Here is a 56,232-nt window from a genome sequence, read left to right as displayed (position 1 = left end):
ATGCGGGTTTCGCGGTTGAGGGCAATCAGCTCGCCTGTGCCGCGCGCGGGAGCTTCGTTGGTCGGCGCCATACGCATCAGGCCGGCATTGAGCGCGCTTTCGCTGTCGATCAGAAACTGGGCGGAAGCGACGACCTCCTCGCCCGGCGCCAGGCCCTGGGCGACTTCGGTGCGGCCACCCTCGCCGAAATTGTCGCGCAGCCCCGTTGTGATCAGACGCGGCTTGAAGGTGCCTTCGTCGACCTTGATGATGACCCGTTCCGCTGCCCCTGTGCGAATGACCGCTTCGGTGGGCACCGTCAGGGCCGTGTGCGTTTCCTTCGGGACGAGGCTGACATTGCCGAACATGTTGGGCCGCAGCAGCCCGTCCGAATTGTCGAACCGGAGTCGCACCGGAAGCGTGCGTGTTTGGGCGTCGAGTTCCGGATAGATGTAGTCGATCTCGCCCTCGAAGGTCCGGCCCGGCAGGTGCTCGAAGCGGGCAACCGCGCGCATGTCCTCGCTCAGGCGTGCAATGTCCCGTTCAAAGACATCGACGATCAGCCAGACCTGGTCGAGATCGGTGATCGACATCGCTTGCGTGCCGGGCTGAAGAAACATGCCCTCGGCGGCGCTGATGGCGATGACGACACCGTCGCGTGGGGCTTCGATCTTGATCCGCCGCGCGACCTCTCCGCTTGCCTCGATCTCCGCAATCTGGGCTTCCGATGCCCCGTGGCTGCGCAGCTTGTTGCGGGCGGCCTCGACGGACAGCCCGTTGCCGTTTTCAAGGGATCTCAGAAAGTCGAAAGCCGCCACGCCGAATTCTGGAGAGAACAGTTCGAACAGCACTTCACCCTTGGTCACGCGGTCGCCGACCGCCCGCACATCGAGGGTCTCGATCCAGCCGTCAACACGGGTGTGCACGTGGCTTGTCAGATGTTCGTCGTAGCGCACGAAGCCGACGGTCTCGATCTGTTGCGAGACCTCGTCGATCCGGGCCAGCGCCGTTCGAACGCCGATAGCGTTGATTTCTGCCGCGGACAGGGTCACTTCGGCGGGATCACCGGAGGGTTCCTGTCCCGCATAGACCGGAATGAGGTCCATGCCCATCGGCGATTTGCCGGGACCGGGCTGGCGAAAGTTCGGGTCCATCGGAGCGACCCAATACAGGATTTCGGGACCGTCCGATGAAGCGGAATCGGCAGGATTCAGGTAAAGGCGCTCGAGATACACCCCTCCTGCCGCACCGGCGGCAAGGGCAAGGATGCTGAGCGCGGCATATCGACCACGCATGGAAACCTCTGGGTCGCCATCGGCACGGTGCCGATGGCATGTCCATCAACCAGTGCGCCCGGACAATGCCCGGACACGGCTACACGGATGTCAGAGTGTTCTTGGCGGGCGGTGCGGAAGGGAAAGATCGGCGCGCTGCAACGCGTCCGGGGGGACCTGCAGAAACGTGACGACGTACAAGACGCCCGACAGCGTCTCGTCGCTAGAGCGAACCGTGTCACCTGCACAGTAAGTGCCGTCACAACATTCACCCGGGACCGGATCTTCGACGAAGTCAGCGGCAGGCTCGCCGTGATTGTGCGCCTCGTGGGCCATGGACTTGCCGCAGGGACTGCCGCTTTTCTCCAGGTTCATGTGACCTGTCTCGCCGGAAGCACCGTGTCCCGGCGTCAAACCGGCAAGAGACACCACGAACGCCAGCCATAGCGTCGCGACAAGTTTGCCAAGTCTGAGTGAGGTCGAGGTCATGACGTCCATATATGCCGGGAAGCGGCGGACGCAAGTAAAAATTATGAGCACCGCAAAAGAAGTGTTGTACCTTGCGAACGGACGCCCAGAAACCTTCCGTTTCCTTGCGAGGAAAGGAACAGTTGGCGGAATATGGTTCGCTTGTTAATATTCTAGGGTCCAGCGGCCGAGAGGCCTGGACAAGTCGTGGGCGACGACAAACGGAGACCGGCTTATGCCAGTGATCATCTATGCGCCTACGGAACGCGTTGAGCGCAATCTCAAGCAGATTTTGGACCGACTGTTTTCAAACTGCGTTCATTATCAGGACCTTCGCGACAATGGCCAGCACCTGGCCACCTTGAGCAGGCCGCCGCATATCGACGTGCGGATCCAGGGCATCGTCCGTCTCTTCGAGTTCAACAATCCGCAGCAGCATTTCTCAAGCGTGGTCGCATCGGTCGCCAACGCCATTCAGGAGAACCATTGGGAAGCGCATACGGAAAAGATCGGTGAGATATTGCAGGCGATCGATTCCTCCTCCTCGGAAGTCCTGGTTTATCTGAGCGGCGGCCATTTCTCGGTCACCCGGTTCAGACCGCACCCGCATCCGCACATGCGCACCCGCGGTCTGCTGATCGCGACGGGACCGGGCCTGCCCATGGGCGGGATCGTTCGCGTCGGCGCGGGCAATGAACTCTATTCCCGCCTGTATGGCCATGCCGGCCGGCAATTGATGCGCGCAGGCGATGAAGCCCTGATCAACGGGATCATCAATCTGGGTGTCAATGTCGGCACCGGAATGGTTCTGGCCCGGCTCCTGGGCGCGACCGGCCTGATCTCGCAAGCGGACGCGGGGGCGCTCTGGCGCGGTTTTAGTTTGCTGAGGCAAGGAAGCGCGGCGGCGACCGCGCGTCAAAGATAGATTGCCGACAGGGGGACCAAACGGAGCCGTCGGGCAATCATGCGAGACGGCGATCCCGTCATGCTTGGCCTTGTGGACCTCACCGCACGGCGAACTGTCCCATCATGCCAGCATCTTCATGCTCCAGAACATGACAGTGGTACATGTAGGGAGCGTCCGGCGAAGCAGGACGCGCAAACGTCACCTGAATCTCGCAACGGCCGGTCACCAACACCGTGTCCTTCCAGCCCCGGTATTCCGGCCGGGGCCGGCCCCCGTTTTCCGACAATACCTGGAACCGGGTCCCGTGAATGTGAAACGGATGACTGAGCATGTCTGAACTGACCGACCAGATCTCCGTCGAGCCGAGCGGGACGGTAAAATCCAGTCTCCCCAGATCAAAGGGCTTGCCGTTGATCCCAAAAGAGGGACCGCCACCCATCATTCCCATGCCCATGTTCAGCTCAAAGGACCGCCTCCGGGCGTTCGGAGAAGGGGACGTCGCCGGCGTACCGCCGAGGTTGTCCGGCAACCGGCCGAACCGTACGGGAAGCGTCTCGTCCACGATTGCGGACAGCACCGGGAAGGATTGATCCCAGACCTGGTCCAGCACGCCCCTGAAGCGTCCCATCATTCCGCCAGGCCCCTGGTTCGGATCCTGCTTGCTGAACAGGGTCATCGGACGGCCATCCGAGAAATCGACCAGAACCTCCGCACGTTCGCCCGGCGACAGTAGCAAATGAGACAGTTCGACAGGTGCGGGAAGAAGGCCGCCGTCCGTAGCAATCAGGTGGAGCGGCCGGTTGTCGTCAGCCTCAAGATCATAGATCCGCGCGTTAGAGCCGTTCAGAAGCCGCAATCTGACAATCCCCTTCGGCACGGCAACAACCGAACCTGCCTGACCGTTCACGAGGATCGTGTCTCCGGTCATGCCATGCATGAGATCCATCATGCCGAGCTCATAGGGCATGGTTCCGTCGGCCGCCAGGCGCCGGTCCTGTATGACCAGCGGCAGATCGTCGATGCCATGGCTGTTTGGAACGCCGCGCTCGTCGTCGAGCCCATCCACGATCTGGAGCATGCCCGCAAGCCCGTGATAGACCTGAATGCCGGTTCTCCTGTGGCTGTGCGAGTGATACCAGAGCGTTGCCGGCGGCTGGCTGATCTCGAGATCGACATTCCAGGTTGCTCCGGGCGGAACCGGCTGATGCGGCCCGCCATCCTGGTCGCCGGGGATAAGCAATCCGTGCCAGTGCACCGTGATGTCTTCCCCGAGTGTGTTCCTGACGGATCCGCGGAAGTGGCCCGCACCGAGCCGGATCACCGGGCCGAGATAGGCCTGGTTGAAGCCGGCTGTGGCCGCGGCTCCTATACCGGGCATCTGATGCGTGCCCGGCATCGCCGTCAGCTCGAACGTCCCGTTCGCCCGCGCATCGAGGAGCGGCGGAAAACGTAGCCTGGGCAGTGTTCCCAGTTCCTCGTCCCCTGGACCGGAATGGCGCAGGCCATACCGGTAGGCACCGCCTGCCGCGACCAGCGCGGCAGCTCCGCCCAAAAGCAGTTGTCTTCTGTTCAACACGCCTTTTCCGATCGTGCATGGCCGCGCGAAGAGACCGTGAGACCGAACTCCCCACCCGACTGGTTGCAGGTTATCTTGTCACCGGTCCTGCCGGGCTTCCCGGATTGCCTGCATGAGTTCCTCGGACGAGACCAAGCCCGGAAAAAGGCTGTCCGCGACGATGAAGGTCGGCGTGCCGTTGATGTTGAGGGCTTCGGCGAGGTCCATCGATAGGCTGATATGGGCCTCGACTTCGGGGGCCGACATGTCCGCCTCGAGTTGTTCGACATCCAGTCCGACCTCCCTGGCGATCTCGATCGTGGTGGCTTCCTCGATCCGGCCCTCATGGCCCATCAGCGCCCAGTGGAATGCGTCATACTTGCCCTGCTTGCGCGCCGCGAGCGCGGCCCGTGCCGCAAAGACGGATCCCGGGCTCAGAATGGGCCATTCCCGATAGACCAGCCTCACATTCGGATCCGTTTCGAGAAGGGCTTTGACTTCGGGCATCGCACGTTTGCAGTAGGGGCAATTGTAGTCAAAGAATTCGACCAGCGTGACGTCGCCCTCCGGGTTGCCCAGGACCGGCGCATTCGGATCCTGTTCCAATTCGGCGCGCCTTTCCGAAAGGATCGAAGCCACGCCGGCCTGTTGGCGCTCCAGCTGCCTTTGCTGGAGCATGCCGATCGCCTCCTCGATGATTTCAGGATTTTCGAGGATAGCCTCGAGCGCCAGTTCCTTGACCCTGCTTTCCGACAGACCGCCGCCCTGATCGGCCAGGGCGGCCGAAAAGGTTGTGAAAACGGCGATCAGGATCGCGCCCAGGCCGGGCAAACGGTAAGTCATTGGCGGTTGCTCCTCATGCGTTCGTTCATCATGTCGTGCCGCTCCCGGATCTCCGCGGGCCACTGCGCCTTGATCCAGGACAGCGCGGCGACAATGTCCGCATCGCTTAACGTGCCCTCGAAGGCGGGCATGTTCGACTGGAAATCCTCAAGGTCCAGAGCCTTTGCCGTTCCGAATTTCGTGACCCGGAAAAGCAGCTCGTCCGCATGATGCCAGGTGTGGCCGGTTTCGTCGTGGGGCGGGGCCTTGAGCGTGCCGTCGGGATTGCCCGACTGCCAGTCGGGCTCCCCTTCAAGCGCCGCTCCGTGGCAGGAGGCGCAATATTGCGCATAGATCCCGCCCCCCCGGCCAACGAGTTCCTGGTCGTCCGGCTTCAGCTCGAAGCCGGCGGAATTGCCGGCTCCCGTCGCATAGACAGCGGCTGCGGCAGCCGCCGCAACCGCCATTCCGGCAAACAGGGATCGACTTGTCAGCGTGACCATGTGCGGGTCACTGACCGGTCGTCAGGAAGGGTTGCGGCGATCCGGTGTTGTTGCCGTCCAGGGCATAGACCGTGTAGCTCGCGCCGGGATCGTATCCCATGCCGAGCGATCCCTGCGGCATTCCTGGCACCGCGATGCCTTGAATGTCCGGCCGCTCGTTCATCAGCTTGTCGACCGCTTCCAGAGGCACATGGCCTTCCAGGACATATTTGCGCTCTCCGTCAATCACCGCCGTGTGGCAGGCCTGCATTTCCTCCGGCACGCCGGCCTGTTTCTTGATCCCCGACAGGTCTTCCATGTCCTCGATCACAACCTTGTAGCCGGCCGCTTCAACGGCGTCCGTCCAGACCTTGCAGCAACCGCACCATGGTGTCTTGAACACCGTGACGGTCGTGGCGTCCCCGGCCAGAGCCGCGGAGGAAACCGCCATGGCAATCATGCCCGCGGTGATGCCTGCCAATTGTCTCTTAGTCATTGTTTTTTTCCTTTCCTGCCTGTGCGTGGCACGATTTTCCCATGAGGCGGTGCATGACCAGATGCATGCCGACGCAGCCCAGCATGGGCGCGGCATAAAGCAGGGTCTGTCCGATCGTCTGTCCGGCGGGAGCCGCCGCGATCAGGATGCCGGTGCCGGCAACCATTGCGGCACAGCATGCCATCATGAAGAGATTATGCCCTGTCAGGACCTTGCCCGCAGGAGAGGCCGCCTTCGAGGCGAGAGTGACCGACGGAACGGAGGATCCGCTCGCGGTGCGTGTGGTTTGACTTGTCATAGGATGATTACCCTTGTTCCAAGCGGGACGCGCTCGAACAGGTCTTCGACATGCGCATTGATCATGCGAATGCAGCCGTTCGAGACGGACCGTCCGATCGAGGATGGTTCGGTGGTGCCATGGATCCGGTACATCGTGTCCCGGCCATTGCGATAGAGATAGAGGGCCCGGGACCCGAGCGGATTTCCGGGACCGCCGGGAACACCGCCGGCATACCTGGCGTATTTCCCGGGATTGCGCCGGATCATGTTGGCGGTGGGACGCCAGCTGGGCCATTTCGCCTTTCGCTCCACGACCGCCTCGCCCTTCAGCGACAAACCGGCCCTACCGACACCTATGCCGTAGCGCCGCGCTTTTCCGATCCCTTCAACGAGGTAGAGAAAGTGCTTCCCTGTATCCACCACGATAGTTCCGGGTGGATGAGCGAAATAGGGGACGGCTTGCGGTTCGAACTTGGGGTCGACCGTGAAGGTGTTCTTTAGGGTCTGGTGCGCGGACGCCGGGACAGCGAATGTCCCGTACGACATGGCTGCGTAAAAAAGCAGGCTTCGCCTGGATAGCATCGTTCCACTCCAATACAGATTGACCTGTCGCGCGCGGTCCTTGCGGAGCCGCGCGTGTGCCTGGTCAGACCTGTCTTGGAGGTCGGTTTTCCGGGGATGGCTTGGAGGCGGTGAATTCGGGCGGCTGCACCTGTTCCGGCGCGATTTTCACATGCGGCAGCGCCACGGCGCGCGCCGCGAGCCATGAGATGCAGTCCGCGCTGCAACTCGATGCCTTCTGTGTCTTGCTCTGCTCACCGGATTGCTCGCAGCATTTCATATGGTGAGCACCGGCGTTCGTCAGCGTCGTCGAAAGGGCTTCGGCCTGTTGGGCTGGCGCTGGCAGTCCGACACGGTCTCCACCGAACGCAGCGGCCGTGTGAACCACTGCAAAAACGGCAACCAGAAAGATCGAAAGCCAGGAGCGCATGAGGTCTGGATACCTGATAAGTTTCAACAATTCCATACGTGGACTTACACACTTGAGTGAATGCTCCGGGGTCAGGACCCTAGGCGACATCAAACCATGTGTTCATGCCCGCGGCCGCATGTTCCAGCATGTGGCAATGGAACAGCCACTTGCCGGGATTGTCCGCCACGAAGGCAATCCGGGTCGTCTGGTCGGGGCCGACAAGAAACGTGTCCCGCCAGGGATCGCCGTCATCGATGGTCGCCCCGCCACGCTCGACCACCCGGAAATGGTGCCCGTGCACATGCATGGCGTGCATGAAGGCCGTGTCGTTGACAACCTCCAGGATGATCGTTTCTCCTCTTTGGGCCGCAAACAGCGGCTCCTCGGCCAGGTTCGCAACCCCGTTGAAGGCCCAGAGCTGCCCGGTGCGCGGATAGTCCTCTCCCGACAGCACCTTGCCCTTGTAGACCGTCTCGACCATCCGGCCCATGGCACCGCCGGTCATGTCGACGCGCACGACCCGGGCGGAGTCCAGATCCGGTTCGGGGATGGCGTTGGGCTGCAGAGATCCGGGTGCCCCGGGTATCCCGTCACCCTCGACGGTCCTGAACCGGACAAAGGGAAAAGGGTCGTTTCCCGAGAGCTCCTCAAGTGCGAAGTCGTCTTCCGGTGTCACCAGAAGATCCATGCGTTGCGCAGGGCCGAGCAGCATTGGGGCATAGGCCGGTGTTTTGGGCTCGAGGAGCGGCTGGCCGTCATAGGCCAGGATCTTCGCGTTGAACCGTCCCGGGTCGATCTCGAAAATCCGGGCGTTTGCCGCATTGATCAGCCTGAGGCGGGTGGCCTGTCCGCGAACCAACTGAAAATCCGGATTGCTTTCACCGTTCACCGTCAGCCAGTTGCCGAAGCGGCCGCCATGGCTCCAGTCCATCAGATGGCCGAGACTGGCAAGATCGAGGCCTCCGTCCCGATTGAGGCGCCAGTCGTCGATCACCAGCGTCAGGTCGTTCTCCCGGCTGAAGGCGGGCTCGACCTCATCCACGATCAACGGGCCGTAGAGCCCGCGCGCGACCTGGTTCCAGCTCTTGTTGTGCGCGTGATACCAGTAGGTTCCGGCATCCGGCACGACGAACTCGTAGTCGAAGCTCTCGCCGGGCGGCACCGCGGGCTGTGTCAGCCCGGCGACCCCGTCCATCGCGTTGTCGATCCTGATCCCGTGCCAATGGATGGAGGTCGGCTCTTCAAGATTGTTGATGAGCCGCACCTTCACGGTCTCGCCCAACCGCACCCGGATCTCAGGTCCCGGTGCGGTGCCGTTATAGGTCCAGAGTTCGGACACCGCCGCATCGTCGCGGTAGAGTTTCTTGCGGGAGGGCCCGGCGGTCAGTTCCAGAAATCCGTCGGAAGCCCGCGAGGTGGTCAGGAGCGGGGGCATGGACAAGGCCGTTGCCCCCGCTCCGGCCAGTTGAAGCACTCTGCGCCTTGTCAGCATGGTGTCAGTTCTCTCTTTCCAGGAGATAGGTCGCGATCGCTTTCCTGTCTTCGTCGGTCAGGAAGGCGGTGCCGTCCCGAACCACTTCGCCCATGGAGCCGCCAAAGACATCGCCGTCCGGCGTGATCCCCGTCTTGAGCGCGTATGACAGGGAGTTTATGGCCCAACCACCGTCCTTCAATGCCTTTTGCGTGATCGGTGGCGATTTGCCACCGTCGGGAAGCTCCTCGGCACCATGCAGGGCCATTTCCGCCTCCCGGGCGCCAAGCAGGTTCCGCGGCGTGTGGCACGCGCCGCAATGGGCCGGCCCCTCAACAATATACTTGCCCCGGTTCCAAAGATCGCTCTTGTCCGGGTTCGGCGAAAACGGCGCCGGGTCATGGTAGCGCGCACGCCAGACCTTGAGCCCTGCCCTCAGATTGAACGGCGGCAGCATCTCGTGCGCCTTCGAAGGTTCGGCAACGGGCGGAACGGTTTTGAACGCCGCCCAGAGATCGGCGACATCCTGGTCGCTCAAGCTGCTGTAGAACGGATAGGGGAACGACGGAAAATACGGGCTTCCGTCAGGAGCCACACCCTGGCGCAGGGCGCGCGCGAAATCCTCCAGGTTCCAGCCGCCGATACCGTGCTCGGGATCGGTTGTCAGATTGGGCGAATAGAAGGTCCCGAAATCCGTCGGCAAGGCCACGCCGCCCGCAAGCGGCTTGCCCCCTCCATCGGCATTGGTGTGACAGGCAATGCACCCGGACATTCTGGCGAGATAGGCACCCCGCCCCGGGTCGGCTTCGAGGTTTTCGACCGCTTCCGCCCGGCCTATGGGCCAGAAATGCAGCCCTGCAAGGACCACTCCCGCAAACGCGGGAGCAGCCATTGCCGCAATGAGCCAAAAGCGCATCGCTTATTTCTTCTCGACCCGGAACTTGGAATGGCACGCGGAACAGGTTTGGGCGACCATGTTGAAGATCCCGTCTGCCGGCATCTGGGCCAGCATTTCGGGATCCGCCATTGGCGTTTCCGTCCCCATCATGCCGCCCTGGGTCATCATGGACCCGCCGCCCATCATACCGCCTTCGGACATCATCGCGCTTCCGCCCATCATGCTTTCCTGCCCCATCGCGCCTGCTCCGGCGCCATGGGCAAGGCCATTGTCCGCGGCCTTGCCGAGCGCCGCGGCGAAAAGGTCCAGCTGATCGGCGAGGGTCTCGAATTCCTGCCAGTTTGACCAGATCTCGGGCTTTGCCTCCGAGGGGCCTTCGATGCTGTGCTCCGGGAAGAGCTTCGTCAGGGCCTCGCCTGAATGGGACCGGATCACCCCGGCACCCTTGCGCACCGTCTCCGCGTCATAGTCCGTTTCGCCGCGCATTATGGTCGTGAGGGATTTCATCACATCCCCCATGGCGTCCATGGCGTCCATGCGTTCCTTGACGATGCCCGTGGCACCACCATGCGCCAGGGCCGCAGCAGCTCCGCCCAGCACAAGCGCGCCGGCGATGGTCATTACTCTGAATTTCATGAATTTGTTCCTGTAACCGGTTGATCGGCGACGGTCGCCGAAGAAGAATTCAAGCGGAAAGAGGAACATCTCGTGGAGGTGGCGGATCGAGGTTTGCCGTTCTGGAAAATACCGAAACCGGCGAGATCGTGCCGGTCTCCGGCACAAGTTCGGGAACAGACAGATGCGCATCCGCGGTCAGGGCCAGCAGATAGGCACCGCAATGAACAGTCTCACGCTCGGCGGCATGCCCGTCCGGGCCGGTGTCGGCATGCGTATGATTGTCGCCGACATTCGCTTCCAGGGCATGTGCATGATCGTGTGGCATGTCGGCGAACGCATGGCTGAACGTTCCACCTGCCAGCAGGAAAGCCGCCGCAAGAACGGTCCTCAAGAAAACAGGGAAAATGGTACGGCGATGCATCGATGCTGACCTACTGGATCCCGTTTGCGCGCTGGAGCGTGCGAACATAGGCAACAATCCGGTCAACATCCCGTTCGGTCAAGTCTTCAATCGGCGGCATGTTGCCAAACGGCCAGTGATGGGCGCGAACACCCTGCCGGACTGCCAGGAAAAACGACCCGTCAGCATGATGGGAAGGCTCGTAAATCTTGTGAATCAACGGCGGTGCTATGCCTTCCTGACCGGCCGCGTTCGTTCCGTGACAGCTTGCACAGTTCTTGTTGAAAACCGTCTTGCCTATTGCCGCAGCACCTTCCAGCCGCGGCACGGTCACCTGGACCATGGGGGCTCCGGAGGCCTCCTTGTCCGAGCCGTTCCGGTCAATGAGGAAGTACCCGCCGATCAGCACAGCGGCAATCAGCAGGAGCATCACACGTCTGTCATACTGCATCAGGAACGGACTCCGGCAAGATCATCGAGAATGGGACACTCCGGCCGATGGTCGCCTGCGCAAGCATCGGCAAGGTGCGAAAGCGTTGCCCTCATGGACTGGAGCTGGGCGATCTTGTCGTCAATCCTCTCCAGATGGAGCTGCACCAGGCTTTTCACCTGGCTGCTTTCACGGTTCTCGTCGTTGTAGAGCGACATCAACGCGCGGCACTCCTCGATGCTGAAGCCAAGCGCCCTGGCCCGTCCGAGAAAGGCGAGCCGGTGGAGATCCTTGTCCTGGAAGGACCGGTAGCCGTTGCCGGTTCTCAGCGGTCTGATCAGCCCGATATCCTCGTAGTAGCGAATGGTCTTCGCCGGCAGGCCGGACTGGCGGGCGACTTCACCGATATTCATGACACCTCTCCTTATTCAGCAGGCACCGTCGATGCGCGCGGGGTAATGGCGACTTGCGGAGCCGTCTCGTCCATGGCGGGTGCTATGGAGCGCAAACGCAGCGCGTTGGTCAGCACAAAGACCGAAGACAGCGCCATTGCGCCGGCCGCGAGAACGGGGGACAGAAGTATTCCGAATGCCGGATAAAGGGCTCCCGCCGCGACCGGAATCAAGGCCGTGTTGTAGGCAAAGGCCCAGAACAGGTTCTCCCGGATGTTGCGCATGGTCCGGCGGGACACCTCGTGGGCGTTCACGACACCGCGCAGATCGCCCGACATGAGCACCACGTCTGCGGACTCGATCGCGACATCCGTGCCGGTTCCGATCGCAATCCCGACATCCGCATGGGCAAGGGCAGGCGCGTCGTTGATGCCGTCGCCGACAAAGGCGATCTTCAGGCCACCTTCCTTGAGCCCGGTCAGGGCCGTAACCTTGCCGTCGGGCAGCACGCCCGCGATCACGGTGTCGATGCCGGTTTCCGCGGCAATCGCTTCCGCGGTCTCGCGCTTGTCGCCCGTGATCATCGCGACCTTCAGACCCTGGGCATGGAGAGCCGCGATCGCAGCCCGGCTGGATTGCTTGACCGGGTCAGCGACACCGATAACGGCGGCAACCTGTCCGTCAATGGCCGCATAGAGCGCCGTCCGGCCCCGTTTCGCCAATCCGGTTTCTTCCCCTGCCAGAGCGGATGTCGCGACACCTTCGCGCTCCATCAGCCTGTCCGCGCCGACCAGGACGCGCACGCCGTCGACCACCGCATCGACACCGTGGCCCGTGATCGAGGCAAAACCACTCGCATCAGGCAGCTCGAGGCCTTCGTTGCGTGCCGCGCGCAGGATGGCTTCGGCGACGGGATGTTCGGAACGTGCCTCGACAGCGGCAATACGCGACAGGACGAAAGACCGTTCAAAGCCGGGCGCTAGCACCAGGTCGGTCAGTTCCGGCCGGCCTTCGGTGACGGTTCCGGTCTTGTCCAGGGCCACGACGCCGACGTCGGCAAGCTGCTGCAGCGCATCGCCCTTGCGGAACAGGACTCCCATCTCCGCGGCCCGGCCCGTGCCGACCATGATGGAGGTCGGTGTTGCGAGACCCATGGCACAGGGACAGGCGATGATCAGCACCGACACACCGGCAACCAGCGCAAATGTCAGCGCAGGATCCGGGCCGACCAGCAGCCAGACCAGCACGGTGACGAGCGCCACCGTCATGACGGCCGGGACGAACCAGAGCGTGATCCGGTCGACCAGCCCCTGGATCGGCAGTTTGGCGCCCTGGGCTTCCTCGACCATGCGGATGATCTGCGACAGTGTCGTGTCGGCACCGACACGCGTCGCCCTGAACTGGAGCCCGCCCGTGCCGTTCACGGTGCCGCCGGTCACGGCGGCTCCGGCGGATTTGGCGACCGGCACCGGTTCCCCCGTGATCATGCTCTCATCGACATGGGAGGCCCCCTCGATCACCTCGCCGTCAACGGCAATGCGTTCACCGGGACGCACAACGACGACATCCCCGGTCGCGAGTGTCTCGATCGGCACTTCGGTTATCTCGCCCTCGCGCAGGACCCGTGCCGTCTTGACCTGGAGCCCGAGCAGTTTCTGGATGGCGGCCCCCGTGCGCCCCTTTGCGCGCGCTTCCAGAAACCGGCCGAGCAGGATCAGGACGACGATCACCGCCGCGGCCTCGAAATAGACCGCGCGCACCTCTGCCGGAATGAGCACCGGCAGGAAGGTCGCGACGACGGAGTAGAGATAGGCGGCGCCGGTTCCGACGGCCACGAGGCTGTTCATATCCGGTGCGCCCTTGAGGAGCGCCGGAATGCCCTTGGCATAAAAGGCGCGCCCCGGGCCGAACAGGACGATCGTCGTCAGGGCAAACTGGAGATACCAGCTCGCCTGCTGGCCGATGGTTGTCGAAATCAGGTGATGCAGCGACGGGACCAGATGACCGCCCATCTCGATCAGGAACACCGGCAGGGCGAAGGCGGCGGCAATCGCCATCTTGCGTGCGAGATCGCGCGCCTCCTCGGCCTTGCGCTCGCTACGGTCCTGCGTCGCGCCGGCTTCGGCGACGCTCGCCGGATAACCGATATCCGCACTGGCCTTCACCAGGTCCTGAACGCTGACCGCGCCTTCGGCGAAGGTTACGGTTGCCGTCTCCGCCGCCAGATTGACGCTGACGTCGAGCACGCCGGGAACGGCTTCCAGGGCCTTGTCGACCCGGCCGACACAGGAGGCGCAGGACATGGACTGGATATTGAGTGTCACCGTTTGCGTGCGGGCCGGATAGCCCAGCTCGTCAAGTTTGGCGACGGCCGCCGCAACATGGTCCGGTGCGGCGGTGAACTGGGCGCTTTCGCTTGCCAGGTTGACGGCGACGTCCTCAAGACCATCGACGCTTTTCAGGCCGCGTTCCACGCGCCCGACGCAGGATGCACAGGACATTCCCTGAACTGACAGGGTGACTTTCCGATGGACGGACATGGGTCCAACTCCGGTACGAATTGATCGATGTCCCTCAGATAGAGTTTCCAGTCACTGGAAGGTCAAGCCTGTTCCGGAATTTTCTTATCAAGATTTTTCGCTTGACCTTCCCGCTGCTGGAAAGACCAGGACTTTAAAAATCAATCAACCGATGGAGCCAAACATGAAATTCAGCGTTCCTGACATGAGCTGCGGTCACTGTGCCGCAACAATCGAAAAGGCGGTCAAGACCGTCGATGCCTCGGCAAGCGTCACCTGCGACCTGGAAAAACACCTCGTCGAAGTCGGCACATCCACGACGCCGGAGGCCATGGCGGCCGCGATCCGCGAGGCAGGCTACGAGGCCGGCCACGTGCCTGGCTAGAGGCAAGATCACAAAAGGTGGGCCTGCGCACACCGAATAGTGTGCGGGCCCGACAAATCCGTTTCCTGGGCTCGAACCGCCCTGTGTGTTCAGGAAACAGTCTTCACGGGAGGCCCGACTTGTCGTCCGGTTACGAAAAAGACAGCCTGACACTCTTCGATGCGGTCGCCATGGGCACCGGTGTGATGATCGGTGCGGGCATCCTTGCACTGACCGGACAGATTGCCGAACTTGCCGGGCCGTATTTCCCGTTTGTGTTCGTGTCGGGCGCCACCGTAACCGCGTTCAGTGCCTACACCTATGTCAAGATGTCGAATGCCTATCCGTCCGCGGGCGGGATTGGCATGATCCTGCAGAAGGCCTATGGCGCGACGGCGGTTACCGCCGGAGCTGCCCTGCTCATGGCCCTGTCCATGGTGATCAACGAGAGTCTTGTGGCACGCACCTTTGCGGCCTATCTGCTGCGCGGTTTCGATCTCGCACCTTCCGGCTGGCCCGTACCCGTGATCGCCGTTGGCGTTATCCTGTTTGCCTGGCTGGTCAATGCGTCGGGCAACAGGTCGGTCGGCCTGTTTTCCACCGTCATGGCCATCCTCAAGGTCGGCGGCATTGCCGTTTTCGGCGCCGCCGCCTTGTGGGCAGGCGGGTTCAGTTTCGAAGCGACCGGACAAGCTTCCGAATATGGAGGCGTTGCAGGCTTCATCGCGTCGACGGCCCTCGCAATTCTCGCCTTCAAGGGGTTCACGACAATCACCAACAGCGGCGCGGAGATCACGGATCCCCACCGCAATGTCGGCCGGGCAATCATCTCGGCGATAGCCATTTGCATCCTGGTGTACCTGCTTGTCGCCTTCGCCGTCGGATCCAGCCTGCCGCTCGAGACCATCATTGAAGCGAAGGACTATGCGCTTGCCGAAGCCGCCAGGCCGGCGCTGGGACCCGTCGGGTTCTATCTCACCGTGGCCCTGGCGCTTGTCGCGACCGCGTCCGGACTGATCGCAAGCATGTTTGCGGTGTCCCGCATGCTCGCGATGCTGACGGACATGAAGCTCATCCCTCACAGCCATTTCGGCATGCCGGGCGTCATCCGTGATCACACCCTGGTCTATACGGTCGTTGTTGCGGCGCTGCTCGCGGTCTTTTTCGACCTCAGCCAGATCGCCTCGCTGGGCGCCTTCTTCTATCTTGTCATGGACATCATCATTCACTGGGGCGTCTTCCGGCACCTGCGCGACGACATCGGCGCACGCGGCTGGATCCTGTTGACCGCCATCGGTCTGGACACGGTCGTCCTGGTTGCCTTCGCAGCCCTCAAATGGCAGCAGGATCCGGTAATCGTCGTCTATGCCATTGCCGGTATTGCGGTGGTTTTTGCCTTCGTGAAAATCTTTCTGCACTTCAATCCGCCGGCACCGCACCAGCACTCCTCCTGAGACGATGCGGCAGGACGGCGGCGGCCGCCCCACCGCACGGCCGGTCAGAAGGGTGGCGACGACCCTCACCGATTACCTGACACTGCAGGCCGCGCTTGCGGACCTGCGCCGCCTCTTGCAGGGAATGGCGATGGAGGCGCAGGTGTCGGGTCCCGGTCCGGTCGGCACTCCGCAAACTCAATCGTGAGGAGAGTGACCGGAGGCGATCGCCAGGTGATGCTCCTGATGATGTGCGCCGAGCGTCATCACGCCGATGAAGCCGAGGCCGGCAAGCATCTGCAGGTCGGACGGCTTGCCCGCGCGCACAATCATGACCGCTCCGTCCGGCGTGGTTTCGGTTTCATAGCTGAAGCCGCGCACGCCGCCCATGGTCGCGGCGTGGGCCGTGACCATGCGCTGGATCGAGTCGCGCACGCCGCCGTCCCCCGTGACAACGAACCGGTAGCCGTCATCGAGCAGCGTTGATTGCACCTTGGCGTGAAGCGTGACGTTGCTCATGTCGACCAGGTGGCTGCGCAACGCGGCGATGTCGACTGCCGACCAGTCGGTTTGCGGGTCCGCATCCAGTAGAGCGACGATTTCCTGGATGGCGGCGAAGGCCGACTGTCCCGGCTCGCGCGGCGCGGCCTTGACCGGTGCCGCCGTCTCCTGCATGGCAGATGTGTGAGCCCCATGGGCGTGATGGGCGTCGGTCTGGGCCTGCGCCGGCAGGGCAACTGTCGCCAGGGCGGCGGCAAGAACAAGTCTGATCATCGTGGTTCCTTTCCTGATCCGTTGCCGGAGCTTGCAGTCTTCAGGTCAATTGGAACATGATAGCTATCATGTCAGATGATTTTTCTTCCCTATTCGAAACGCCCCATGGCCAAAGCCGCCTGCTCGACGCCGGCAATTACCTGTTCCATCAGGGCGCCCCGGTCAGAACCCTTTTTCTGGTCACCAGGGGCGAGGTCCAGCTGATCCGCCACCAGGAGGGCGGCGCTGCGCTGGTGCTGCAAAGAGCCGGCCCGGGCGACATCCTGGCCGAGGCTTCCGTCTATGCCAGGGCATATCACTGCGATGCGATTGCACATGTCGAAGCCGGGCTCCGCGGCATATCACGCGGCTTTTTCCTGGAGCGCATCCGCGAGAACCCGGACCTGGCCGCAGCCTGGGCGGCGAGGCTTGCCAGGGAAATCCAGACCACGAGACTGCGCAGCGAAATTCTTTCTCTCAGGACCGTTGCGGACAGACTGGACGCGTGGCTAGCCTGGCACGGAACCTTGCCGGCCAAGGGGGAATGGAACCAGGTCGCACGCCAGATCGCGGTCAGCCCGGAAGCGCTTTACCGCGAAATCGGACGGCGGCGCGCCGGGTAGAAAGAGTTCGATAAACGTCTATTCCCGCACCCGTCCCTCATCCAGCTGCGCATGCCGCCGCAATCGTTGCCTGGCCAAGACTGATGCCGCCGTCATTGGCAGGAAGGTCCCGAGGCAACAGGACCTTCAGGCCCTGCGCTTCGATCCGGGCCGCCAGTCCGTCCGACAGGATCGAATTCTGCATGACGCCGCCGGACAGGGCTATCCTGTCCAGACCATGCGCACTGGCAATGCGACACCCCGTTTCGGCAAGACTGCCAACCAGAGCAAGATGAAACCGCGCGGAGATACGCCCTCTCTCCTCGCCGGCTCTCAAGTCGGCAAGCAGGGCTTCCCAGAGCGGCTTCCACGACAATATGGTGCCGCCCTCCTGGGTCGTCTGGACAGGATAGCCGCTCTCTTCTTGCAGAAAGGGGCGCGCCATGGTTTCCAGCATGGACCCCGTCTGGCCCTCGTAGGTCTGTTTGTCCGCACACACACCGAGGGCAGCAGCGACCGCATCGAACAGCCGGCCCGCAGAGGAGGAAAACGGCGTGTTCACGCCTTTGGAGACCATCTGGTCCACAAGCGGAAGATTCTTGTGCCGCAACGGGTCAAATATCCCGGTACCTTCCAGCATGGATCGATAACCCGGACCAAAGGCCGCCTGCAGATGCGCTATCAAATTGCGCCAAGGCTCGCGGACCGCCGCCGCCCCGCCCGGCAAGGCCACCGGCAGGAAATGTCCGGCACGTTCGAAACCCCGATAGCCGCCGAGCAGCAGCTCGCCCCCCCAGATCGTCCCGTCCGTCCCCAGGCCGGAGCCGTCAAGGATGATCGCCAGCGTTTCGTCGTCACCGGGCGGGACGCCGGCTTCCGCAAGGCAGGCCGCCAGATGCGCGTGGTGATGCTGGACCTCGATCACCCGTGCCCCGGTTTCGGAGGCGATTTGCCTGCCAAGCTGCGACGAAAGGTAATCGGAATGGCCATCGACGGCGATGATCTCGGGATCGAACCTGAAGATCCCGCGGTAGAGCTCAAGGTTCTTCCTGAGGTCCTGAAGGGCATGCCGATGCTCCAGATCGCCCATGTGCTGGGAAACAACGGCCTGTCCATCCCGCAAGAGGCAGAAGGTCGACTTCAACTCGCCACCCATCGCCAGAACCTGCGGAGCCTTACTGAAAGGCCCGGGAAGCGGAAGCGGTGCCGGAGCATAGCCTCTGGCCCGCCGCAAAACCGTTCGCCCTGCGGCCGAGACCCGCACAACACTGTCGTCCAGCCGGTTCACAATGGCCCGGTCGTGCATCAAGAACCCGTCCGCAATCCGGGACAGCTTCGTCCGGGCCTCGCTGTTGTCGATCACCTGGGGCTCTTCGGAGAGATTACCGGATGTCAGGACGATGGGTTTGCCGACCTCCGCCATCAGGAGATGATGCAGGGGCGTGTAGGGCAGCATGACACCCAGCCGGTCCTGCCCCGGAGCAAGGTTGCCGGCCAGACCGTTGTCCTCGCGGATCTTCAGGAGCACGATCGGCGCGGCTCCGCTGGTCAGCAACCCGGCTTCGGCGTTGTTGACCTCGCAGATCGCCCGTGCCTGTTCGACATCCCCGACCATCAGCGCCAACGGTTTGTGCGGCCGGTTCTTGCGCGCACGCAGCCGCTCGACGGCGTCGGGCCGCGTTGCATCGACCGCAAGGTGGAATCCGCCGATCCCCTTGATGGCGACAATCTGGCCGGACCCGAGCCTTTGAGCCGTCCACCCGATCGGATTCTGCGTCTCGTTTCGCTGCCCGTTTTCCTCGAACCATAAGGTCGGGCCGCAGGCCGGGCAGGCATTCGGCTGGGCATGGAACCGCCGGTCGGCCGGATTGTCATATTCCGCCTGGCAGTCGGAACACATCACAAACGGCGCCATCGAGGTATGTGCGCGGTCGTAGGGGATCGCCTCGATGATCGACAGCCGCGGTCCGCAATGGGTGCAGTTCGTAAAGGCATAGCCGTGCCGCCGGTCCGACGGGGCGAGTGTGTCCCGGAGACACTCCGGACAGGTCGCCGCATCCGGAACGATCCCGGTGGAAACGTCACCGGCCACGCTGGAAACAATCCTGAACCCCGCGTCCAGCGTTAGAGTTTGGCCAAGGATGGCTTCCGCGACCACCTCATCCACCCGGGAAAGCGGCGGACTGTCCGTTTTCAGCCGCTCCAGGAACCGTCCGGTTGCCTCAAAGCCGCCCCAGACCTCTGCCAACACGCCTTCCGCGTCGTTCAGGACATGCCCGGCGAGGCGCTCCTCTTGCGCAAGACGCCAGACAAAGGGTCGAAAGCCGACGCCCTGGACCAGGCCCCTCACCCGCACCCGTGTTCCGATCTTCTCCAACGTGTCGTCGCCGGCGCTCATGTCAGTGCACCGTACAGACCAGACACGGGTCGAAGGAACGGACAATATGCTGAACCGAAACCGGATCGGTCTCGCCTTTGCGCACCGGAGCGCCGATCAGCGCCTGCTCGAGCGGGCCGGCAACGCCATCCTTGTCCCGAGGCGAAAAATTCCAGGTGGTCGGCGCGATGATCTGGTAGTTCGAGATCTGGCCGTTCTCGATCGAGATCCAGTGGCCGAGGGAACCGCGCGCAGCCTCGGTCAGGCCGATCCCTTCCGCCCGGCTCGGCATGTCGCCGTGCGTGATGAAGTGTCCGCCGGGTTCGAGCGCGGCCACCCAGCGCTCCATCGCCATCACCACAAGGGCTATCTCCAGCACCCTCGCGACGACCCGTGTGTGCACCGATCCGCCATGGCGTGATACCAGGTCCCGGACCAGGGGATGGCCGTTGATCAATTGTCGTGCCAGCGCTCCGGTTTCCATGATCTCGCCGCCAAGACGGGGCGCCTTGCACCAGGAATAGGCGGAGGTCTTTTCGGCATCCGGCTCCGTCGTCCCGGAAGCCGGCGGTTCCGGACCGTCGGTCTTGTACCAGCTCGAGACCAGATCTTCGGCAACATCGCCGGGATCGAAAGCATTCGCCTGCCCGTTTCGCCACGTCCCGTGCCCGAACAAGGACGTGTCCTCGAGGTGATAGCCGCCATAGCTGAGATAGTTGCCGGATGACGGTCCGAGCCTGGCAAGGTCCAGCGCGGCCGAAAGGTTCAGGAATCTCCTGAAGTCGGAGTGTTCCGGCGCCCTTTCACCGGCCCAGGAAACCAGCGCCTCTTCATTTTCGAGGGCCGCGACCCGTTCCAGCTGATCGCCGAAAAGCTGCCGCTCCAGAAAACGCCGGAAGGCTTTCAGGATGACGGCCAGTCGGGCGGCTTCTCCGGGCGCCGCGGCCCGCGTCGAGCCGCCCGGCTGAATGGAAAGCGTGTGCGGCCACTTGCCGGCAAGGATGCCCATGATGTGCATGAACTGGGCCCGGGCCGGCAACACCGTTTCGACGGCTGTTCCCCTTGTCGCCGTGAACCGTTCGCGAATGTCTTCGTACCAGGGCTCCGACCGGTAAATTTCTCTTGCGAAATCCGGCATGAAGAACAGGTAGAAATGGGTCAGGTGATCGGCGACATTCTCGGTTGCGTGGACGAGATTGATCGCCAGTTCGCCATTCCTGGGCACCGACACACCGATGGCGGATGCCAGGGCCCGCGCGGCCGCGACGGATTGGGACACGGAACAGATCCCGCAGATCCGGGGGGCGTAGACCAGTGCATCGAGCGGCGGCTTTCCCAGAAGAATGCGCTCAAACCCGCGATAGAGCGGCGAGACGACTTCCGCGTTTTGAACGCTTCCATCCGCGCAGTCGATCCGGACTTCCAGATCCCCCTCGACCCGATTGAACGGTCCGACGATCAGCCGCGTCATGACCGGGTCTTTCCCTTGTCGGACGGCGGCACGGTCAACATCTCGGCGGTGGCGTTTTCCTTCAGGCGCGCGGGTGTTGCCGCCTTGGACAGGGAGGCGAGCGCCACGAACCAGGCCTTCGGCATATCCGTCGGCAGGCCGACGGGGATGCCCGCCACTTTTGGCGTTCGCAGGAAGTCATGCCCCGGCTCCTCGAATTCGGGAGCCGTGCAGTTGATGCAGGGATAGCCGCCATCGAGGCAGGACCCGGCGCCGTTCCAGGCGCGCATGTTGCAATCGGCGCGGGCCTGGGTGCCCTTGCAGCCGAGATTTTCCATCATGCAGCCCTGATCGCAGAGACGCTCCGCGCTGGCCTTGTATTCATAGAATTCGTTGCGCGCACAGCCGTGGTGCACAAGATGCATCGTGTAGGACAGCGGCCGCGCCCATTCGTCGACATCCGTTTCGTTATAGGTCCCCGCCGCAATCTGATGCAGGGTCTCGCACAGCCACCCGGGATGGATCGGACAGCCCGCGATGTTGATGACGGGCAATCCGCCAGAGGACAGGAAGTCTCCGCCGAGAAGTCCACCGGGTTTGCGGCCTTCATAGGAAAGACCCACGGCCTCCACATGATTGTCGCCGGCCGCCGTGATCCCGCCGAAGGCGGCGCAGGAACCGACGGCCACCACGTAGCGCGCCTTTTCCGCCAGCGCCCGGATCCAGTCCATCATCGGCCGTCCGGTACCGGACAGGATATGGAATTTCCCGGACCCGTTCGGTCCGCACATGACGGAACCTTCCAGGCAGAGGATGTCCAGCGGCTCTTCCCCGCTTTCCAGCCGCTCCATCAGCGACACGACTTCGCGGCCGCTGGCCTCGCTCAGGGAGGGGTGCCACAGGACCTCGATATTGGCGGCCTCCATCGTCGTCACAAGGTCCGGGTTTTCCGCGCCGAGCGCAGACAGGGAACATCCGCCGCACCCGCCGGACTGCAGCCAGAAGAGCCGCACCGGCGGCCTCGCATCAATCCGCTGCATCGACATTTTCCGGGATCCTCAATGTGAACTCCGCCCCGCCTTCCGGACGATTGGCGGCACGCAGCTCGCCGCCCTGCTTGAGCGCCATGTTGTAGCTGACGTAAAGGCCGAGACCGGTGCCGCTGCCGATCGGTTTTGTTGTGAAGAAGGGTTCGAACAGCTTGTCCATTGCTGCGGGTGCAATGCCGGTCCCATTGTCCGCGACCCGCACCAGGATCATGCCGTTCTCGCCGGAGCACGAAATCCTGATTTCACCATCCTCCCGGCCCGACAGCACATCGGCTGCGTTCTGGACCAGGTTGACCACGATCTGGTGAATATGCCCCTTGTGGCCGGTCATCTCCAGACGGTCGGGGGTGTCGAAGATTATAGCCGGCTTGATCCGCTGGGCCTTGATGACCCAGTCGACCGCCGTGTGGACCAGCCGGACAATATTGAAGGTTTCCGGCTCCTCCTGCTGGTTGCTGGAAAAACGGCGCAGGTCCTCCACGATGTCGCGCACCCGTTCGGCGCCCTCCAGGGTTCCGTCCACGAGGGGGCCGATGTCCTGAAGCACCTTGTCGATCTTCAGCTCCTTGCGCAGCACATCCATGTCCTCGCGCCGGGCTCCGTCGTCGCAGGCGGTCAGGTATTTCCGGATCGCCGTCCCATAACGCTTCAATGCGTACATGTTGCCGAAGACGAAGCTGATCGGGTTGTTCAGCTCATGGGCCACACCGGCCACCAGCCGGCCCAGCGCCGCCATCTTTTCGGAGACCAGAAGCCGCTGCTGGGTTTCGCTGAGCCGCTCCTGCGCCGCGTCGAGCGCCCGGTAGGCGCGCTGCAATTCGCCGATCGGACGTCCGACCATCACCATTCCGGCCAGCCGTCCGCGCTGGTCGCGGCGGGGCGTGCAGCTCAGGGCGACCACCGCAGGCGGTCCGTCCGGCACCTTGATCGCGGCATCGCACGGCGCCACGTCCTTGCCGGCAATCAGACAGTCCAGGAAGCCCTCGACCGTCGCGCGGCTTTCGTCCGTGAACAGATCCGAGTATTTCGTCCCGGGCAAAGACGGCTCATCGCGGTGCGTGATGGTCAGAAGCTGGTTGTTGACCTTCTGGATCCGGCCGGCGGCATCACAGACGATCAGGACGTCCGTCATCGCGCCGAGGACGGAGCGGATGAAGGTGTCGGCCTCCTCCAGCTTGGCGTTCTTTTCTTCCAGCTCTGTCTGGGAATCGACCAGGTCCGAATAGACGTCGTCCATTTTCTGGATCACGTCGATCCAGACATTCTCTCCCGAGCCGTCGAGACCCAGATTGCCCGACGGCAGCTTCATGAGCTCAAGGCCAAGTTTGTCACCGCGATCCCCTGCCATGGCCTACCCCGCGCTGCCTGCGCTCTTGCGCTTTTCCGGGAGAGGCTTGACGTTTTCCAGTCCATAGCGCTCCAGCTTGCCGCGAAGGCCGACCCGCGACAAGCCGAGTTCGCGCGCCGCCTTGGACTTGTTCCAGCGGTGGCGGATCAGCGTCTCCTTGATGATCCGGGCTTCGAGCTCGCCAATGCGGTCCTTCAGCGAGCCGTCCATCGGCATCAGGTCCGCAAGATCCTCTTCCTCCCGTCCTGCCGGGTCTGCCTGCAGGATATGCCGGGACAGGAGATCCGCGCCGAGGGCGCTCCCCTCTTCCCCCATGACCAGCATCTGCTGGATTTCGTTCTGCATTTCACGGACGTTTCCCGGCCAGGAATAGGCCTGCATGCAGTCGAGCGCCTCCTGGGTCAGTCCGGAAACCCGCTTGCCCAACTGGGACATCGCCCGGCTGAGCAGCGCTTTCGCCAAGACCGGAATGTCCAACGGTCTATCTTTCAGGTCCGGCAAGCGGACCACGATCCCGGCAAGCCGGTAATAGAGATCCGCCCGGAACCGTCCGGCCCGGACCTCGTCCTCGAGGTTTCGATTGGTGGCTGCAATGACGCGGACATCGATCTTGTGTGTCTTGGTGCTGCCGACCGGGCGGATCTCCCCCTCCTGCAGCGTCCTCAGAAGCTTGACCTGGAACGCGGGCGACACCTCGCCGATCTCGTCGAGGAACACGGTTCCGCCGTCCGCCCTTTGAAACAGGCCGGTGTGATCCTCCACGGCCCCGGTAAAGGCACCGCGCTTGTGGCCGAACAGCTCGCTTTCAAGAAGCTCGTCCGGCAACGCGCCACAGTTCTCGACAACGAAGGGCTTGTTCCACCGCAGGGAGTCATAGTGAAGCGCCCGGGCGGCAAGCTCCTTGCCGGTTCCGGAGGATCCGGACAGGAGAACCGGTACGTCATAGGGCGCGACCTGACGAAGCGTCCGGCAGACGTCTTCCATCGGGCTGACCTTGCCACGGATGATGCCGTCGTCGAAATCATAGTCCCGTCGCAGGCGTTCCCGCCTGTCGGACATCTTTTTCGACACTCCGGAGGGCGACATCTTCAGCTCGATCGCCAGAAGTTCGTTTTCCCGCTGAAGCGCGTAGAGCTTGCAGGCATTCTGAAGCGTCAGGATGAGGTTCTCCGGATGCCAGGGCTTGGTGATGTACTGGAATATGCCGGCTTCGTTCACGCCGTCGATAATGTCATGCGCGTCCGTGTAGCCGGAAATGATCATCCGGATGGCATCGGGCCAGTTCTCGCGGACCATTTTCAGGAATTCGACGCCGGTCTTTTCCGGCATGCGCTGGTCGCACAGGACGATCTGGACCCATTCGCCTTCGAGGATCCGTGTTGCCTCGCCGATGGTCGACGCGGTCTTCACGTCGAAGTCCTCGTCGAGAATTCTGGAAATGGACTCAAGGGAGCGGATTTCGTCGTCAATCACGAGGATCGTCGGCAACTGGCTCATGATGCGGCCCTCCGTGTTGACCGGCCCCCGGGTGGGCCTGATCTGTGCCGGGCGAGCGTTCGCGGCGTCCGGGATTTTGGAACCTTGCGGACAAAATTGTAGCGGGCGATGTGATAGCTCGGATCGAAACCGAAGAAATTTTTCCGCATCCGCGCAAGCTCGGCGGCACGATAGGCGGCGAGCGGCTTTGCGGCCTCGTCCCGTTCGCGGACCCGGGCCTTTTCCTGAAGGCGCGGAGCGAGATCCTCACCGCCCAGTCTCAAAGCGGCCTCCCGCACACTCGACTGGAACGACAGGCCATCGGATCCAAGGACACGATCGGCAAGTCCGAGGGCCAGTGCTTCCTCGGCGCCCATGGGCAGGCGGGCGTCCGCGATCCTGGCCGCGTTGTCGGCGCCCGCATATTTCGGCAGGAGATAGGTCCAGAATTCCGACCCGTAGAGATTTCCCATATCCTTGTAGTGCGGATTGAGAACGGTTCCGGGCCGGATCCAGACCTCGTCCGCCGCACGCGCGAGGAACACGCCGCCGGCGCCGGCATTGCCGCAAAGCGCGGACACGACCCACTTGTCCGTCGTCCGGATGATCGTCTCCGCAAGATCATCGATTGCCTGGATGTTCCGCCAGCTCTCCTCGGCGGGGCTCCCGGCAGCCTCGATCAGGTTGAGGTTGAGGCCGTTCGACCAGTGATCCGGCCCGCCCATGAGCACCAGGACCCGCGCGGAACTTCCGGCGGCTTCCTCGAAAACAGCCTTCAGGCGCAGGCAGGCACAGGTGTCCATCGCGCCGTTATAGAAGTCGAAATGCAGGTAGCCGACATCGCCGGCCTGCTCGAACAAAATGTCCCGATAGCCGCCGGAAATTTCCGGCAGGCCGGCACATTCACCGGCAAAGACATGGGTCGCCGGCAGCTTGACCGACGCCTTGTCCGCCTTGCGCACATGTCCAATCCACACCGCGCCATCGACCGTCCTCACCGCCAGTGCCGGCCCGGACCGGGCAATCACGGTGCCGGGCTCCGCGCCCTCCGGCCGCTCGCCGCGCGCCGGTCTCGCATCAAAAAGAAAAACCGGCTCGCCGAACAGGGTGTCCCGAACCCCGGGCATGCCGTCGGCCGAACGGATCTTGCGCAGGATCGCTTCGCCGGTGTCCCTTTGCCAGTCGATCTGCCGGTCCGCCTGCCTGACGGCGCCGCGCCAAAGCGACTGCGCCTCCGGCACCGAGGCGGGAGCGGCGCCGCTCCTGAACCTGTCGAGCGCCTCGAACACGGCCGCGACCGCCCCCTCCATGACCTCGTGCCGGTAAAGGCTGGACTTGGACGCCCGGCGAAGCGGGAAACACCGGAAGGCCCAGATCGGGCCCGCATCAAGGTCGGCGACGGCCTCAAGGACAGTCACGCCCCAGTCGGTCGCGCCTTCAAGGATGGCCCAGTCGAGCGCGGCCGGTCCGCGATCGCCCGGCGGCCCCGGATGAACGATGAAACAGGGCACGGCCTTGAACACGGACGGCGGGATCGCCCGCTTCAGGAACGGCGCCAGGATCAGGTCCGGCTCGAACAGCCGGACGGCTTCCTCGCTCACGGCATCGTTGATGTCGAATTCCACCGACACCTCGTGGCCGGCTGCGCGCAGGTCGCAATGCAGCCGCTGGGTCAGGGAATTGAAGCCGTGGCAGAGAAGCAGGATCCTCATGATCAGCAGATCCTCGGAAGCTGCTCGCCCGAGAGCCAATCGACCACGCGCAATCCGCCGATCTCGGTTTCCATCTCGACGAGATGGGCGTCGTCTTCGGTAACGGTTCCGATGATCGCGGCGTCCCGGCCCAGCGGGTGCGCCTTCATCACGGCCAGAAGCCTTTCCGCGTCATCCGCCTCGCAAAGGCAGATCAGCTTGCCCTCGTTGGCGACATAAAGCGGGTCCAGGCCGAGCAACTCGCAGGCCGCGGCAACATCCCGCTTGACCGGAATTCTGGTCTCGTCGAGATGCATGCCGACGCCGGCCGTCCGGGCGATCTCGTTGAGCGTCGCGGCAAGGCCACCCCGGGTCGGATCCCTCAAGACGGCAATGCCGGGAACGTCCGCGACCATGTTCGCCACGAGGGTGTGCAGGGCCGCGCTGTCCGACCTGATTTCCGTCTCGAACTCAAGGTTTTCCCGTTTCGACAGGATGGCAACGCCATGGTCGCCGATCGACCCGGACAGCAGGATCGCCTGCCCGGGGCGGGCGCGCTCGACAGAGACATGGACCCCCTCCGGCACCACGCCGAGGCCGGTCGTCGTAATGAAGACACCGTCGCCCTTGCCCTTTTCGACCACCTTGGTGTCGCCGGTAACGATCGGGACTCCGGCGTCGCGTGCGGCAAGTGCCATCGACACGACGATCCGTTCAAGATCGGCGAGCGGAAAGCCTTCTTCCAGGATGAAGCCGGCCGTCAGGTAGAGCGGTCTGGCCCCGGCCGTTGCCACATCGTTCAGCGTCCCGTGAACCGCGAGCGAGCCGATGTCTCCGCCTGGAAAGAACAGCGGCGAGATGACGTGGCCATCGGTCGACATCACCAGCCGGCCGGGCGGGACATTGAGCAAGGCCGCGTCGTTTCCCTGGTCGAGGATCGGGTTGGAGAGGTGCCTTTGGAAGAGGTCCGATATCAGCTCGGCCATGGCCCGGCCACCGCCGCCATGGGCCATGTCGACGGACCCTTTCCGCCGGGCGAGATCCGGTTGCGGCGCGTTCATGCCGCTTCCTCCTTCGCCCGCGGGCGCCTGACCGGGTCGCGGTGGCGGCCATAGGTCCAGTAGGCGGCACACGCGCCTTCCGAGGAAACCATGCAGGAGCCCATGGGGGTGTCGGGCGTACAGACCGTGCCGAACAGCTTGCAGTCGGTCGGTTTCTTGACGCCGCGCAGGATTGCGGGGCACTCGCAGGACTTCACTTCGCGGGACTTTTTCTCCGACACCTCGAAGCGCCGTTCCGCATCAAAGGCCGCATGGGCCTCCCGGATTTTCAGCGCGCTGTAGGGAACCGTGCCAAGACCGCGCCATTCGAAACTGGTGCGCAGTTCGAAGACTTCCGACACCAGAGACTGCGCCTTCAGGTTTCCTTCCCGCGTCACGACGCGGGTGTATTCATTCTCGACCTCGTGACGGCCCTCGTTGATCTGGCGGATCAGCATCAAGGCCGACTGCATGACGTCGAGGGGTTCGAACCCGGCGATGACGACCGGCTTGCCGAATTCCTCGGCGAAGTACTCGTAGGGCTCCGATCCGATGACCGAGCTGACATGGGAGGGTCCGAGGAACCCGTCGATCCGAACCGTTCCGAGCTCCCGGACTTCCGGAGACTGAAGAATGTGGCTGATTGCGGACGGGGTCAGCACGTGGTTGCAGAAGACCGAGAAATTCCGGAGACCTTCCTTTTCCGCCTGCCTGATCGCGACGGCGGTCGGCGGCGTGGTCGTTTCGAAACCGATGGCGAAGAAAACGACTTCCCGGTCCGGATTGTCACGCGCGATCTTCAGGGCATCCAGGGTGGAATACACCATGCGGATGTCTGCCCCGTCCGCCTTCGCCCGGATCAGGCTGCGCTGCTTCGTGCCCGGCACGCGCATCATGTCGCCGTAGGTGCACAGGATCACGCCGTGGCGCTCTGCGATCTCCACGGCATCGTCCAGCCGCCGGACGGGCAGAACGCAGACCGGGCAGCCCGGGCCGTGCACGAAGCGGACGTTTTCCGGCATCAGGTCCTTCACGCCATAGCGGAAGATGGCGTGGGTGTGCCCGCCGCAGAACTCCATGATGTTGTAGGTCCGCTCCGGCCGCGCCTCGCGGCGGATCGCCTCGGCAACGGTTTTGGCAAGCTCGCGATCGCGGAACTCGTCGACATATTTCATTGCTCGCCTCCCGTAATCTCTTCCAGCTCCTCCCGAAGGACCCCGGCTTCCGCCATCAGGGCAAGGGTCCGGCTGGCCTCTTCAGGGCTGACCTTGTGGAGCGCATATCCGACGTGGACCAGCAGGTAGTCGCCGATCGCCACGTCCTCGACCAGCGCGGTCGAGATGCGTTTCCTGACACCCTCAAGGGCGACGACGGCCATGTCTCCGTCTTCCAGTTCCACCACCTTGGCCGGTATTGCCAAACACATGCGCCCCTCCTATTCCGCCGCACTTTGGACCGGGCGTCCGGCCAGCTGCATGGCGCGTGCGGCCTCGATCCACGAGATCCAGTCATCCAGCCCCTCGCCGCTGCGTGCCGAGACATTGAGAACCTTGATCCGTGGATTGATCTTCCGCGCGTTTTCAACCGCCGCATCGACATCAAAATCGAGATGCGGCAACAGATCGGTCTTGTTCAGGAGCATCAGGTCGCTTGCCGCGAACATGTCCGGATATTTCAACGGCTTGTCCTCGCCCTCGGTGACGGAGAGGATCGCGACCTTGTGCGCCTCGCCAAGGTCGAAGGCCGCCGGACAGACCAGGTTGCCGACATTCTCGATGAAAACGAAGCTGCCCTCCTGCGGGGTCAGGTGGTCTATCGCGTGTCCGACCATGTGCCCGTCGAGATGACAGCCCTTGCCCGTGTTGATCTGAAGCGCCGGCACGCCGGTCGCCCGGATCCGGTCCGCGTCGTTCGCGGTCTGCTGGTCCCCCTCGACGACATAGCATTGCCGCGACGTGCCGATCTTCTTCAGCGTTTCGACAAGCAGCGTCGTCTTGCCGGAGCCGGGGCTCGAGACAAGGTTCAGCGCGAGAATCCCCCGGTCCGTGAAATAACGCCGGTTGGCGTCCGCATAGGCGTTGTTCTTGGAGAGGATATCCTGTTCCAGCTGGATCATCCGGGACTGGCTCATGCCCGGCACCGAAGCTCCGGCCTCGCCCTCGCCATAGTGGTGATGGTGGTGGTGATCGCCCTGGCCATGTTCATGACCATGTTCATGAGAATGATGGTGGCCATGCCTGTGGGCGTGGTGGTGACTGTCACCGCCTTTCGCCTTGTCCGGCCCTTCCACGCGGACCTCTCCGTCGCCGCAACCGCAGACAGTACACATCAGGACACCTCCAGTTCCTTGATCCGAAGTTCCTCGCCGCTCGTCACCTGCAACTGATGCGACCCGCATTCCGGGCAGGGGTCGAAGCGTTCGCTGATCGGAACATTTACCCCGCAAGGCAGGCACCAGGCCATGGCAGGCGGGGTCACAATTTCAAGCCGGGCTGTTTCAGCAATGCTGCCGCGCATGACAACGTCAAAGCCGAAGCGGAGCGCATCCGTTTCCACGCCGGACAGCGGACCGACTTCCAGGCAGACCCGGTCAACTCTGGAAAAGGCTTCCTTTTCCGCCTGTTCGTTCAGGATGCCGAGAATGCTCTCGCAGAGCGACATTTCGTGCATCAGTGGATCCTCACCGTATGGCGGACACAGGGGTCAATCGCCCCAATCACGAGACCGGCCCGTTCAATGCGTTCTTCATCCGATCCTCCGGACAACATGCCGAGACAGCGGGACGCGACGCCCCGGTCCGCAAAGTTCCATCTCGTTGGCGATATGATCCTGTAGTCCTCGACCATACCGTCCCGCAGCTTCGCGACATGGGTCAAGCGCCCTCGTGCCGTTTCCGCAAAACCGACCCCTCTCGGACACTTTCTCCTTCGCGAGATCAAAAAGCGATGATTTTCCGCAAACAGGTCCTGTAACTCTTTGAGCGTTTCGGAAAGGTCGACAAGACGGGCGAGATAACGGGTCGCCAGTGTCGGCTCGCGCCCGCACGCCAGGAGAGGGTGATCACGCCGTCTTTCCAGCGGGGATGTCTCCGGGACGAAATCCGCTTTCTCAACCGGCTCGATCATTTCAAAATCATTCAGGAACTGCGGCGCTCCGGTTCCGGGCCATTTCGCGTCGAAGGCCAGGAGTGCACCAAGAAGGCGGGCAGCGACGGTCTTCCCGGACGCGGCCCATGTACCCAGGGAGGTTTGATCCCGCCGGTTCCGCCACGCGGACAGTTCCTCTTGAAAGATCCTGCTTTCGGCAATCGCGACGGCCGAAGCGACAAGTGTCCGGCCGGTGTCCCTGTCACCGGCTTTCGCCTTCGGGTCAAGAAAGACGACGTCTTCCGGATCGAGTGCGTTTCGCAACTCCGAAAGCAGCGACATCGCGCTTTGCGCCGTCTTGATATCCGGGGCCTCGCTTGCCAGAAGCGGCCAGTCAAGGGCGATGCGGAGCAGGTGTTCACGCACCCTTTCCATAAGCACGAGGCACTCCCGGAGAGCCATCGTGTCCCTGTCCGCGACCCGGCCGGCAGCGCTTTCGAGCGCGGCCGCGGCAGCCGCCGCATGAGCCGTGCCGCAAAGGGAAAACAGGGACGGCACGATCCGGATGACCTCCGCGGCGGTTCGACCGGACAGAAGGCGGGACACGTTCGCAGGTTCCTTCAACGCTACCTGCACCGGGTTGTCCGGATCGCGCGGAAGCACGATATCGACATGCCCCTCAAGGCTCATTTGGGGCCTCCCGGTTTCTGCGGCCGGTCAGGAGGCTGCGACGGCTGAGTTCGACGGCGACCGGTTCGGCAACCTCATCGACCTCGTCTTCTTCGTCCGGCTTGTTGTCGGTATCGGGTTGCGGGTCCGGCAGTTCGCCGCGCCAGATGGCCGCCATTTCGGCGTCGCTTCGGCCGGGGGCCTCTTCCGCCTCGAACAGGGCATCAAGGGCGGCCAAGGCACAGGCGCGGGCGGTCTCCTGATCGGAGAACTCGAAGACGGGCGAGAACAGGGAACACATCCAGTAAGGCCCGACGTCGCCCTCCTCCCCGCGGATGAATTCGTACGACCCGGATGGAAAGCGGAAGCAGCGTTTGGTCCCGGCCGGAATACGCTCATCCCCCGCATCGACGGACAGCAGGATGACATTCAGGAACCAGGGCGTCAGCAGCGTTCCGAGCCAGAAGCCCTCCCATGGACGCAGGCCCGAAAGCTCGACCTCCAGCACATCATTCAAGATCGGGATTCCCTCCATGCGGGTCTCCCGGATGGAACGGAAACACCTTTCGACCGTCTCGGTGACTTCCGCCGCATCGCTCATGTCAGCCCTCCTCCAGAACCATGAATCCCGCCTTGCCGGCATCGCATTCCGGGCAGCTCCAGTGCTCCGGCAGGGCCGCGAACGGCGTACCGGGCGGGATTTGCCAGTAGGTGTCGCCTTCGGCCGGGTCATAGACATGCCAGCAGATCTTGCATTCCAGCCGGGTTGCCGGCCCGATCTTGCGATCGTCACCGCCATAGGACCCGGCGAAGAACCCGTCGCTCATCGGTAGACTCCCAGGATCTCCTCGAGGCGCTCGGCGGAATCGGCGATATCCTCCGGCGCCGCGCAGGCGACTTCCGGCACCCGCACAATCTCGATCGAGTTCAGGATCAGCGCGTCCTGGGAATTGTAGAACTGCACCCACCAGGTGTTCTTCGTGCCCGTCGAGGAGATCCGGCAATTGCCATAACCGCGTGACAGGATGGTCGCACTCCCCGGGCCCAGCCGTTCGGCGAGAAAGGCCAGGTCTTCCTCCGTGTGAGGCAGCAGCGACAGGTTGATGACATGCGGTCCCGATGCCTCGCCGGACCCGGCAACGTGCTCATTGATTTCCGGAACGAGCGGCGGCGCGTTGAAGATATTCGGGCCGAGCGTGTCCGGCATCGTGACCGCGTCCTGTGCCGTTTCGAAGACCGAGTCGAGAACCTCCGTCGGGAAGGCACCGACCTCGACATAGTCCGCCGCCGGATATTCGCCGCCGGGCGTGCGCCGGACGCGCCAGACGCCGGCCAGAACGGACTCCTGCGCCTGCAGATGCGCGCCGCCGATCACGGAGACTTCGCCCTCGCCGAGCGCCTGGTTGACCAGATCCAGGTTCGCCGGCTCCAGATGGCTCAGATCGAGACGGCGGGCAGGACCTTTCGGGTCATATCCCTTCAAGTGACCAACGAGAGTTTCCAGAACGCCCAACCCGTCCGAGAGACCGCCGGTCTCTTCCGGCTCCGGCAGATCCGGTGCCTCGAATGTCATCATGCCGGACGGCATCTGCATGTATTCCAGGACACCGCCGTCCTCGTCCTGCGGCTGGCTGCCGGGCCCGACCAGGGGGCCGGTCATCGGCCCGTCGAAAGGATCATTGATAGTGCTCATGGTCATTCTCCCTTCGCCGAGGATCAGTGGGTGTGAACGCCGGCCGGCGCGCCGCAGCCGTCCGGAAACCTGAAAGGCGGCGGGTCGCTGGGTTCGCGGCTCAGGATCTCGGAAATTTCGTTGAGATAGTCGGCCCAGTCCCGCACCCCCTGGATGACGCCCAGATAGTGCCCGTGCCGAAGAAAAACGAGGCTCGGGAAACGGTTGAAGCGGTACCGGCGCTGGAGCTCGCGCTCGCTGCCGCGATCGGCCACGAACGCGGCAATGTTTCCGGAAAACGCCTTGTGGAGTTCCGGCAGGATCACGGCCACATCGTTGCTCTCGGCGAGGCGCTCGGCATCACCCGGAAAAAAGACCATCGAGAACGCCGCATCCGTTGCAAGCCTGTCGAGGGTCGTCTCGTCAACGACAGGCAACGCTTCGCGTTCAATGATCGATGTCAGCAGCGGTGAATGCATCGCTTGTCCTTTCCTTGAAATCCTTTTCGGGGGATACGTCCGGTTCATCCGTCCTTGCCGCAACCAGATCGGCAAAGAGGTGATCCACATCCGTTTCACCCTGCATCACCAGTTCAAGCGCCTTGAGCGCATCTCTCGTGCGTCTTGCCGATACCGGGTCCATGATCTCGCGCGCGGCGCCCAGGAACGTCAGGACCCAGGTCCCGGGCTGAACGTTGCCAACAAGGCGGACGTCGATCTCGTGCTCGCCGTCCTCTGCCCGGCACCGCGCGAAACCGAAATCCGACGAGATCACCTGCATGGGAATGCCCAGGCACATCAGCTCTTCTCCGCCGGCCGTGCGACCAGTTCGGCGACTTCGGCTTCGAAGTCGACCGGACCGGACCAGCCGTCCCCGGCAAGCAACCGGCTATCGCCATGCCGAAAGGCATCGGCGGCGTTCGGCCGGCCGGTCTCGTAGCGGCCGAGCGTCATTTCGAGGCTGGCAATGGTGTCGTCTTCACCAAGCGGCGCGACCCGCGGCCGGGCCTCGACGCCGAGATCGGAGAGGAACGTGAGCGCGCTGTCGATGGCAGGGTCGATCTGGTCCCTGACCTGCGGACGCAGGCTGCCGCCGTAATCCTCCAGCTCGACCGGCTGAACCCCGATCAGCAGCAAATGGTCGGGGTAGTCGCCCAGCATCTCTGCCATGGCGAGCACTTCCTGAAAGCCTGTCTGATGAAGCGAGATCTTCTTGGCGCCGAGGAATTTCGGCACTTCGTCGCCATGAACGAGCTTCATGGTTCCGGGTTGTATTCCGTAGTCGACGGCATCGAAGACGATCAGGACATCGGCATCGCGAATGTGCTGAACCAGGTAGACACCCTGGGTGCCGCCATCCATGACCTTGACGTTGTCATCGAAATCGTAACGGCGGTGCAGCTCCTCGACGGCGCGTACACCAAATCCCTCGTCCGCCCACAGCAGATTCCCGATCCCGAGAACCAGCACGGCGGGAGCCCCCTCTCCCATGGCACTCTCCTCCCGCGCCTCGTTCACTCCAGGCGAATGAGCGGGCGCCTTGTTGCGTCTTGTTGGCCTCTACTGAGCAATCGATGTGCCAACTCGCCGCACCCTCTAAATTCCTTGATTTACCTACTGTTTTTTGACGAAGCGCGAGATCATGTGAAAATTTTTCTTTCAGATTTCGAGCAAACTGGAAAGAAAGCTTTCACTGGAGGATTTTCCAAGGACATCGGAAGTGGATGAATTGCTACCGATTGGGCAGCGGAAAAACAGCGTTTTCGGCCCCCCAAAAAAACGGCGGGCGCTTACGCCCGCCGGGAAAGGTTGAAAATTGCCTGCCGGTTCGGCCAGGCGGCCTATTCGTCGGCGATCGGCTTGTCGTCCCGGAACGTCCGCCATCCGGAGAACATGGATGAGATGATCGACTGGCGGGACATGATGTCTTCGCGGACCGCCGCGTAAACATGGACGATCACGAAACACACGATCACCCAGAGGCCGAGATGATGCCAGGTGTGCACGTCCTGGCTCTGTCCGAAGAGCGGGATGATCCAGCTCGAGAACAGCGTGTACTGCCAGGTTCCCATGCCTGTTCCTTCGCCGTAGAGCGCGAATCCGGTGAAGATCATGAAGACGATGCACCAGACGAACAGGACATGCATGACGAGCGTGGCCAGCGGATTGTGGCCGGCGTATTTCAGCGGCTCCTTCGCGAACATCGCGTACCACTTCACCTCGTGCAGCAATTCGCTCCAGAAGCGGGCGCGCCAGACCGGCGGCAGGAAAATCTGCCGGGCATGCTTGTTGCCGACAAAGGCCCAGTAGATCCGGAACAGGAACGCGACCGCCAGGATGTAACCCGCAACGAAGTGAAGGTAGCGGATCCATCCGAACAGGAAGCTGTCATAGGCTTCTCCCCCGATGGCAGGCGGAGGGGACCCGATGAAATACCCCGTGACGCCGAGGACCAGGATGGCGAGGGCGTTGACCCAATGCCAGATCCGGACCGGTGCCTGGTAGATATAGACGGCTTCCTCCTTGTGGGAGGCGCTGCCTGTGGCGGCAGGCTTGGCAGGTTCGGCGGCGCCGGACCCGATTGCATCCATGGTCATGACCGCCTCCTATGTGATCGCCAGGGCGAGGCCGCCGGCGCCAAGGACCAGGCCCGTGGCCAGACGGCCGTGGGTCAGGACCTCCACCTTGCGGCCAAGGGCAAAGCCGAACCCGTGCAGACCCGCACCGGCGGCAAGAAAGGCCGCCAGATAGACCGCCGTCGCCCCGGCCGCCTCAGCCCCATGCGCCAGGCCGTGCAAAAGACCGAACAGGGCGACCACCGACAGGCCGGCCGAAAGGCCCACCCGGGTTCCCGCGGCAATCAGCGCACCGAACACGAACAGCGAGGCCAGGACGCCGGGCTCGGCGTTCAGGACCGTCCCCCCCGACAGGCCGATGAACGTGCCGATCGCAAGCGCCGTCACGAAGGCCGCGGGCAGTTTCCATGCATCGACGGTTGAACGCTGCGCGGCCAGGACGCCGACACCGATCATCGCCAGAAGATGGTCGATGCCGGTGACGGGGTGCAGCAGGCCTGCCGACAGGCTCAAATCGCCCCCGGTATGGGCCAGCGCGGGACCGGCCAGCAGAAGCCCCATGCCGGACAGTATCGTTGTTCCGAGTTTCCTCATGACTGTTTCCTCCCTCTAGCGCACCTTGATTTCGGCAAGTTCCTCGCCGTCCGGACCCATGACATGGGTCGAACAGGCCAGGCACGGATCGAAACTGTGCAGGGTGCGCAGGATCTCGACAGGCTCTTCGGCCCGTTCCACCTTCGTGTTCATCAGCGAGGCTTCGAACGCACCGATATTGCCCTCGTTGTCACGCGGGCTGCCGTTCCAGGTCGTCGGCACGACGCACTGGTAGTTGTCGATCTTGGTGTCCTTGATCCTGATCCAGTGCGCGAGCGCCCCGCGCGGGGCTTCGGTGAAGCCGACACCCTTGACCTCCGTCGGCCAGGTGGACGGATCGAAGCTTTCGGAGTTCGCCGTCGACGTGTCGCCTGCCTTGATGTTGGCGATCAGCTTGTCCATGAAATAGCGCTGTTTGCGCGCGGCCCATTGGGCTTCCAGCCCGCGCGCGGCGGTGCGCCCGAGGGTCGAGAACAGGGCGTCGATCGGCACGCCGAGCGTGGACAGGGTGCTGTCGACCTGGTCCTTGATCTCCTCGTGGCCCTGCATGTAGCCGATGACGTAGCGGGCGAGCGGCCCGACCTCCATCGCATGACCGCGCCAACGGGGCGCCTTGATCCAGGAGTATTTGGCGTTTTCGTCGATCTGGACAATGTTGGTCGATGAGCCGACGAGATCGGGCCCGAGCGCGTAATTCGGCTCGGTCACGCCATCCCACGGGTGCAGCCCCTGGGCTTCGTCGGCATACTTGTACCAGGAGTGCGGCACGAATTCCTGGATCTGTTCCGGATCCCTCAGGTCGACCTCATGGACCTCCGAGAGCTTGCCGTCGATGATGGCACCGCGCGGCATCATCAGGTTTTCGGCCGAGTAGTCGTTGGCCCGGTCCGGAATGTCGCCGTAGGCGAGCAGGCTCTTCGACGACAGGCCGCCGCCGTAAAGCCAGCCCTTGTAGAAACCGGCGATCGCGATCAGGTCCGGGATGTAGACGTTTTCGACGAATTCGATCGTCCGATCGATCACACCCGAAACATAGCTGAGCCGCTCCATGTTGAGCGGTGCGCCCGCCGACAGGTTGCCGTCCATGTTGATGGCGCAGGGCACGCCGCCGACCAGCCAGTTGGGGTGGGTGTCCTTGCCGCCGAAGATCGTGCGCGTGGTCATGATCTCCGTCTGGAAATCGAGCGCTTCCAGATAATGGGTGACGGCCATGAGATCGGCTTCCGGCGGCAACAGGTAGGCCGGATTGGTCCAGTAGCCGTTCTTGAACGGGCCGAGCTGGCCGGATTCAACAAACTTCTTCAGGCGGTTCTGGATGTCACGGAAATATCCCGGGGACGATTTCGCGTGCCGCGGCGAGACCTGCTGCTGCAGGGCGGACGTCGCCCTGGGATCCGCCTTCAGCGCATTGACCGGGTTGACCCAGTCGAGGGCGTGGAGGTGATAGAAATGCACCAGGTGGTCATGCACCTGCAGCGACAGTTGCATGATGTTGCGGATGGAGTTGGCGTTTTCGGGAATATCGATCGAAAGCGCGTCTTCCACGGCCCGGACGGAGGTCAGGGCATGGGTGCCGGTGCAGACACCGCAGATGCGCTGGGTGAAAGCCCAGGCATCGCGCGGATCGCGGCCCTTCAGGATCACTTCCAGGCCACGCCACATGGTGCCGGTCGAGACCGCGTTGCGGATGATGTTATCCTCGTCGACATTCACCTCGCAGCGCATGTGGCCTTCGATGCGGGTGACCGGATCGACGACGACGCGCTTGCCGGACGTGTCGAGATCAAACCCGTTGGGGGTGCGCAGGGTAGCCATTATTCATCTCCTCCCTTCTGGCGGGCGCGCTTGACCGCGCTGACAGCGGCGTGGCCGGCGGCGGCCGCGCCCACGACAAGGGCGGCCGTTCCACCGATCTTGTCCGCGTCGGCCTCGACGCCGAAGCCCTTGATGTCGGTCAGGCGGTCATAGAAGCTGCCCTTGTCCCAGAACCCGTCCTCGGAGCAGCCGATGCACGGATGCCCGGCCTGGATCGGGAAGGACAGGCCTCCGTTCCAGCGGACGGTCGAGCAGGCGTTGTAGGTGGTCGGCCCCTTGCAGCCGACCTTGTAGAGGCAGTAGCCCTTGCGCGCGCCCTCGTCGTCGAAGCTCTCGACGAACTGGCCGGCATCGAAATGCGGCCGGCGGTAGCACTTGTCGTGGATGCGCTGGGAATAGAACATCTTCGGCCGCCCCTGGCGGTCGAGCTCCGGGAACCGCTCGAAGGTGACCAGATAGGCGATGACCGCCGTCATGACTTCCGCGATCGGCGGGCACCCCGGCACCTTGATGATCGGCTTGTCGCCCGGAATGCCGGGAGCCTTGTGGATCGGCACCGCCTGGGTCGGGTTCGGACGCGCGGCCTGGACACAGCCCCAGGAGGCACAGGAGCCCCAGGAGATGATCGCCTTGCAGTGCGCGGCCGCATGCTGGAGCTGTTCGAGATACGGCCGGCCGGCAATGATGCAGGACATGCCCTCCTGGTTGAGCGGCGGATTGCCCTCGCAGGCGAGGATGTAGTTGCCGTCGTATTTTTCGACCGTTTCCTGGATGATCGCCTCGGCCTGGTGGCCGGCCGCCGCCATGATCGTGTCGTCATAGTCGAGCGAGATCATCGACAGGATCACGTCCTTGGCGAGGGGATGCGCGGAGCGGATGAAGCTTTCCGAACAGCAGGTGCATTCAAGGCCGTGCAGCCACAGAACCGGAATGCGCGGCTTGGTTTCCATCGCCTCGGCGATACGCGGCGCGAAACTCGGCCCCAGCCCCAGTGCCGCCGCCGTCAGTGAACAGAATTTCAGGAAACTTCGCCGCGTGATGCCCTGGCGCCGCATCACGTCATAGAAGGTCTCGGTCATGCCCCTCTCTCCTCCACAGGGTGTTGTCGGGCGGCTTGTTGCCACCGCTCCATGGAATTCAAAGCAGGAAACGGGCCAATTCGTTATCATGTTGTTCTTGAACGAGTTTTAGAAAAAATGAGAGGTTTCGACACCGCTGTTAGAGTGGCGTTAACCGCTGCCGGCTTTCAAACTGAAAGGAAACTTGCCACCTCGCTCCCGGTCGCGCCGATTGCGAAAACCGCAATCCTTCATCCGGCTATTCGGCTTGTTCCCGCGTCTTGAACGCGGTCCGGTTTTTGTTTGAAAGAGATATTCAGGGGCCGGCAAGGCGGGCCGCGTGACGCGGCCCCGGCAGTCCGGACGAGGTCGCGGTCCGACACGGGTCGTTGCCCCCTTGGGAACCGGAAATGCACGGCCGGGTCGGCGCATATGCGCCAGCCCACCCGGCCGCCACGGCAACGACAAGATCCGGCGGGGACGGGCCGGTGCGGCCCGGGAAATCACGGCAACCCGAGAGGCGGGTCAGCTGAGTTCCGCACGCACAATGGCGGCCCCGTCCGCCATGGCCTTCATTTTTCCGAAAGCCACGTCGCGCGGCAGGTATTTCAATCCGCAATCGGGGGCGACGACCACTTTCTCCGCGTCGACATGAGGCAGCGCACGGCGGATGCGGGCCGCGATGATCTCCGGTGTCTCGACGGCCATGTCGGCCAGGTCCAGGACACCGACCATGATCGTCTTGCCGCGCAGTTCCTCCAGCACCGAGGTGTCGAGGTTCGCCTGCGCCGTTTCGATGCTGATCTGGTCGCAGGTGCAGGCCTTCATCTGCGGCAGGAAGGAGTAGCCTTCGGGCCGGGTCTTGGTCATGGCGGCATAGCCGAAGCAGATGTGCACGGCCGTGGTGCCGGCAGCGCCCTCAAGCGCCCTGTTGATCGCCTCGACGCCGTACTCGGCCGCAATCTCCGGCTTGGCCTGGAGCCACGGCTCGTCGAGCTGCACGATGTCCGCGCCGGCCGCGAACAGGTCGGCGATCTCTTCCCTGACGGCGTCCGCATAGTCCATCGCGGCATCGGCCGTGGACGGGTAATAGTCATTCTGGGCCTGAAGGCTCATCGTGAAGGGCCCGGGCAGCGTGATCTTGACCTTTCGTTTGGTATGGGCGCGGAGGAATTTCAGGTCCTCGACCTCCACCGGACGTGCGCGGGCAATCCTGCCGACAATCCGCGGCACCGGAACCGGGCTGCCGGAACGGGTCATCACCTCGCCGTAATTGTCGAGATCCACGCCGTCCAGCGCCGTCGCGAAACGGTTGGAGTAACTCTCCCGCCGGATCTCGCCGTCGGTAATGATATCGAGGCCCGCTTCCTCCTGCTCGCGGATCGCGACCCGCGTGGCGTCGTCCTGCGCCTCGCGCAGGAACGCTTCCGGAATGCGCCAGAGTTCACGCGCGCGGGTTCTCGGCGGGAACTGGCCCTTCAGCTTCTCGCGATCGATCAGCCAGTCGGGTTGGCAGTAGCTGCCGACGAGTGTCGTGGGAAATAACATGGTCTTGCATTCCTGCTGTGAACCGGCAGCGGGGTGTTCCGCCCGCATCCGGCCGATGTCATCACAATCCCGGCCTGCCCTGACCTGATCCCGGGCAAGCCACCAATGCACCCGGATTGCTGCCGCCGGGCTCGGCGGCGCGGCAGCTTACGGGGGCACGTGGCACGGCCCGCGGGCCCTTCGCGCCGGTTGCCGGCCGGCATCCTAGGCAAAGAGATCCTGTTCCACGCCGGCCTTTTCGAAAATGTAGTCGCGGCTCTCTTCCAGCTCCCGGCGAAGCTTGTCCATATCATGGCCCAGCAGCTGCCCCTGCCATTTCCGGATCTTGCCCGCCACCATCACGGTGTCCACGTTCGTGCGATCCATCAGGGTGACGACCGCGCCCGGCGCATTGTTGAGCGGCGCCACGTTGATCGCCTCGGCGTCCAGCAGGATGATATCGGCGTCCTTGCCCGGCGTCAGGGATCCGGTTTTCCGGTCGAGCCGCAGCCCCCTGGCGCCTTCGATGGTTGCGTGCCGGATTGCGTCGGATGTGCGCATCAGCGCCGGGAAGTCCTCGTCGCCGGACAAGGCCCGCTCGTTCGCGCGCATCCGCTGGAGCGTAAGCATGCTGCGCATCTGGGTGAAAAAGTCCGCCGACATCGTGCATTCGACATCCGACGACAGCGACACCGACATGCCAAGGTCGAGGGCTTTCTGGATCGGCGGTTCGCCGTGACGCATATGCATCTCGATCGGGACCGAAAGAGACACATGCGCGCCGGCATCGGCGGCCGCCTTCCAGGCATCGTCGGTCATGCCGGTCATGTGGATGAAGATGTTGTCCGGTCCGAAAACACCTTTCTTGGCCAGTTCGTCGAAGATCGGCGTCATGCCGAAGGTGGTCACGACATGCAGCGCGATTTGCAGGTCCAGCTCACGCCCGATCTGCCACATCTCCTCGTAGCCCTCGATATAGATCTCGCCCCCCATGACCATGGTCAGCAGGCTGTCGTCGGAGCTGAAGTGTTCCTTGCGGATCCGCCGCGCGCCGCCCGGATGTTCCTTGCCGTCCCACCAGCCTTCGAAATAGCCGAAGACGCCGCGCCGGCCGGCATCGCGAAGGCCCTCGATTGCGGCATCGGAGTGCTCGGCCGAATGATGGATCTGGCTCACGTCCATCACCGTGGTCACGCCCGCGTCCAGCTGGGCAAGGCCGCCGTAGAGCTCGTTGATATAGACATCGCGGGGCCGGTAGTGCTGCGAGAAATTGAGCAGCATCGTCTCGTAATAGTTTTTCGCGTTTTCCGGCTTGCCGTCATTGACGACGATGGCGTCGGCGAGCGAAGAGCGCAGCCCGGTCTCGAACTGGTGGTGATGGGTGTCGATGAAGCCCGGCATGACGATCTTGCCCGTGGCATCGATCACATGCGCGTCGGCCGCGTCGATATTGGCGGCGACGTCGACGATCTTCGATCCTTCCACCAGCACGTCGCCCCTGGCGTGGTTGCCGACCGCATCATCGACGGACATCACCACGCCGCCCTTGATCAGGAGCCGGGTGCCTTTCTCGCCGGAGAGTTCGGGCAGGGGCGCCGCCGTGATCCTGGTGGTCGCCGCCTGGGCCGCCGCCGCTCCGGAATTGCTGTCGGGAGGAGCGCAAAAGATCGGGACATTTCCAGGGCATAGCGCCCTGGGCGTTGCGGGGCTGCAAAGTCTGCACATGGTCTGTCTCCTCCCAGAAACTTGGTTATCCGCTCAGAACCGACCTGAGCGTCGGATAGCGGGTCAGTTGATATGCGATGTGAGATGCGGCTTCCCGAAGCGCCGGCAGCCGCTCCTTCAAAAGCAGCTCCGGTGTCACCATGCCGGTATAGCCAGAGGTATTGAGCGCAGCGACAACCGCGCCGCCGGGATCGCGTACCGGCACGGCGAGCGCGGTGATGCCGTAGTCGAGTTGATCAACGGTGATCGCATAGCCGTTGGTCCGGGCTCCCATGATCTCGTCCCGCAGTGCCGCGGGGTCGGTGCAGGTCCTGGACGTCAGGGGTTTCGGCTGACAGGTCCGGAGATAGGCATCCAGGTTGTCGTCCGACAATCCGGCCAGCAGGACCCGGCCCATGGACGTGGCATAGGCCGGATACCGCGCGCCGGGGACCGCCGCAGCGCGCCGCGCACGCTGCACCGAATGATGGGCGACGTAGATCACGTCATTGCCGTCGAGCGTTCCGACCGAAGATGCGTCGCCGAACTGTTCGACGATGCCGCGCAGATCCTCCTGCAAGATCTCGTCAATCCGTGCCGAGAAATAGAAGGCCGAACCGAGCGCCATCAATTTGGGCCGGAGGTGGAAGCGTTTGTCCCTCCGGCCGATATAGCCCAGTGTTTCCAGCGTCATGAGCGACCGGCGCGCGGCGGCCGGCGTCAGCCCCACCCGGCGCGCGACTTCGGAAAGGGTCATCTCCGGGTTGGCGGCATCGAACGCTTCGAGAATGGCAATTCCCTTCGCCAGGGCTTCGACGAATTCTGCCGGTTTTTCATGGATTTGTGTCAAGATCAGCTTTCTGGGGCCAGTACGAAGTCAAAGGTACAAACGGCGTCTGGCTTCTTTTCGAGTTCATAACCAAATGCATCAATGTCCTTGGCAGGATCCAGGCTGGCGATCAATGACTTGCGAACCCCGAAGACGGCGTCATTGTCGAGATATTCCATGTTCTCGAAGAAGACTTCCGTCGTGATCGAGCTCATTCCCGGTGCACGCACGATGTAGTGGAGATGCGCAGGCCGCCAGGCATGGCGATTTCCTGCACGCAGAAGCTTTCCGACGGGCCCGTCATAGGGAACCGTGTAGGGCTTCGGCAATACGGTTGTGTAGTAGAAACGGCCGGTGTCATCGGCTTCGAAAACACCGCGAAGGTCGAACTTGTCCTGCCCCTGGTCCTGTTCCTGGATCGGGTAGGTTCCCGACGAGTCCGCCTGCCAGGTATCGATGATCGCACCTGGCAAGGGATTGTGCAGCGTGTCGGTGATCTTGCCGTGGACCAGCACGCAGACACCGTCACGTTCGTCCGACAGGTCGGAACCGAGCGTCTTGCGCGGTGCTTTATCAAGGTAGAACGGACCGAGGTTCGAGCCTTCGGTGGCACCGCCCTTGGTGTTGATCATGTCGACCAGGGCCGAGAACCCGAGCACGTCCGACAGAAGGATGAATTCGTGCCGCTCCGGTGTCGAGATCTGACCGCAGTCGTACAGGAAATTCAGAACACCCATCCACTCTTCGTGGTTGACCTGGTTTTCTCTCGTGAAGTCGTGCAGGTGGTCAAGAAAACTGTGCAACAGCTGCTCAAAGCGGCTGCCGGGCTCGGTCTTGAATGTTTGCTTGACGGCTTCAGTGATCGTGAACTGATTGATATCCCGCATGTTTTTCCTCCCAATCCCGATTGCCGGGCGCAACGCTCGATAATTCGACTTGACTGGAAGCTAGTCCGCTCCATACTTTTCGGCAAGTGCAAAAGTTTTCGCATTGCGAAAAAATGAGGAAGAGACATGCGTATCGGAAAGCAGGATCAGTCCTTCACGGCCATTGCGACCTCGGATGCCGAGAGCGTGACGGTCCGGGGTCATGACCTTTGCGACGACCTGATCGGGAAGATCAATTTCACCGATTATTTCTGGCTGCTTGTTCTGGGCGAGAAGCCGAGCGAAGCACAGCGCGACATGATGGACGCCTGTCTTGTCGCAATCGCCGAGCACGGGCTTGTGCCCTCGGTGCAGGCAGCGCGCATGACGCTCGCGGCCGGTCCCGACGCCTGGCAGGGCGCCATGGCGGCAGGCCTGCTCGGCATGGGCAGCGTTGTCGCCGGAAGCTCGGAGACCGCGGGCCGTTATCTGGCCGAACTGGTCGCGAAGGCGGAGCAGGATGGCACCGATATGGAAACCGCCGCCATTGCCAGTCTCAACGAACACAAGGCCAACCGCCGCAAGGTCGCCGGTCTCGGCCACCCGCAACACAATTCCGGCGATCCGCGCGCCGACAGGCTTCTGGCGATCGCCGACGACCTGGGCATCACGGGCAAATATATCGAGATGCTTCGTATCCTGGGAGAGCACGCCCCGCGCATCATCGAACGCCCGCTGCCGATCAACGTGTCGGGCGCGATCCCGGCCTGCATCCTCGACGCGGGCTGGCCGCTCGATGCGATCAAGGCCGTGCCGCTTCTGGCCCGCACCGCAGGCCTTTCGGCCCACCTTTTCGAGGAAACACGGCGCTCGATCGGATTCATCATGTCGCACAAGGCCGACCTTGCCATCGAGTATGACGGCAAACCCTCGGCGCGGCACTCCACGGCTGCGGAGTAAACCATGGTCAAAATACTGAAGGATATCCGCGTCGTCGAACTGGGCACCTACATCACGGGTCCCGCGGCCGGCATGCACCTTGCCGATCTCGGCGCCGACGTCATCAAGGTCGAACGCCCCGGCACCGGCGACCCGTTTCGCGCGTTCAAGGGCGGCCTCTATTCGCCGCATTACCAGACATACAACCGCAACAAGCGCTCCATCGCGCTCGACACCAAGGATCCTGCCGACCTGTCGGTCCTGCACGACCTCGTCTCGACCGCGGACGTCTTCATCCAGAACTTCCGTCCCGGCGTGGCCGAGAAACTCGGCGCCGGTGAAGACCAGCTCCGGAAAATCCGCCCCGACCTGATCTATTGCGCCATCTCGGGCTTCGGCCAGTCCGGCCCTTCCCGTGACCGGCCCGCCTACGATACCGTCGCGCAGGCCGCGAGCGGCTACCTCCGGCTGCTGACCCCTCCCACCAACCCCCGCGTCATCGGTCCCGCCATCGCGGATGCCGTTACCGGCCAGTATGCCGCGATGGGCCTCCTCGCCGCGCTCCTGGAGCGTTCGAAAACCGGCGAGGGCAGACGGCTGGACATTTCGATGCTGGAGGCGATGTGCCATTTCAACCTCGACAGCTTCACCCACTTTTACTCCGTAAACGAGGTCATGGGTCCGCTCTCGCGCCCCGTCGTGTCGCAGTCCTACACGTTCGAATGCGGGGACGGGACATGGATCGCCATCCACATGTCCTCGCCCGACAAGTTCTGGGAGGGCTTCCTCGCCGCGACGGGACAGGAGCAGCTGAAGGACGACCCGCGTTTTGCCGAGCGGCTGGAACGGATCAAGCACCAGGAAGGCCTGATCGAGCACTTCACGCCGATTTTCAAAACAAGGACGCGCGACGCGTGGTGCGCGCTCCTGCTGGCCAACGAGGTACCGCACGCGCCGGCCTATGATTCAAACGAGGCGCTCGAAGACCCGCAGGCGCAGCACCTGAACCTGAAGGTCGAAGCCCCGTCTTCGGAACGCGGAACGTTCACCACGGTCCGCGCGCCCTACAACTTTGACGGAAGCCCGGAACTCAACGTCTTGCCGCCCCCCGTCCTGGACGAACATGGCGAGGAAATCCGGGCCGAAATAGCAAAAAGAAAGGCAAGCTAAACCGGCTGTCCGCGGCCCACAGGCCGCCTTCATGGGAGGAAGAAAATGAAATTCATTCGTGGAGCGCTTCTTTGCGCCGTGCTTGCGCTGCCTGTGCAGACGCATGCCCAGGAGACGATAAACCTTACCGTGGCCTCCAGCCACCCGACCGTCGTGCCCTGGGTCGGAATGATCCAGACCCACTTCATGGCAAAAACCGACGAGATTCTTGCCGGTGAGGGAAATTACAAGATCGAGTGGAACGAGGCCTTCGGCGGCCAGCTCTACAAGGCGAATGCCACGCTGACCTCCGTCGAGGAAGGCATCACGGATGTGGGCTGGGTGTTCTCCTTCCTGGAACAGGCGAAACTGCCGCTCAGCCAGGGGTCGTCCAACGCGCCCTTCGCCACCTCCAATCCGCCCCTCCTGCTCAAGGTCATGGAAGATCTCATCGAGAACAACGAGGCGTTCAAAAACGAGTGGGAACAGCACAATTTGAAAGTGCTCGGCCTGACGGCAACCGATCTCTATGACTTCTACCTCAAGGAGCCGATCTCCGGCATCGAGGACCTCGATGGCCGCAAGATCTCGGCCCCGGGTGTGCTCGGCAACTGGCTGCGCGGAACCGGCGCCAACGCGGTCGACGGATCGCTGCCGACCTACTACACGGACGTGCAGACTGGTGTCTCCGACGGCGTGCTCTCGCTGGCCCTCGGCGCCCTGCCGATCAAGCTCTACGAGGTTGCCCCCTACATCGCCCGCTTCGACGGTGGTGCGGTGTTTTCCGGGGCCGTCGCGATCAACCGCGACACCTGGGACGGCCTGCCGGAGGAAGTCCAGAACGCGATGATCGAGGCGGGCAAATATTATACCGAGAGCCACGGAAAGGACCTTGTCGAGCGCCACGAATTCGCGCTGAACAAGATGGTCGAGCTCGGTGCCACGATCATCGAAATGCCGGACGGCGAAACCGCGAAATGGGTGAACCTGCTGCCTGACATCGCGGGCGAATGGGCCGGGCCGCTGGAGGAGCGGGGCATTCCCGCGGACGCTTTCCTCGCAGCCTACATGGAAGGCCTGCGAGCCGCCGGTGCGTCGCCTGTCCGCGACTGGGACAAGTAGGGCCGCGCCTTGAGCGAAGACAGGGACGACACCAGGGACATTGACGCCTCCCCCGCGGGGGAGGCGCGCGAAAGCGGTGTCGAAAGGGCCTGGCGCCGGCTTGTCGAGGCCTTTGCCGCCCTCGGAACCGTGCTGATCGGTGTACTGATGATCATCATCTGCGCCGATATCATTGCCCGGAACGCCATGGGGGCGTCCCTTCCGCTCGTCTCCGAGGGAGGCGCCCTCCTGGTGGTCACGCTCGTCGCGCTTCAGCTCGCGGCGACCATTCGCGCCGGCCGGCTGGCGCGGACCGAGGTCTTCATCGTCCCGTTTTCCGAGGCTTTCCCGAAGACCGGCGCCGTCTTGAACGGCTTCTACAATCTGGTCGGAGCGCTCGTCCTCGGCATCATCGCCTGGGCCTCGATCCGGGTTGTCCAGAAGGACATTTCTGCGGTCGAGTTCATCGGGGTCACCGGCATCGCGACGCTGCCGACCTGGCCTTTCCGCGTTCTGATCCTGGCCGGCTTTGCCGTTGCCTCCATCGAATTCGTGTTCCGTATCATCGGGGCGTTCCGCAGCAGGACAGTCAAATGACCCCGTTCGATATCGGTGCAATCGCCATAGGTGTCCTGATCCTTCTCATCCTGATCGGCATGCCCATCGGCATCAGCATGCTCTCCGTCTCGCTCGCCGGCGTCGCGCTGATCCGGAACGAAACCGTTGCCGTCCGCATGATGACCCAGGTGGCGAATGACAGCCTTGAGGAGTATCTCTTCGCCGTCGTCCCGCTGTTCGTGCTGATGGGGTTGCTCGTGACCGTCTCGGGCGTCGGCAAGGACACGTTCGACGTGTTTCAGAAATTGCTGAGGCGCGTGACCGCGGGGCTTGGGGTCGCCACCGTCTTCGCCAACGCCGTGTTTGCCGCGATCACAGGCATTTCCATCGCGTCGGCGACAGTCTTCAGCCGTATCGCTGTCCCGGAGATGCGCCGCCACGGATACACCAACCGCTTTGCCACCGGCGTTGTCGCGGGGTCGTCGGTGCTCGGCATGCTGATCCCGCCCTCGCTCCTGATGATCGTCTACGCCGTGCTTGCCGAACAGTCGGTCGGCCGCATGTTCCTTGCAGGCATCGGCCCCGGTCTGCTGCTCGCGCTCGCCTTCATCGTGACGATCTTCTTCCTTGCCTCCACGCGCCGGACATTCGTCTTCGAAAGAGGCGACGGGGCGGCCTATGCGGACATCGGCCTTCTCGACATAGTCGCAAAGTCCGTTCCGATCCTGTCGCTGATGATCCTCGTTCTCGGGGGTCTGTACAGGGGATACCTGAACCCGACGGAGGCCGGCGCCGCGGGCGCTTTCGGAGCGCTGGTGATTGCGGTGCTCCGCCGCTCGCTCGACCGGGCCACGTTCTGGCGCATTCTGGTCGAGACAGGGCAGATCACCGTATCGGTGCTGTTCCTCATCCTCGCCGCGACGTTTTTCAGCCGGATGCTCGCGCTGTCAGGCGTGCCCCGCGAACTGGCCGAGTTTTTCCTGTCCGGCAATGTCGGGCCCTATGGTTTCCTGGTCGCCTATATCCTGCTGATCGTCGCGCTTGGTTGCCTGATCGATTCCATTTCGATCATGCTGATTGTCCTACCGATTGCCCTGCCCGTCGCGGACGCGGCCCAGTTCGATCTTGTCTGGTTCGGCGTCATCACCGTGATCGCCGTCGAGATCGGCCTTTTGACCCCGCCTTTCGGCCTGTCGGTCTACACCATCAAGTCCGCCATGGACGACCCCGGCCTCAAGGTCGGTGAGATCTTCGGTGGCGCCTTCCCCTTCGTGCTGGCAATGCTGGCCACGCTTGCGGTGATTGTCATTGCCCCCTCCACGGCCACATGGCTCGCCCGTTTCTGACCAGAAGAGGTCCCGAATGCCCGACATCAACATACTTCTTGTTCCCGGTAGCCTGCGCGAAGCGTCTTCGTCGCGCGCCACCGCCCGCGCGCTCGCGCACCGGCTGGGGGATCATGCGACCTTCACCACCGCGGATATCGGCAAGCTGCCCCATTACAATGCGGACGTGACCGGCAACACCGGCGTTGCCGAGTTCTTGGGACTTGTACAGGCCGCCGACGGCATCATATTCGTCACCCCCGAATACAATTACAGCGTCCCGGGTGTCCTGAAGAACGCCATCGACTGGGCCTCGCGCCCGGCCTACGCTTCCGTCTTCAGGGACAAGCCGTGCTGCGTCGTCAGCGTTTCAGGCGGCGCCCTGGGCGGGGTCCGTGCGCAGGCTCACCTCAAATACATTCTGAACGGAATGCTGGCCCGGGTGCATTCCTGCAAGGAAATCGTGATCCCGCATGCCAATGCAAAGGTGAGTGACGGCATGCTGAACGACGAGGACGTACTCGCTTTCGCAGAGACCGAGATCCGCCCGTTTCTTGACAGCCTCGGCTGACCCTTCCCCGGAATTTGCGCAATACGGAGCAACTCATGCGTCTAGCCAGTTTCATACGTCCTGACGGCAGCCGGTCCTACGGCACGGTCCGGGACGAGCATGTTCTCGATGCCGGCGCCGCGCTGGCCGGCAAGTACCCTGATCTGAAAGCCGTCCTCGCCGCCGGTGCAACCGGCGAATTGACGGGCGTGGGCGAGGCGTTGCCGCGCGACGCCATCACGTTTCTGCCGCCGGTTCCGAACCCGGACAAGATCCTGTGTGTCGGACTGAACTACCTGCCGCACATTCTTGAATCCGGCCGCCCGCATCCACAATACCCGTCCCTGTTCACGCGGTATCCCTCTTCCGTGGTCGGGCACGGTGTTCCGATCGTGCGGCCGAAAGCCAGCCGGGAATTCGACTACGAGGGCGAACTGGCATTCGTCATCGGCAAGGATGGCCGCCACATTGCCGAGGCCGATGCCTGGGATCACATTGCGGGCTATTCCTGTTTCAACGAGGGATCCGTTCGCGATTACCAGAACCACACCACCCAGTTCTGGCCCGGCAAGAGTTTCGAACAGTCCGGTTCGATGGGCCCCTGGCTGGTCACTCCCGACGAGGTCGGCGATATACGCGACCAGACCCTGACGACCCGCGTCAACGGCAATGTGGAACAGCATGCGCCGATATCCGATCTCGCCATCGGCATACCGGAAATCATTGCCTACGCCTCGACCGTCCTGACACTGAATGCCGGGGACATCATCGTGACCGGCACGCCTGGAGGCGTTGGACGATATCGCAAACCGCAGCTGTTTCTCGAACCGGGCATGTCGGTCGAAGTCGAGATCAGCAAGGTCGGGTGTCTCAGGAACGAGGTCGCGCAGGAACAGTGACAGCAGCATTGGTGCGGCTCTGACACCGGTTCTCAGGCACGGGATTTTCCCGGTTCGGGGATCATTTGATCGCCTGGATCGGGAATTGAAGGCCTGGTCAGCCCGGCAGAGCCAGGAGGGCCGGAATCGCTGCAAACCGGCCTGAAGACACCAGGGAAAACGCGTTCAACGCGCGGCCGCCCAACGGGCCGGGCCCGGACACCTCCTTGACACCTACTTGGCACCTCCGGAGCATCTCGCCCGACGAAAGCTTCGGCGCAACATTTCGGCAGCGCGGGCGCCGGTCCTGCCTCCCGCAGTCCTGGTGCGTTTCTGGTTTCCCGCCCCCCGTTGGCCAAACGCTGAAATGACAAGGACCAAAAGCCTTGACAACGGCCTGCGAAGCAGTCCGGATCCGGAAGGGGTCGGGGCCGAATTCCAACTGGTTAGCGCCTGACCTCGGGCCGCCCGTCGCATTGATTGCGGTACATCCGGATTATTCGTGTCAGGAACAGACCATGGACTTCAGTATCTCGCCCCGCACAGAAGATTTCAGGGCCCGCATTGCTCGGTTTGTTGAAGACGACGTCTTGCCCCTTGAAGAGGACCGGTCGAATTACGATCCGCACGAAAACATCAGGCTCGACGTGCTGGAAACTGTTCGCGAGAAAGCACGAAGCCAGGGTCTCTGGTGCCTGCAGCTGAAGCCGGAAACCGGCGGCCAGGGTCTCGACAAGGTCGGCATGGCGGTTTGTTACGAGGAGATGAACCGGTCCATTTTCGGCCCGGTGGTGTTCAATTCCGCCGCGCCCGACGACGGCAACATGATGGTGCTGGAAAAGACCGCGACGCCCGGCCAGAAAGAACGCTGGCTTCAACCTGTCGTGGACGGCCGGGTCCGCTCCGCCTTCGTCATGACGGAACCGCATCCGGGCGGTGGCTCCGACCCTTCCATGATGTTGACAACAGCGAAAAGAACCGGTGACCGCTACATCGTCCGGGGCCGCAAATGGTTCATCACCGGAGCGGAAGAATCCCAGCATTTCATCCTGATGGCCAGGACGTCGGACGATCCGCGCAAGGGCCTGACCGCCTTCATGTTCGACAGGGACACACCCGGCTGGCGTATCGACCGGCGCATCCCGATCATGGGGCCGGAAGAACACGGCGGGCATTGCGAGCTGGTGTTCGAGGACATGGAAATTCCTGCCGCGGACATGCTGCTGAACGAGGGGGACGGGTTGAAACTGACGCAAATGCGTCTCGGGCCTGCCCGGTTGACCCATTGCATGCGCTGGCTGGGCCTGTCCAAACGCTGTGTCGAGATCGCGACGACATATGCCAGGGAACGGTTCGCGTTCGGAGAACGCCTGTCCGACCGGGAAAGCATCAAGATGATGCTGGGCGATCTCGCCATGCAGATCGAGGTCGGGCGACTTCTGGTCATGAAGGCCGCCTGGGAGCTGGACCGCGGCTCCTTCGCACGCAAGGAAGTCTCCATGGCCAAGGTTCATGTTGCCAATCTCCTTCACAAGGCGGCGGATACAGCAATCCAGATCAACGGTGCGCGGGGCTATTCCAAGGACACCGTCCTTGAGTGGATTTATCGCTACGCCAGGCAGGCACGTTTGGTCGACGGGGCTGACGAGGTTCACAAGATGGTGCTGGAGCGCCACCTGGAGCAGGAAAATCGGGATTTCTGGCGATGGCAGAGTGGCGAATAGCAGCCCCCCAAAGACCGGAAGAAGCTTAGAACAGTGACCAGCTTTCGGTGACCATTCACGGTGACCTAGTGCCGATCCTGTCTGTGTTTGCGGAGGCGGGAGGCCCAAACAAAAAACAGCCCTGACTTTTTCAAGTCAGGGCTGATGATGGTGGTTCTGGGCGCAGGATTTGAACCGTTCGGGCTACAATTGATCCACTGGATCAATTGCTTAACGCCCTCACCCTTCAGGTTATGAGCCTGACGAGGTGAGGCCCGAGAAGATCAAGGTCCGCTGGACCTTGAGCCGACCGAACGGGCTGCCCCCTTTTGAACGCGGGGTTGATTTGGCGCAGAACGTCAAAAAGCCCGCCGCATTTAGCGGACGGGCTTTTTTTTGATTTGGTTGCGGGAGCAGGATTTGAATGATTTTTGTCCCTTGGTGTCGGGCGAAGCCCTCCTTTCGGGCCCCTGTCAGCTCAAAATCTGTATCCGTTTCCCAACAAAAAACCCGGCACGAGGCCGGGTTGTTTATTGGTTGCGGGAGCAGGATTTGAACCTGCGACCTTCAGGTTATGAGCCTGACGAGCTACCGGGCTGCTCCATCCCGCGTTATTCGTTTCATCAGAGGGTACCAGAGTATCCTCGAAGGGCCTTTTTTAGGCCCTTTTGTTTGTTTTGTTTGTCCTCGGCGCTTTGCGCCTGCGGGCAAACGTGGGCTGCTCCATCTTGGGCAAGCCCTGGAATTTTTAGTGCCTTGGATGCTGCGCCGGTATGGGACAAGAGTTCCGAAGCGCAGCGAAGGCAAGCGCAAGTGCGCGCCGGCCAATTTTGGCCGCCCCCAAGAGCACAAATTCGGGAGGCCAGGGCGAAGCCCGGTACGGCCGTGAGCGCTATGTTGAAGAGGTTTCAAACTGCGATTAGCAGGCCTGGCGGCGACCTACTCTCCCACACCTTAAGATGCAGTACCATTGGCGCTGGGGAGTTTCACGGCCGAGTTCGGGATGGGATCGGGTGGGGGCTCCCCGCTGGGGCCACCAGGCCGGCGAAGCGCAGTTTTACGACGTAAAACTGGTTTGACTTGTGTCCTCACGGTTGAGCGGGCCTTTGGCCCTAACCTCCGGACGGGGCGCGCGAGCGCGCGGCGGCCGGTCGGCCTTGCGGACCTTAAGGTCCGGGCTCTTTTCCCTTTCGGGTCAGGAGCCAGAAGGCTTTGAGAACACTGGTCTTTTCTTAAATATCGATGACCTGGTTCTGGCACGTTCCGGAGCTTTGCTCCGCAAGCGCAAGTGCGCGCCGGCCGGTCAGGCCGCGTGGTTCGCAGGACAGGCCCGGCAGGGCCGGTACGTCCGTGAGAACAAAACCGATCAGATTGAAGCCTTTGGCTTCAAGATAAGCATTGATTAATGAGAGCAATCAAGCCGAACGAGCTATTAGTAAAGCTAAGCTTCATGCATTGCTGCACTTCCACACGCTTCCTATCGACGTGGTGGTCTTCCACGGCTCTTCAGGGAGAACTCGTTTTGAGGTGGGTTTCCCGCTTAGATGCTTTCAGCGGTTATCCCTTCCGTACATAGCTACCCTGCAATGCGGCTGGCGCCACAACAGGTCCACCAGAGGTACGTCCATCCCGGTCCTCTCGTACTAGGGACAGATCCTCTCAATTCTCCTACACCCACGGCAGATAGGGACCGAACTGTCTCGCGACGTTCTGAACCCAACTCACGTACCACTTTAATTGGCGAACAGCCAAACCCTTGGGACCTGCTCCAGCCCCAGGATGTGATGAGTCGACATCGAGGTGCCAAACAATGCCGTCGATATGGACTCTTGGGCATCATCAGCCTGTTATCCCCGGCGTACCTTTTATCCGTTGAGCGATGGCCCTTCCACGAGGGACCACCGGATCACTATGGCCGACTTTCGTCTCTGCTCGACTTGTCAGTCTCGCAGTCAGGCAGGCTTATGCCATTGCACTCAACGAGCGATTTCCGACCGCTCTGAGCCCACCTTCGCGCGCCTCCGTTACCATTTGGGAGGCGACCGCCCCAGTCAAACTACCCGCCACACACGGTCCCGGATATTGTTGTACCGCGGTTAGATATCCATGACGACAAGGGTGGTATTTCAAGGGTGACTCCACAAGAGCTGGCGCCCTTGCTTCGACGTCTACCACCTATCCTACACATGTCGTGACGAATACCAGTGTGAAGCTGTAGTAAAGGTGCACGGGGTCTTTCCGTCTGACCGCAGGAACCCCGCATCTTCACGGGGAATTCAATTTCACTGAGTCTATGCTGGAGACAGCGGGGAAGTCGTTACGCCATTCGTGCAGGTCGGAACTTACCCGACAAGGAATTTCGCTACCTTAGGACCGTTATAGTTACGGCCGCCGTTTACTGGGGCTTCAATTCGGTGCTTGCACACCTCCTCTTAACCTTCCAGCACCGGGCAGGCGTCAGACCCTATACGTCGCCTTGCGGCTTCGCAGAGCCCTGTGTTTTTGATAAACAGTCGCCACCCCCTGGTCTGTGCCACCCCAATCCGGTTGCCCGAACTGAGGTCTCCCTTCTCGCGAACTTACGGGAGCATTTTGCCGAGTTCCTTCAGCATAGTTCTCTCAAGCGCCTTGGTATGCTCTACCAGTCCACCTGTGTCGGTTTCGGGTACGGTTTATACGGTGGAGCTATTTCCTGGAACACCTTCGCTGCACCCCCAATCCAATAAGGAGATACAACACACGGCATCCGTCACTACCACCAAGCTGCAGAATATTAACTGCATTCCCATCGACTACGCCTTTCGGCCTCGCCTTAGGGGCCGGCTAACCCTGCGCCGATTAGCGTTGCGCAGGAACCCTTGGACTTTCGGCGAGCGGGTCTCTCACCCGCTTTATCGTTACTCATGTCAGCATTCGCACTTCTGATATCTCCAGGAGCCCTCGCGGGTCTCCCTTCGCAGACTTACAGAACGCTCCGCTACCGCGCATCTTAAAGATGCACCCGCAGTTTCGGTGTATGGCTTGAGCCCCGGTACATTTTCGGCGCGGAACCCCTTATTTAGACCAGTGAGCTGTTACGCTTTCTTTAAATGATGGCTGCTTCTAAGCCAACATCCTGGTTGTTTTGGGAGTTCTACATCCTTTCCCACTTAGCCATAACTTAGGGACCTTAACTGGCGGTCAGGGTTGTTTCCCTCTCCACAATGGACGTTAGCACCCACTGTGTGTCTGCCGGATAGTACTTCTCGGTATTCGGAGTTTGGTTAGGATCAGTAAGGCGGTAAGCCCCCATAGCCCATCCAGTGCTCTACCCCCGAGAGTATTCATCCGACGCTCTACCTAAATAGATTTCGCGGAGAACCAGCTATTTCCGAGTTTGATTGGCCTTTCACCCCTAGCCACAGCTCATCCCCGACTTTTTCAACAGGCGTGGGTTCGGTCCTCCAGTGCGTGTTACCGCACCTTCAACCTGGCCATGGCTAGATCACTCGGTTTCGGGTCTAATCCAACGAACTAAGCGCCCTATTCAGACTCGCTTTCGCTGCGCATACACCTATCGGCTTAAGCTTGCTCGTTAAATTAAGTCGCTGACCCATTATACAAAAGGTACGCTGTCAGGCACGAAGCCCTCCAACTGATTGTAGGCATCCGGTTTCAGGAACTGTTTCACTCCCCTCGTCGGGGTACTTTTCACCTTTCCCTCACGGTACTTGTTCGCTATCGGTCGACAAGGAGTACTTAGGCTTGGAGGGTGGTCCCCCCACGTTCAGACAGGATTTCACGTGTCCCGCCCTACTCGAGGACTATAAAGTTTTCTACCCGTAAGGGGCTATCACCCACTAAGGCCCGACTTTCCAGACGGTTCCGGTTCTTACTCTATAGCCACTGGCCTGGTCCGCGTTCGCTCGCCACTACTAGCGGAGTCTCGGTTGATGTCCTTTCCTCCGGGTACTTAGATGTTTCAGTTCCCCGGGTTTGCTCCCTTGCGGGTACTCCATACGGAGTGGGTTGCCCCATTCGGAAATTCACGGATCAAAGCTTATTCGCAGCTCCCCATGACTTATCGCAGCGTATCACGTCCTTCATCG

At 62.5% G+C, this 56,232-nt stretch carries 55 protein-coding genes, 1 tRNA gene and 2 rRNA genes (2 of these 58 cut by a window edge); 12 read left to right on the top strand and 46 right to left on the bottom strand.

Features of this window, described 5'->3' with window-relative positions:
- A protein-coding gene (locus O6760_RS11175; protein WP_269585445.1) for an efflux RND transporter periplasmic adaptor subunit crosses the window boundary here: on the bottom strand, positions 1–1,274 show its 5' portion. The gene continues 916 nt to the left of window position 1, outside the view; 1,274 of the gene's 2,190 nt are visible here — the first part of the coding sequence; it begins with the start codon at positions 1,272–1,274; its stop codon lies off the left edge, out of view.
- Between the two features lie 90 nt (positions 1,275–1,364).
- The gene (locus tag O6760_RS11170) at positions 1,365–1,742 is read right to left on the bottom strand and encodes a hypothetical protein (RefSeq protein WP_269585444.1); all 378 of its coding nucleotides are present in this window, start codon (positions 1,740–1,742) and stop codon (positions 1,365–1,367) included.
- 214 nt (positions 1,743–1,956) lie between these two features.
- On the opposite strand from O6760_RS11170, the gene O6760_RS11165 reads away from it, so the two are divergent.
- On the top strand, positions 1,957–2,646 hold the full coding sequence (locus O6760_RS11165) for a hypothetical protein (protein WP_269585443.1): 690 nt from the start codon (positions 1,957–1,959) through the stop codon (positions 2,644–2,646).
- A 79-nt stretch (positions 2,647–2,725) separates the two neighbouring features.
- Here O6760_RS11165 and O6760_RS11160 read toward each other — a convergent pair whose 3' ends face one another.
- From O6760_RS11160 to O6760_RS11095, 14 genes are all read right to left on the bottom strand, one after another.
- Positions 2,726–4,204: a multicopper oxidase domain-containing protein gene (locus O6760_RS11160; protein WP_442969871.1), complete on the bottom strand. Its 1,479-nt coding sequence runs from the start codon at positions 4,202–4,204 to the stop codon at positions 2,726–2,728.
- 78 nt (positions 4,205–4,282) lie between these two features.
- Entirely contained in the window at positions 4,283–5,026 is a 744-nt protein-coding gene (locus O6760_RS11155; protein WP_269585441.1) for a DsbA family protein, read from the bottom strand.
- On the bottom strand, positions 5,023–5,508 hold the full coding sequence (locus O6760_RS11150; protein ID WP_269585440.1) for a c-type cytochrome: 486 nt from the start codon (positions 5,506–5,508) through the stop codon (positions 5,023–5,025). The genes O6760_RS11155 and O6760_RS11150 overlap by 4 nt, the downstream gene beginning before the upstream one ends.
- Before the next feature lie 7 nt (positions 5,509–5,515).
- Complete coding sequence (locus tag O6760_RS11145; protein WP_269585439.1) at positions 5,516–5,983, bottom strand: DUF411 domain-containing protein; 468 nt, start codon at positions 5,981–5,983, stop codon at positions 5,516–5,518.
- A complete protein-coding gene (locus tag O6760_RS11140; protein ID WP_269585438.1) occupies positions 5,976–6,281 on the bottom strand; it encodes a DUF2933 domain-containing protein in 306 nt (101 codons plus the stop codon). The genes O6760_RS11145 and O6760_RS11140 overlap by 8 nt, the downstream gene beginning before the upstream one ends.
- Positions 6,278–6,844, bottom strand: a complete 567-nt coding sequence (locus O6760_RS11135; protein ID WP_442969870.1) for a L,D-transpeptidase — start codon at positions 6,842–6,844, stop codon at positions 6,278–6,280. Before O6760_RS11135 ends, O6760_RS11140 begins: the two co-directional genes overlap by 4 nt.
- Before the next feature lie 64 nt (positions 6,845–6,908).
- The gene (locus O6760_RS11130; protein WP_269585437.1) at positions 6,909–7,253 is read right to left on the bottom strand and encodes a hypothetical protein; all 345 of its coding nucleotides are present in this window, start codon (positions 7,251–7,253) and stop codon (positions 6,909–6,911) included.
- Positions 7,254–7,332: 79 nt separating this feature from the next.
- Positions 7,333–8,727 carry a multicopper oxidase family protein gene (locus O6760_RS11125; RefSeq protein WP_269585436.1) on the bottom strand — a complete coding sequence of 465 codons (1,395 nt, stop codon included), beginning with the start codon at positions 8,725–8,727 and terminating at the stop codon, positions 7,333–7,335.
- 4 nt (positions 8,728–8,731) lie between these two features.
- Positions 8,732–9,622 (bottom strand): c-type cytochrome, encoded by an 891-nt coding sequence (locus tag O6760_RS11120; RefSeq protein ID WP_269585435.1) that lies wholly within the window; start codon positions 9,620–9,622, stop codon positions 8,732–8,734.
- A 3-nt stretch (positions 9,623–9,625) separates the two neighbouring features.
- Positions 9,626–10,240: a c-type cytochrome gene (locus O6760_RS11115; protein ID WP_269585434.1), complete on the bottom strand. Its 615-nt coding sequence runs from the start codon at positions 10,238–10,240 to the stop codon at positions 9,626–9,628.
- 49 nt (positions 10,241–10,289) lie between these two features.
- Positions 10,290–10,643, bottom strand: coding sequence for a hypothetical protein (locus tag O6760_RS11110; protein WP_269585433.1), 354 nt, complete (start codon positions 10,641–10,643; stop codon positions 10,290–10,292).
- Positions 10,644–10,653: 10 nt separating this feature from the next.
- Complete coding sequence (locus O6760_RS11105) at positions 10,654–11,073, bottom strand: c-type cytochrome (RefSeq protein WP_269585432.1); 420 nt, start codon at positions 11,071–11,073, stop codon at positions 10,654–10,656.
- Complete coding sequence (gene cueR / locus O6760_RS11100) at positions 11,073–11,465, bottom strand: Cu(I)-responsive transcriptional regulator (protein ID WP_269585431.1); 393 nt, start codon at positions 11,463–11,465, stop codon at positions 11,073–11,075. Before cueR ends, O6760_RS11105 begins: the two co-directional genes overlap by 1 nt.
- An 11-nt stretch (positions 11,466–11,476) precedes the next feature.
- Positions 11,477–13,984: a heavy metal translocating P-type ATPase gene (locus tag O6760_RS11095; protein WP_269585430.1), complete on the bottom strand. Its 2,508-nt coding sequence runs from the start codon at positions 13,982–13,984 to the stop codon at positions 11,477–11,479.
- A 163-nt stretch (positions 13,985–14,147) separates the two neighbouring features.
- Between O6760_RS11095 and O6760_RS11090 the strand changes: the two genes are divergently transcribed.
- Complete coding sequence (locus tag O6760_RS11090) at positions 14,148–14,348, top strand: heavy-metal-associated domain-containing protein (protein ID WP_269585429.1); 201 nt, start codon at positions 14,148–14,150, stop codon at positions 14,346–14,348.
- A 119-nt stretch (positions 14,349–14,467) separates the two neighbouring features.
- Positions 14,468–15,781, top strand: coding sequence for an APC family permease (locus O6760_RS11085; protein ID WP_269585428.1), 1,314 nt, complete (start codon positions 14,468–14,470; stop codon positions 15,779–15,781).
- A gap of 177 nt (positions 15,782–15,958) precedes the next feature.
- Here O6760_RS11085 and O6760_RS11080 read toward each other — a convergent pair whose 3' ends face one another.
- Positions 15,959–16,534, bottom strand: a complete 576-nt coding sequence (locus tag O6760_RS11080) for a hypothetical protein (RefSeq protein WP_269585427.1) — start codon at positions 16,532–16,534, stop codon at positions 15,959–15,961.
- 68 nt (positions 16,535–16,602) lie between these two features.
- Between O6760_RS11080 and O6760_RS11075 the strand changes: the two genes are divergently transcribed.
- Complete coding sequence (locus tag O6760_RS11075; RefSeq protein ID WP_269585426.1) at positions 16,603–17,136, top strand: Crp/Fnr family transcriptional regulator; 534 nt, start codon at positions 16,603–16,605, stop codon at positions 17,134–17,136.
- A 37-nt stretch (positions 17,137–17,173) separates the two neighbouring features.
- On the opposite strand, the gene hypF is transcribed toward O6760_RS11075, so the two are convergent.
- The 26 genes from hypF to O6760_RS10945 form a co-directional block, all read right to left on the bottom strand.
- Positions 17,174–19,513 (bottom strand): carbamoyltransferase HypF, encoded by a 2,340-nt coding sequence (gene hypF, locus O6760_RS11070; RefSeq protein ID WP_269585425.1) that lies wholly within the window; start codon positions 19,511–19,513, stop codon positions 17,174–17,176.
- A gap of 1 nt (position 19,514) precedes the next feature.
- Positions 19,515–20,963, bottom strand: a complete 1,449-nt coding sequence (locus tag O6760_RS11065; protein ID WP_269585424.1) for a nickel-dependent hydrogenase large subunit — start codon at positions 20,961–20,963, stop codon at positions 19,515–19,517.
- Positions 20,960–21,988 carry a HupU protein gene (locus O6760_RS11060; protein WP_269585423.1) on the bottom strand — a complete coding sequence of 343 codons (1,029 nt, stop codon included), beginning with the start codon at positions 21,986–21,988 and terminating at the stop codon, positions 20,960–20,962. The genes O6760_RS11065 and O6760_RS11060 overlap by 4 nt, the downstream gene beginning before the upstream one ends.
- Complete coding sequence (locus O6760_RS11055; protein WP_269585422.1) at positions 21,969–23,339, bottom strand: PAS domain-containing sensor histidine kinase; 1,371 nt, start codon at positions 23,337–23,339, stop codon at positions 21,969–21,971. Before O6760_RS11055 ends, O6760_RS11060 begins: the two co-directional genes overlap by 20 nt.
- 3 nt (positions 23,340–23,342) lie before the next feature.
- Positions 23,343–24,836, bottom strand: a complete 1,494-nt coding sequence (locus tag O6760_RS11050; RefSeq protein ID WP_269585421.1) for a sigma-54-dependent transcriptional regulator — start codon at positions 24,834–24,836, stop codon at positions 23,343–23,345.
- Entirely contained in the window at positions 24,833–26,527 is a 1,695-nt protein-coding gene (locus tag O6760_RS11045; protein WP_269585420.1) for a hydrogenase maturation protein, read from the bottom strand. Before O6760_RS11045 ends, O6760_RS11050 begins: the two co-directional genes overlap by 4 nt.
- A gap of 2 nt (positions 26,528–26,529) precedes the next feature.
- Entirely contained in the window at positions 26,530–27,567 is a 1,038-nt protein-coding gene (gene hypE / locus O6760_RS11040; RefSeq protein ID WP_269585419.1) for a hydrogenase expression/formation protein HypE, read from the bottom strand.
- Positions 27,564–28,721 (bottom strand): hydrogenase formation protein HypD, encoded by a 1,158-nt coding sequence (hypD, locus tag O6760_RS11035; protein WP_269585418.1) that lies wholly within the window; start codon positions 28,719–28,721, stop codon positions 27,564–27,566. Before hypD ends, hypE begins: the two co-directional genes overlap by 4 nt.
- Complete coding sequence (locus tag O6760_RS11030) at positions 28,718–28,972, bottom strand: HypC/HybG/HupF family hydrogenase formation chaperone (RefSeq protein ID WP_269585417.1); 255 nt, start codon at positions 28,970–28,972, stop codon at positions 28,718–28,720. The genes hypD and O6760_RS11030 overlap by 4 nt, the downstream gene beginning before the upstream one ends.
- Before the next feature lie 9 nt (positions 28,973–28,981).
- Positions 28,982–29,875, bottom strand: coding sequence for a hydrogenase nickel incorporation protein HypB (hypB, locus tag O6760_RS11025; protein WP_269585416.1), 894 nt, complete (start codon positions 29,873–29,875; stop codon positions 28,982–28,984).
- Positions 29,875–30,216: a hydrogenase maturation nickel metallochaperone HypA gene (gene hypA / locus O6760_RS11020; RefSeq protein ID WP_269585415.1), complete on the bottom strand. Its 342-nt coding sequence runs from the start codon at positions 30,214–30,216 to the stop codon at positions 29,875–29,877. Before hypA ends, hypB begins: the two co-directional genes overlap by 1 nt.
- Positions 30,216–31,322, bottom strand: a complete 1,107-nt coding sequence (locus O6760_RS11015) for a nickel-dependent hydrogenase large subunit (RefSeq protein ID WP_269585414.1) — start codon at positions 31,320–31,322, stop codon at positions 30,216–30,218. The genes hypA and O6760_RS11015 overlap by 1 nt, the downstream gene beginning before the upstream one ends.
- Positions 31,312–31,902 carry a [NiFe]-hydrogenase assembly chaperone HybE gene (hybE, locus tag O6760_RS11010; RefSeq protein WP_269585413.1) on the bottom strand — a complete coding sequence of 197 codons (591 nt, stop codon included), beginning with the start codon at positions 31,900–31,902 and terminating at the stop codon, positions 31,312–31,314. The genes O6760_RS11015 and hybE overlap by 11 nt, the downstream gene beginning before the upstream one ends.
- Before the next feature lies 1 nt (position 31,903).
- The gene (locus tag O6760_RS11005; protein ID WP_269585412.1) at positions 31,904–32,128 is read right to left on the bottom strand and encodes a rubredoxin; all 225 of its coding nucleotides are present in this window, start codon (positions 32,126–32,128) and stop codon (positions 31,904–31,906) included.
- Positions 32,125–32,994 carry a hydrogenase expression/formation protein gene (locus O6760_RS11000; protein WP_269585411.1) on the bottom strand — a complete coding sequence of 290 codons (870 nt, stop codon included), beginning with the start codon at positions 32,992–32,994 and terminating at the stop codon, positions 32,125–32,127. Before O6760_RS11000 ends, O6760_RS11005 begins: the two co-directional genes overlap by 4 nt.
- Positions 32,995–33,017: 23 nt before the next feature.
- Entirely contained in the window at positions 33,018–33,452 is a 435-nt protein-coding gene (locus O6760_RS10995; RefSeq protein WP_269585410.1) for a hydrogenase-1 expression HyaE, read from the bottom strand.
- Entirely contained in the window at positions 33,421–33,771 is a 351-nt protein-coding gene (locus O6760_RS10990; protein ID WP_269585409.1) for a HypC/HybG/HupF family hydrogenase formation chaperone, read from the bottom strand. Before O6760_RS10990 ends, O6760_RS10995 begins: the two co-directional genes overlap by 32 nt.
- Entirely contained in the window at positions 33,771–34,463 is a 693-nt protein-coding gene (locus tag O6760_RS10985; protein WP_269585408.1) for a HyaD/HybD family hydrogenase maturation endopeptidase, read from the bottom strand. Before O6760_RS10985 ends, O6760_RS10990 begins: the two co-directional genes overlap by 1 nt.
- A 350-nt stretch (positions 34,464–34,813) precedes the next feature.
- Complete coding sequence (cybH, locus tag O6760_RS10980; RefSeq protein ID WP_269586252.1) at positions 34,814–35,563, bottom strand: Ni/Fe-hydrogenase, b-type cytochrome subunit; 750 nt, start codon at positions 35,561–35,563, stop codon at positions 34,814–34,816.
- 15 nt (positions 35,564–35,578) lie between these two features.
- Positions 35,579–36,142 (bottom strand): HupE/UreJ family protein, encoded by a 564-nt coding sequence (locus O6760_RS10975; RefSeq protein ID WP_269585407.1) that lies wholly within the window; start codon positions 36,140–36,142, stop codon positions 35,579–35,581.
- A gap of 15 nt (positions 36,143–36,157) precedes the next feature.
- Positions 36,158–37,957 (bottom strand): nickel-dependent hydrogenase large subunit, encoded by a 1,800-nt coding sequence (locus O6760_RS10970; RefSeq protein ID WP_269585406.1) that lies wholly within the window; start codon positions 37,955–37,957, stop codon positions 36,158–36,160.
- Positions 37,957–39,036 carry a hydrogenase small subunit gene (locus tag O6760_RS10965; RefSeq protein WP_269585405.1) on the bottom strand — a complete coding sequence of 360 codons (1,080 nt, stop codon included), beginning with the start codon at positions 39,034–39,036 and terminating at the stop codon, positions 37,957–37,959. The genes O6760_RS10970 and O6760_RS10965 overlap by 1 nt, the downstream gene beginning before the upstream one ends.
- A 504-nt stretch (positions 39,037–39,540) precedes the next feature.
- Complete coding sequence (locus O6760_RS10960; RefSeq protein ID WP_269585404.1) at positions 39,541–40,563, bottom strand: uroporphyrinogen decarboxylase family protein; 1,023 nt, start codon at positions 40,561–40,563, stop codon at positions 39,541–39,543.
- A 204-nt stretch (positions 40,564–40,767) separates the two neighbouring features.
- Positions 40,768–42,267, bottom strand: coding sequence for an amidohydrolase family protein (locus O6760_RS10955; protein ID WP_269585403.1), 1,500 nt, complete (start codon positions 42,265–42,267; stop codon positions 40,768–40,770).
- Between the two features lie 25 nt (positions 42,268–42,292).
- The gene (locus O6760_RS10950; protein ID WP_269585402.1) at positions 42,293–43,096 is read right to left on the bottom strand and encodes an IclR family transcriptional regulator domain-containing protein; all 804 of its coding nucleotides are present in this window, start codon (positions 43,094–43,096) and stop codon (positions 42,293–42,295) included.
- Between the two features lie 2 nt (positions 43,097–43,098).
- Positions 43,099–43,962 (bottom strand): dioxygenase family protein, encoded by an 864-nt coding sequence (locus tag O6760_RS10945; protein ID WP_269585401.1) that lies wholly within the window; start codon positions 43,960–43,962, stop codon positions 43,099–43,101.
- Positions 43,963–44,088: 126 nt separating this feature from the next.
- Here O6760_RS10945 and O6760_RS10940 point away from each other — a divergent pair, with 126 nt between their 5' ends.
- The 8 genes from O6760_RS10940 to O6760_RS10905 all read left to right on the top strand — a co-directional run bounded on the left by O6760_RS10940 (position 44,089) and on the right by O6760_RS10905 (position 52,165).
- A complete protein-coding gene (locus tag O6760_RS10940) occupies positions 44,089–44,901 on the top strand; it encodes a citryl-CoA lyase (protein WP_269585400.1) in 813 nt (270 codons plus the stop codon).
- 3 nt (positions 44,902–44,904) lie between these two features.
- Positions 44,905–46,050, top strand: a complete 1,146-nt coding sequence (locus O6760_RS10935) for a CaiB/BaiF CoA transferase family protein (RefSeq protein WP_269585399.1) — start codon at positions 44,905–44,907, stop codon at positions 46,048–46,050.
- A gap of 45 nt (positions 46,051–46,095) precedes the next feature.
- Positions 46,096–47,151: a C4-dicarboxylate TRAP transporter substrate-binding protein gene (locus O6760_RS10930; protein ID WP_269585398.1), complete on the top strand. Its 1,056-nt coding sequence runs from the start codon at positions 46,096–46,098 to the stop codon at positions 47,149–47,151.
- 9 nt (positions 47,152–47,160) lie between these two features.
- The gene (locus O6760_RS10925; protein WP_269585397.1) at positions 47,161–47,727 is read left to right on the top strand and encodes a TRAP transporter small permease subunit; all 567 of its coding nucleotides are present in this window, start codon (positions 47,161–47,163) and stop codon (positions 47,725–47,727) included.
- Positions 47,724–49,034 (top strand): TRAP transporter large permease, encoded by a 1,311-nt coding sequence (locus tag O6760_RS10920; protein WP_269585396.1) that lies wholly within the window; start codon positions 47,724–47,726, stop codon positions 49,032–49,034. The genes O6760_RS10925 and O6760_RS10920 overlap by 4 nt, the downstream gene beginning before the upstream one ends.
- A 16-nt stretch (positions 49,035–49,050) precedes the next feature.
- Positions 49,051–49,584, top strand: coding sequence for an NADPH-dependent FMN reductase (locus tag O6760_RS10915; RefSeq protein WP_269585395.1), 534 nt, complete (start codon positions 49,051–49,053; stop codon positions 49,582–49,584).
- A gap of 35 nt (positions 49,585–49,619) precedes the next feature.
- On the top strand, positions 49,620–50,462 hold the full coding sequence (locus O6760_RS10910; RefSeq protein ID WP_269585394.1) for a fumarylacetoacetate hydrolase family protein: 843 nt from the start codon (positions 49,620–49,622) through the stop codon (positions 50,460–50,462).
- Between the two features lie 497 nt (positions 50,463–50,959).
- A complete protein-coding gene (locus O6760_RS10905; protein WP_269585393.1) occupies positions 50,960–52,165 on the top strand; it encodes an acyl-CoA dehydrogenase family protein in 1,206 nt (401 codons plus the stop codon).
- A gap of 513 nt (positions 52,166–52,678) precedes the next feature.
- On the opposite strand, the gene O6760_RS10900 is transcribed toward O6760_RS10905, so the two are convergent.
- The 3 genes from O6760_RS10900 to O6760_RS10890 form a co-directional block, all read right to left on the bottom strand.
- A tRNA-Met gene (locus O6760_RS10900) sits at positions 52,679–52,755 on the bottom strand.
- A gap of 315 nt (positions 52,756–53,070) precedes the next feature.
- Positions 53,071–53,185, bottom strand: a 5S ribosomal RNA gene (gene rrf, locus O6760_RS10895).
- 370 nt (positions 53,186–53,555) lie between these two features.
- A 23S ribosomal RNA gene (locus tag O6760_RS10890) occupies positions 53,556–56,232 on the bottom strand; it runs 47 nt beyond the window's last position.

The sequence above is a fragment of the Roseibium sp. Sym1 genome, from assembly GCF_027359675.1.
In the GTDB taxonomy this organism is placed as follows: domain Bacteria; phylum Pseudomonadota; class Alphaproteobacteria; order Rhizobiales; family Stappiaceae; genus Roseibium.
This window is presented reverse-complemented; position numbering and strand designations above follow the sequence as displayed.

Bases quoted from the DNA above. Each gene is read 5' to 3' on its own strand.
- O6760_RS11170 (WP_269585444.1), bottom strand. From the start codon at position 1,742: ATGACCTCGACCTCACTCAGACTTGGCAAACTTGTCGCGACGCTATGG.
- O6760_RS11165 (WP_269585443.1), top strand. From the start codon at position 1,957: ATGCCAGTGATCATCTATGCGCCTACGGAACGCGTTGAGCGCAATCTC.
- O6760_RS11155 (WP_269585441.1), bottom strand. From the start codon at position 5,026: ATGACTTACCGTTTGCCCGGCCTGGGCGCGATCCTGATCGCCGTTTTC.
- O6760_RS11150 (WP_269585440.1), bottom strand. From the start codon at position 5,508: ATGGTCACGCTGACAAGTCGATCCCTGTTTGCCGGAATGGCGGTTGCG.
- O6760_RS11145 (WP_269585439.1), bottom strand. From the start codon at position 5,983: ATGACTAAGAGACAATTGGCAGGCATCACCGCGGGCATGATTGCCATG.
- O6760_RS11140 (WP_269585438.1), bottom strand. From the start codon at position 6,281: ATGACAAGTCAAACCACACGCACCGCGAGCGGATCCTCCGTTCCGTCG.
- O6760_RS11135 (WP_442969870.1), bottom strand. From the start codon at position 6,844: ATGCTATCCAGGCGAAGCCTGCTTTTTTACGCAGCCATGTCGTACGGG.
- O6760_RS11130 (WP_269585437.1), bottom strand. From the start codon at position 7,253: ATGCGCTCCTGGCTTTCGATCTTTCTGGTTGCCGTTTTTGCAGTGGTT.
- O6760_RS11125 (WP_269585436.1), bottom strand. From the start codon at position 8,727: ATGCTGACAAGGCGCAGAGTGCTTCAACTGGCCGGAGCGGGGGCAACG.
- O6760_RS11120 (WP_269585435.1), bottom strand. From the start codon at position 9,622: ATGCGCTTTTGGCTCATTGCGGCAATGGCTGCTCCCGCGTTTGCGGGA.
- O6760_RS11115 (WP_269585434.1), bottom strand. From the start codon at position 10,240: ATGAAATTCAGAGTAATGACCATCGCCGGCGCGCTTGTGCTGGGCGGA.
- O6760_RS11110 (WP_269585433.1), bottom strand. From the start codon at position 10,643: ATGCATCGCCGTACCATTTTCCCTGTTTTCTTGAGGACCGTTCTTGCG.
- O6760_RS11105 (WP_269585432.1), bottom strand. From the start codon at position 11,073: ATGCAGTATGACAGACGTGTGATGCTCCTGCTGATTGCCGCTGTGCTG.
- cueR (WP_269585431.1), bottom strand. From the start codon at position 11,465: ATGAATATCGGTGAAGTCGCCCGCCAGTCCGGCCTGCCGGCGAAGACC.
- O6760_RS11095 (WP_269585430.1), bottom strand. From the start codon at position 13,984: ATGTCCGTCCATCGGAAAGTCACCCTGTCAGTTCAGGGAATGTCCTGT.
- O6760_RS11090 (WP_269585429.1), top strand. From the start codon at position 14,148: ATGAAATTCAGCGTTCCTGACATGAGCTGCGGTCACTGTGCCGCAACA.
- O6760_RS11080 (WP_269585427.1), bottom strand. From the start codon at position 16,534: ATGATCAGACTTGTTCTTGCCGCCGCCCTGGCGACAGTTGCCCTGCCG.
- O6760_RS11075 (WP_269585426.1), top strand. From the start codon at position 16,603: ATGTCAGATGATTTTTCTTCCCTATTCGAAACGCCCCATGGCCAAAGC.
- hypF (WP_269585425.1), bottom strand. From the start codon at position 19,513: ATGAGCGCCGGCGACGACACGTTGGAGAAGATCGGAACACGGGTGCGG.
- O6760_RS11065 (WP_269585424.1), bottom strand. From the start codon at position 20,963: ATGACGCGGCTGATCGTCGGACCGTTCAATCGGGTCGAGGGGGATCTG.
- O6760_RS11060 (WP_269585423.1), bottom strand. From the start codon at position 21,988: ATGTCGATGCAGCGGATTGATGCGAGGCCGCCGGTGCGGCTCTTCTGG.
- O6760_RS11055 (WP_269585422.1), bottom strand. From the start codon at position 23,339: ATGGCAGGGGATCGCGGTGACAAACTTGGCCTTGAGCTCATGAAGCTG.
- O6760_RS11050 (WP_269585421.1), bottom strand. From the start codon at position 24,836: ATGAGCCAGTTGCCGACGATCCTCGTGATTGACGACGAAATCCGCTCC.
- O6760_RS11045 (WP_269585420.1), bottom strand. From the start codon at position 26,527: ATGAGGATCCTGCTTCTCTGCCACGGCTTCAATTCCCTGACCCAGCGG.
- hypE (WP_269585419.1), bottom strand. From the start codon at position 27,567: ATGAACGCGCCGCAACCGGATCTCGCCCGGCGGAAAGGGTCCGTCGAC.
- hypD (WP_269585418.1), bottom strand. From the start codon at position 28,721: ATGAAATATGTCGACGAGTTCCGCGATCGCGAGCTTGCCAAAACCGTT.
- O6760_RS11030 (WP_269585417.1), bottom strand. From the start codon at position 28,972: ATGTGTTTGGCAATACCGGCCAAGGTGGTGGAACTGGAAGACGGAGAC.
- hypB (WP_269585416.1), bottom strand. From the start codon at position 29,875: ATGTGTACTGTCTGCGGTTGCGGCGACGGAGAGGTCCGCGTGGAAGGG.
- hypA (WP_269585415.1), bottom strand. From the start codon at position 30,216: ATGCACGAAATGTCGCTCTGCGAGAGCATTCTCGGCATCCTGAACGAA.
- O6760_RS11015 (WP_269585414.1), bottom strand. From the start codon at position 31,322: ATGAGCCTTGAGGGGCATGTCGATATCGTGCTTCCGCGCGATCCGGAC.
- hybE (WP_269585413.1), bottom strand. From the start codon at position 31,902: ATGAGCGATGCGGCGGAAGTCACCGAGACGGTCGAAAGGTGTTTCCGT.
- O6760_RS11005 (WP_269585412.1), bottom strand. From the start codon at position 32,128: ATGAGCGACGGGTTCTTCGCCGGGTCCTATGGCGGTGACGATCGCAAG.
- O6760_RS11000 (WP_269585411.1), bottom strand. From the start codon at position 32,994: ATGAGCACTATCAATGATCCTTTCGACGGGCCGATGACCGGCCCCCTG.
- O6760_RS10995 (WP_269585410.1), bottom strand. From the start codon at position 33,452: ATGCATTCACCGCTGCTGACATCGATCATTGAACGCGAAGCGTTGCCT.
- O6760_RS10990 (WP_269585409.1), bottom strand. From the start codon at position 33,771: ATGTGCCTGGGCATTCCCATGCAGGTGATCTCGTCGGATTTCGGTTTC.
- O6760_RS10985 (WP_269585408.1), bottom strand. From the start codon at position 34,463: ATGGGAGAGGGGGCTCCCGCCGTGCTGGTTCTCGGGATCGGGAATCTG.
- cybH (WP_269586252.1), bottom strand. From the start codon at position 35,563: ATGGATGCAATCGGGTCCGGCGCCGCCGAACCTGCCAAGCCTGCCGCC.
- O6760_RS10975 (WP_269585407.1), bottom strand. From the start codon at position 36,142: ATGAGGAAACTCGGAACAACGATACTGTCCGGCATGGGGCTTCTGCTG.
- O6760_RS10970 (WP_269585406.1), bottom strand. From the start codon at position 37,957: ATGGCTACCCTGCGCACCCCCAACGGGTTTGATCTCGACACGTCCGGC.
- O6760_RS10965 (WP_269585405.1), bottom strand. From the start codon at position 39,036: ATGACCGAGACCTTCTATGACGTGATGCGGCGCCAGGGCATCACGCGG.
- O6760_RS10960 (WP_269585404.1), bottom strand. From the start codon at position 40,563: ATGTTATTTCCCACGACACTCGTCGGCAGCTACTGCCAACCCGACTGG.
- O6760_RS10955 (WP_269585403.1), bottom strand. From the start codon at position 42,267: ATGTGCAGACTTTGCAGCCCCGCAACGCCCAGGGCGCTATGCCCTGGA.
- O6760_RS10945 (WP_269585401.1), bottom strand. From the start codon at position 43,962: ATGCGGGATATCAATCAGTTCACGATCACTGAAGCCGTCAAGCAAACA.
- O6760_RS10940 (WP_269585400.1), top strand. From the start codon at position 44,089: ATGCGTATCGGAAAGCAGGATCAGTCCTTCACGGCCATTGCGACCTCG.
- O6760_RS10935 (WP_269585399.1), top strand. From the start codon at position 44,905: ATGGTCAAAATACTGAAGGATATCCGCGTCGTCGAACTGGGCACCTAC.
- O6760_RS10930 (WP_269585398.1), top strand. From the start codon at position 46,096: ATGAAATTCATTCGTGGAGCGCTTCTTTGCGCCGTGCTTGCGCTGCCT.
- O6760_RS10920 (WP_269585396.1), top strand. From the start codon at position 47,724: ATGACCCCGTTCGATATCGGTGCAATCGCCATAGGTGTCCTGATCCTT.
- O6760_RS10915 (WP_269585395.1), top strand. From the start codon at position 49,051: ATGCCCGACATCAACATACTTCTTGTTCCCGGTAGCCTGCGCGAAGCG.
- O6760_RS10910 (WP_269585394.1), top strand. From the start codon at position 49,620: ATGCGTCTAGCCAGTTTCATACGTCCTGACGGCAGCCGGTCCTACGGC.
- O6760_RS10905 (WP_269585393.1), top strand. From the start codon at position 50,960: ATGGACTTCAGTATCTCGCCCCGCACAGAAGATTTCAGGGCCCGCATT.